Origin of the sequence: Aeromonas dhakensis, from assembly GCF_002285935.1 — a bacterium.
Lineage (GTDB): Bacteria > Pseudomonadota > Gammaproteobacteria > Enterobacterales > Aeromonadaceae > Aeromonas > Aeromonas dhakensis.
This window is the reverse complement of sequence record NZ_CP023141.1, coordinates 4,657,155-4,713,614: the sequence shown is the minus strand read 5'-3', so window position 1 is coordinate 4,713,614 and position 56,460 is coordinate 4,657,155. Positions and strand designations below refer to the sequence as shown.

The following is a 56,460-nucleotide window of genomic DNA, read 5'->3' as shown; positions in this document are numbered from 1 at the left end:
CGCCATCTCCAGCGCATTATCGACCGAGAAAAGTCCGGGGCGGGATTTTGTGCTGAACCGCCTGCTGGAACGCCAGCTGCCCCAGTTCGATGCCTTGCTGGAGTCCATGAAGAACAACGGTGAACTGGGTGACAACCTGGATCCCGAGATGCTGAAGATCTCCTTCCTCAGCATGATGTGGCAGCCCTTCGTGATGAAGGATCTCTACGAGCAGGTGTTCGGCCTGACCGTGGACGAGCACTTCATGGCTCGCCTGGCGGATCACAACTGCCGCCTGATGGAAAACGGCCTGCGCGGCACCCTGAACTGATCATTTGCCACGCTGGTAGCAAAAAGGGCCATTCGGCCCTTTTTTCATAAATTTGTTATTTGAACGTCAACCAAGTGTCACCCCACCGCCCTAGTCTGCTCTGAGACGCTAGGGAAGGAGGGGTTATGAACAAGATCCAGCAATGGGACCTGCAGGTGTGCCGCATCTGCCTGCTCCACGCCTACAACCGGCCACAGGCCAGGATCAGCAGGCTCATCTCCCGTACCGGTGACGGCCCGCTCTACGCCGTGCTGGCGGCCCTGCTCTGGTGGCAGGGGGAAGCCGAACGCGAACTGGTGAAGCTGGCGCTGCTCGCCTTCGCCCTCGAGCTGCCGCTTTACCTGCTGCTCAAGAATGCCCTCAAACGCCAGCGCCCGGTGGGGCTGCCGGTCTTCATCACCCCCTCCGACCGCTACAGCCTGCCCTCGGGTCACACCGCCGCCGCCTTCCTGATGGCAACCGTACTGGCGGCCAGCTTCCCGCTCTGGGCGCCGCTGCTGTTCGTCTGGGCCGCGCTGGTGGGGGCGTCCCGTCTGCTGCTGGGGGTGCACTATCTGAGTGACCTGGTAGCCGGCGCCCTGCTCGGCGGTGGCTGCGCCCTGCTGGCGCTCATGTGGGGGCAGGGATGAAGATACTGTTCGGTGTGCAGGGGACCGGCAACGGCCACATCAGTCGCAGTCGTACCCTGGCGCGGGCCTTGCGGGCCCGTGGTCTCGAGGTGGACTATCTGTTCAGCGGCCGTCCTGCGGACGGCTACTTCGAGATGGCCGAATTCGGCGACTACCGCACCTTTCCCGGTATCACCTTCGTCAGCCATGAGGGGGCCATCTCGAACTGGCGCACCCTCAAGGGGCTCTCGCCCCTGCGCTTCTGGCGCGACATGCGAGCGCTCGATTGTCGCGACTACGACCTCGTCATCAGCGATTTCGAGCCTATCAGCGCCCATGCCGCTCGCCGCTGGGACAAGCCGAGCCTCACCATCAGCCATCAGGCGAGTTTCGACTGGCCCATTCCACACTGGGGGGAGAGCGGCTTCAACCGCCAGCTGATGCGCCACTTCGCGCCGGTGCGCCAGTCGCTCGGGCTGCACTGGTTTCACTTCGGCCAGCCCCTGTTGCCGCCCATCATAGATCCCATCAGTCATGGGCCCGACAACCAGCAGATCCTGGTCTATCTGCCGTTCGAGCAGACCGAGGCGATCGCGGCCCTGTTGTCGCGCTTCAACCAGCAACACTTCGTCTGCTTTCATCCGGCCATTCGCAGTGCCAGCCAGTGGCGCAACATCCGCTTCGAGCCACAGGCCCGTGAGGCGTTCAAGCAGGTGCTGGCTGGCTGTCGCGGGGTCATCACCAACGGTGGTTTCGAGCTCGCCTCGGAGGCGCTCTCCCTTGGCAAAAAGCTGCTGGTCAAGCCGCTGGGAGGCCAGTTCGAGCAGCTGACCAACAGCAAGACCCTCGAACTGATGGGGCTGGCGCGGCTGATGGATGCGCTCGATGCCAACGCAGTACGTGCCTGGCTGGATGCGACGGCCCCGGGCCAGATCTGCTACCCCGATGTGGCGGGGGAGCTGGCCGGCTGGCTCGCCGCCGGTGCCCAGGAGAGCGTGGCGGATCTCTCCCGCCGGCTATGGGCCCGTACCCTGTTTCCGGAGGAGGTGTGCGATCGGCTGAGCGAGCTGGAGGAGGGGAGTGCACTCAGTAGTTGCTGGTTATCGCAAGTGAGCGCCTTTGACTAGACTGAGAGGGATCCCACCAAGGAGAGGACGGACACCATGCGCTTTACCAATGAAAACGGCGACACCATGAACCTGGCGGACAATCTCACCCTGCACGAGCTGCTGGACATGGGGGTCAGCATCTCGGTCTGCGAAGAGACGGATCCGGATCAGCAGATCTGGCTGGCGGAGCCGGAACAGGATCACTGATCCGCAGCCTGCCACCAAGGCCCACCCTGGCGGTGGGCCATTTTTTTTCCGCTTTTGGCGGCTGTTGCAGCATGATCCGCTGGCTTGCCACCCATCTTCCCCGCATTGTTCCCACCCTTTCCAGCAAGTCACTGAATGTTAATAGTTGTTTGAAATTTATGACTGTTGTGGTCAGACAAAGCCGTGGACAACCGTTCACAAGCGGGTTAAGTTGGTTTTTCACCCGCTTTGCGGGTGAATGATGGAAAAAACCTATTTTTCTACTATCGACAGCGCCGAACTCGCCGGGTCCGTATTCAGAAAACAACAACGCACGGGCCGGCGGTGCCGGGAAGCAGCGGACTGCCGATAGCTTTCGCTTAACGGAGCAAAGCCTGGAGGGCTTTATCATGGAGATGTTATCAGGCGCCCAGATGGTGGTTAGAGCGCTGGAAGATCAGGGAGTTGAGCACGTTTTCGGCTACCCTGGTGGCTCAGTGCTCGACATCTATGACGCTCTCTTTGAAAACGGCAAGATGGAGCATGTCCTGGTGCGGCACGAGCAGGCCGCGGTGCACATGGCGGACGGTTACGCCCGCTCCACCGGCAAGGTGGGCACAGTGCTGGTGACCTCGGGTCCCGGTGCCACCAACTGCATCACGGGGATCGCGACCGCCTACATGGACTCCATTCCCCTGGTGATCCTGTCCGGCCAGGTGCCGACCAGCATGATCGGGGAGGATGCGTTCCAGGAGACCGACATGATCGGCATCTCCCGCCCGGTGGTGAAGCACAGCTTCCTGTGTAAGAAAGCCAGCGACATTCCCGAGGCCATCAAGAAGGCCTACTACATTGCCGCCAGCGGCCGCCCGGGGCCGGTGGTGGTGGATCTGCCCAAAGACGTGCAGAACCCGAAAGAAAAATTCCCCTACGAGTACCCGGAGACGGTCTCCCTGCGCTCCTACAACCCGACCAAGTCGGGTCACAAGGGCCAGATCAAGCGTGCCGCCAAGCTGCTGGTGGAGGCGAGCCGGCCGGTGATGTATGTCGGTGGCGGTGCCATCAATGCCAATGCGGATCACCTGGTGACCAAGCTGGCCGAGCTGCTGAATCTGCCGGTGACCACCACCCTGATGGGGCTGGGGGCCTTCTCTGGCACCCATCCGCAGTTCATCGGCATGCTCGGCATGCACGGTACCTTCGAAGCGAACAAGAGCATGCACAACGCGGATCTCATCTTCGCCGTGGGTGCCCGTTTCGATGACCGCGTCACCAACAACGTGGCCAAGTTCTGCCCCAACGCCACCATAGTTCACATCGACATAGATCCCACCTCCATCTCCAAGACGGTGCAGGCCCATGTGCCCATCGTCGGCTCGGTGGAAACCGTGCTGGAGCAGATGCTGGAAGTGATCCGCGAGTGCGGCTTCGACAACGACAAGCAGGCGCTGGCGGACTGGTGGAGTCAGATCGGCCAGTGGCGTTCGCGCAACTGCCTGGCCTATGAGACCCATCCCACTCTGATCAAGCCGCAACTGGTGATCGAGACCCTCTACAAGGTAACCAAGGGGGAGGCGTTCGTGGCCTCCGATGTGGGTCAGCACCAGATGTTTGCCGCTCTCTACTACCCGTTTGCCAAGCCGCGCCAGTGGATCAACTCGGGCGGCCTCGGTACCATGGGGTTCGGCATTCCGGCCGCCATGGGAGCCCAGTTTGCCAACCCGGATGCGGTGGTCTGCTGCGTCACCGGCGACGGCTCGGTGCAGATGAACATTCAGGAACTCTCCACCTGCATGCAGTACGGGGTGCCCATCAAGATCATCTCCATCAACAACCGCGCCCTTGGCATGGTCAAGCAGTGGCAGAAGATGTTCTACGGCGGCCGTCACAGCCACTCCTACATGGAATCCCTGCCCGACTTCGTCAAGCTGGCGGAAGCCTATGGCCATGTCGGCATCGCGGTGAGCGATCCGGCGGAGCTGGAGAGCGCCATGGAGAAGGCCTTCGCCATGAAGGATCGGCTGGTGTTCATGGACATCTCGGTCGACCCGGATGAGCACGTCTATCCAATGCAGATAAAGTTCGGTGCCATGGACGAGATGTGGCTGAGCAAGACGGAGAGAACCTGATGAGACATATAATTTCCGTTCTGCTGGAGAACGAATCCGGCGCCCTGAGCCGTGTGGTGGGCCTCTTCTCCCAGCGCGGCTACAACATCGAGACCCTGACGGTGGCCCCCACCGAGGATCCCACCCTGTCGCGCATGACCATAGTCACCATGGGGGACGAGCGGGTGCTGGAGCAGATCCAGAAACAGCTGCACAAGCTGGTGGACGTGCTCAAGGTGTGTGATCTCAGCGAAGGGGAGCACATCGAGCGGGAAATCGCCCTGGTCAAGGCGCGCGCCGCCGGTGGTGGTCGCGACGAGCTGAAACGGCTGGCGGATATCTTCCGCGGCCAGATCGTCGACGTCACCCCCGAGCTCTACACGGTGCAGCTGGTGGGGACCAGCGAGAAGCTGGATGCCTTCATCAAGACCGCCGCCCAGACCAACGAGATCGTCGAGGTGGTGCGCTCCGGGGTGTGTGGCATCTCCCGTGCCGACAAGGCGCTGCGTCCCTGAGCCATCGCGTGGCAGCAGGCAGATTAAAGGGGCTCCTCGGAGCCCCTTTCTTGTGGGCGCTTGGTGGAATGGAGGGCTGGCACGAGTCTGTTATTTTCTTTCAAATGATCGGTAAACTATCCACAAAAGCTGTGGAAAACTCTGTAGATTAGCGGTGTGTCTGGCGTTAGTGTGCTGATCTTAAAAGGATATTTTGATCTGATCTGCGCTGGGGCGCAATTGTGCAATCGACTCTGGCGGGTGTGAGTGTTTGCTTATCCCGCCGCCCTTGCCGGGCAGGTGCCCGTCGCCGAGCAGGGGATCCTGCCAGGATCCCGATTTGATCTTGCGGATCAACATTTCCCCAAATCAGCCATAAAAAAACCCGCCTTGCGGCGGGTTTTTCAGCAGGTAGAGCTGCGGACGATTACTCGGCCTGGGCTGCCTGGATACCGGTCAGGGCGATGGTGTAGACGATGTCGTCAACCAGGGCGCCACGGGACAGGTCGTTGACCGGCTTGCGCATGCCTTGCAGCATGGGACCGATGGAGACCAGGTCAGCGGAGCGCTGTACCGCTTTGTAGGTGGTGTTGCCGGTGTTCAGATCCGGGAACACGAACACGGTGGCCTTGCCGGCAACCGGAGAGTTCGGCGCCTTGGACTTGGCCACGTTCTCCATGATGGCGGCATCGTACTGCAGCGGACCGTCGATGATAAGGTCGGGGCGCTTGGCCTTGGCCAGTTCGGTCGCTTCACGCACCTTCTCTACGTCTGCGCCGGCGCCGGAGGTGCCGGTGGAGTAGGAGATCATGGCCACACGCGGCTCGATGCCGAAGGCGGCAGCGGAGTCGGCGGACTGGATGGCGATCTCGGCCAGCTGCTCGGCAGTGGGATCCGGGTTGATCGCGCAGTCACCGTAGACCAGTACCTGATCCGGCAGCAGCATGAAGAAGATGGAGGAGATCAGGGAAGAGCCCGGCGCGGTCTTGATGATCTGCATCGGCGGACGGATGGTGTTGGCAGTGGTGTGCACCGCGCCGGATACCAGACCGTCGACTTCGTTGCGCTCCAGCATCATGGTACCCAGTACCACGTTGTCTTCCAGCTGTTCGCGGGCAACCACTTCGGTCATGCCCTTGTTCTTGCGCAGCTCGACCAGACGGGCCACATAGCGCTCGCGCACGGCAACCGGATCGATGATCTCGACGCGGTCGGTCAGTACCACGCCCTGCTGTTCGGCGACGCGACGGATCTCTTCCGGGTTGCCCAGCAGCACCGGACGGGCGATGCCACGCTCGGCACAGATGGCGGCAGCCTTGATGGTGCGCGGCTCTTCCCCTTCCGGCAGCACGACGCGCTTGTTGGCCTGACGGGCCAGCTCGGTCAGCTGGTAACGGAAGGCCGGCGGGCTCAGGCGACGGGAGCGGGTGGACTTGGCGGAGAGAGACTCGATCCAGTGCTTGTCGATGTGGCCGGCCACATAGTCCTGCACCAGCTCGATACGCTCGCGGTCATCTTCCGGGATGTCGACGTTGAAGTTCTGCAGGCTGACGGCGGTCTGCCAGGTGTTGGTGCCGGTGATCATGATCGGCAGGCCGGTAGCCATGGCCTGTTGGCACAGCGCCATCACCTGGGGTTCCGGATGATAGTTGCCGGTCAGCAGCAGGGCGCCCAGCTTGACGCCGTTCATGGCGGAGAGGCAGGCGGAGACGATGACGTCGGAACGGTCGCCGGAGGTCACCAGCAGGCTGCCCGGACGGAAGTGCTCGATCATGTTGTGGATGGAGCGGGCGCAGAAGGTCACGGTCTGCAGACGGCGGCTGTCCAGCTCACCCTTGTGCAGGATCTTGGCGGCCAGGTGCTTGGCGAGATCCTTGGCGCGCGGGGCGATCAGCTGGGTGTTCCAGGGGATGCAGCCGAGGATGCGCAGCGGGCTCTTGCCGAATACCTGCAGTACTTCCAGGTTGTGAGCGGTGTCGGCGCCGTGGTGATGGGCTTCGAACATCTCGGTCAGGTCGGGGCGGGTCACGCCGTGCTCGTCAACCGGTGCACCCACCTTGTTGATGACGCAGCCCACGATGCGGGGGTTGCTGACGCCACCGAAGTTGGAGCAAGCCAGCTCGATGCGCTCTTTCAGCTTCTGGCTGGAGTCGTTGCCCGGGTGGGTCACGAACACCATGTCGGCGTCCAGCGCCTTGGCGACGTCGTAGTTCAGCTTGTTGGCAAACGGCTGCTTGTCGGTCGGTACCATGCCTTCGATGACCAGCACTTCGGCACCGCTGGCCTTCACGTGCTCTTCAAAGCGGGCCACGATCTCTTCCAGCAGGATGTCGGTGTTGCTGGAGGTGATCATGTTCTCGGCGTAGGAGAGGGCGAACGGCTCGGGCGGGTTGATGTTGGCAGCAGCGCGGATCACGGCGGTGGAACGCTCGGTACCGGTTTCACCCGGACGCGGCTGGGCGACCGGTTTGAAGAAGCTGACATTGACACCGTGACGCTCCATGGCGCGAACGACGCCAAGGCTCACGGAAGTTACGCCGACACCAGTGCCGACCGGGATAAGCATAATAGTGCGTGCCACTTTATACCCCTTGTTCATTTTTGGGATCAGGAAAAGGCCGCCCTTGGGCGGCCTTGCTCTACAGCGAAATTATGCGCCGACCAGTTCCAGCGCGTCGTGGGCGATGACCCACTCTTCGTTGGTCGGGATAACCAGGGCCTTGGTGGAGCCAGCCTTGGTGATCTCGCCACCCTTGCCGAAGCGAGCCTTCAGGTTGGCGTCGTGATCGACGTCGAAGCCCAGCAGACCCAGTTTGTTCAGGGTGATTTCACGGATCGGGGCGGAGTTTTCACCGATACCACCGGTGAAGACCACGGCGTCCAGACGACCGTCCATGGCGGCGGCGTAGGCGCCGATGTACTTGGCCAGGCGATAGCAGTAAACGTCCATGGCACGCTTGGCTTCTTCTTTGCTGTCGTAGTTGTCTTCAACGAAACGGCAGTCGGAAGTTACTTCGGTCAGACCCTGCAGGCCGGACTCTTTGGTCAGCATGGTGTTGATCTGATCAACGCTCATGCCCAGCTTGTCGTGCAGGAAGAAGATGATGGCCGGATCGATGTCGCCGGAGCGGGTACCCATCACCAGGCCTTCCAGCGGGGTCAGACCCATGGAGGTGTCGACGGACTGGCCGTTCTTGATGGCGCAGACGGAGCCGCCGTTGCCCAGGTGGCAGTTGATGATGTTCAGCTCTTCCACCGGCTTGTTCAGCTGCTTGGCCGCTTCCAGGCTGATGTAGTAGTGGCTGGTGCCGTGGGCGCCGTAGCGACGGATGCCGTTCTCTTTGTAGAGTTTGTACGGCAGGGCGTACAGGAAGGCTTCTTCCGGCATGGTCTGGTGGAAAGCGGTGTCGAACACGGCCACGTTCTTCTCGGCCAGCGCCGGGAACACGCGACGGGCTTCACGAATACCGATCAGGTGAGCCGGGTTGTGCAGCGGGGCGTACGGTACGGCGGCTTCGATGCCGGCGATCACGTCGTCGCAGATACGCACGGAGGAGGTGAAGCGCTCGCCGCCGTGTACGACACGGTGGCCGATGGCGATCAGGTTCTTGGACAGCTCCGGGTTGAGCGGCAGGATCTTGTTGACGATGTAGTCCAGCGCTTCCTGGTGAGCGGCACCGGCGCCCAGATCGGCACTGCCTTTCTCGCCGTTCAGTTTCCACTTGATGCGGGCGTCGTCGAGGTTGAAGCACTCGGCCAGGCCGGACAGCAGGTCATCACCGGTGGTTGCGTCAATGACAGCAAACTTCAGGGAAGAGCTGCCACAGTTAAGAACAAGAACCAGCTTACTCATGAATAAATCCTATCGCAGATTGGGTTGTGTAGGAGGATGCGTTGGACGCGCTGTGTCCAAAAACTTTCAACTTATCCTTATGAGGGTTGGCAATCTGTTGCTTGCCCCTTGTATAGTGATACAAGACCCGAAATCCAGACGTCCCTGACGGCTCAACGGCAGGCCGTTGGCGCAAAAATTGGGCGTACAAAGGATAACCCGATTGTTGAAAAATAACAAAGTCATCCTCAACCTTTGTTATTGCGCATCAAATATTGTCGTGGTTTTGCCGTTAATACGTTCAAAAAGAGCTCGGAGGTAGCATGAGCATGAACATTTTTGGAACTAAGTTACAGCAAGGCCGTCATTATATGACCCTTTGGCCCCGCCGTCCCGAGCTTAATTCCATGTTCCCGGAGAATCGGGTGATCAAGGCCACCGAGTTCGCCCTCAAGGTGATTCCTGCGCTGGCAGTGCTCAGCGTCATGCTGCAGTTCCAGTTTGGCGAGCAGCACTACTGGCCTTCCGTCATGACCTCGGTGCTGTTTCTGCTCAGCCTGCCGCTGCAGGGCTACTACTGGCTTGGCCAGCGTGCCGATACCCGGTTGCCGCCCTCCCTTGCCAGCTGGTATCGCGAGATCAACGGCAAGATGAACGAACAGGGCGGTCAGCGCCAGCTGGTGGCTCAGCCGAGATACGAAGAGCTGGCCGATACCCTCAACGCCGCCTTCAAGCAGCTGGACAAATCCTTCCTCTACGAGTGAGGCCCCACGGGCCTGCCAACCGGACAAAGGCGCCTCGCGGCGCCTTTTTCATGGCTGCCGGATCAGGCCGCCAATACCTTGCGGATCTCCTGGATGGAGAGCTTGTACTGGCGCGGACACTGGCGCCAGACCGCCAGCATGCGCTGGTACTTGTCACGCATGGCGATGTCGCTGGAGAGCTCGTCGCAGGGGCACTTGAGCTCGGGGAAGCGCTTGTCCACTTCCAGCAGGAAGCAGACGTAATCGGCCAGCTCTCGCTCCTGGCTGCGGCTGTAGCCGTTGAACTCCAGTCGGCTGGCATTGATTTCGCCCTGATCGGCTGCGTCCAGGTTGCCCCAGGAGATGGCCAGCGCATGGTGCAGCTCCAGGGTGTCGATCACCTCCTGGCAGGTGGCCAGTTCCAGATGACCAAAGCTCTTCTCCAGTTCGAGGATCTGCAGACAGTAGCCGCGCTCGATGATGGTGCTGGCCCGTTGGTAAAACGCCGCCTTCTCCGGATTGAGTTTGGCCAGGATCTCGTACTGGTTGCTCAGGATCAGACGTTCGGTGTGGCTCATGTTCATGGGCTTTTCTCACTGGAAAATGAAACTGGGGTCACGTTAACCCATATATAGGATGAATTTTTTGATCTGGCAGGGGAGGTTGGCGAGATTGCGGGGCGCTAAATCAACGCAGACGCGGGTTGGTTAATTAAATGTAACGGCCGGCACCTTGCTTTCTGGCCCGTTGGCGCAACAATAAGGGCGTCATTTGGCTTGTGCCGAAAGACCCGTCACCAAGGCATCCCGTTATGGATGCACACAGCCCCGCCATGGAAAACAACAAGGCTGCCGCCCCTCATCCGGGCAGGTGACCGAATGGGGGAGATCGCGTGCCCCCCCGTCTGCAATGCGGAAGGGCTGCGACATGCGAATAAAAAAGGGCCTGCGCTTGCAGGCCCTTTTTCATATCGACACTCCCGCCTGGGGTTCAGCCCTTGATCAGGTCGAGCACCACCTGATGGTGATCGCTGGTCTTGAACTTGTCGAAACGATGGCTGATCTTGCCCTCTTCGTCGATGAGGAAGCTGAGCCGATGGATACCGTCATACTCCTTGCCCATGAACTTCTTCGGGCCCCAGACGCCAAACGCATCGGCCACCGCATGATCTTCATCGGCCAGCAGGCGGAAGTTCAGGCTGTCGCGCTCCTCAAATTTTTTCAGCCGCTTGGCGCTATCCGGGCTGATGCCGAGCACCACCACATTGAGGGCGGCCAGCTCGGCGTTGACGTCGCGCAGGCCGCAGGCCTGGGTGGTGCAGCCCGGGGTCATCGCCTTGGGGTAGAAATAGACGAGCACTTTCTTGCCGCGCAGGTCGGCCAGGCGCACCTGGTTGCCGTCCTGGTCGGAGAGGGAAAAGTCGGGGGCCAGGCTGCCAGCGGATAAAGGTTGCATGGGATCTCCTTGATGAGCCGTCAGGCGTGTTTGTTGTTGACGATGAATTCGAACGATTCTGCGCCCAGTTCACGACAGAATCCGGCGAAGGCCGCCTGCGAGCCGGCCGCCTCTCCCTGCTTGGCCAGATTGAGCTGAAAGCTGGCCTTGAGCAGGTTGAACGGCTGCTGCTCCAGGGTGATGGTCTGCATGGCCTGGATGTCCCAGCCGTGATCGCTGAAGAACTGGGTGCACTGGCTTACGATGCCCGGCTGGTCCCGGATCAGGATCTCGGCGTTGGCGCTGATGTCGTATTGCAGCGACTGGTGGCGCTCGGTGCGTTTCATCATGGTGATGAGGTCCCACTCCTGACTGCGCAGGGGCAGGCTTATCTCGAGCTGCATCAGGCTGTTCCAGTCACCGGACAGCAGCATGATGAAGGTGAATTCATTGCCGAAGATGCCAAGACGGCTGTCGACAATGTTGCAGCCACAACCACTGACGTGGCGGGTGACCTCATTGACGATGCCAGGCCTGTCCGTGCCGATGGCCGTTACGACCAGGTAATGAGTCATAAATCTTCTCTCGTCCATTAGCGGGTGGCGAATGCGGGCGGCGGACACGTCGACCGAAGGGAGCTGGTCCGCGCGGCCGCGTGGCGACCCTGCTGAGAATCTCGTTGTGGCAAGCATCCTGCCGGGTGTGGTGGCGGCTTAGTTCCGGCGCCAGTTTCCGGCGCTTGCGCACGGCTGTTTGTGCCGGATGGTAACACGGCTTGGCCGTGGCCTCCCTTGTTTTTCCAAGGGGGCAGCTTTACCATAACGCCCCTGAAAATCGGGAGAAATATCCATGTTGCGCGGTAGTATTGTTGCCCTCGTTACCCCCATGCTGGCTTCAGGTGAAGTCGATTGGGCCAGTCTTGCCAATCTGGTCGAGTATCATGTCAGCGCCGGAACCAGCGCCATCGTGGCGGTGGGGACCACGGGTGAGTCGGTGACCCTGAGCGAGCAGGAGCACATTGCCGTCGTGGAGAAAACCGTGGCACTGGCCGCCGGACGCATCCCGGTCATCGCCGGCTGTGGTTCCAACAATACCGCCCATGCCGTCGCCCTGGCTAAGCGCTTCGCCGAAACCGGCGTGGTAGCGGGTCTCTCGGTCACACCTTATTACAACAAACCCACTCAGGAAGGTCTCTATCGTCACTATTGTGCGATCGCCGAGGCTAGTGGTCTGCCCCAAATTCTTTATAATGTGCCCGGTCGTACCGGTTGCGATCTCAAACCGGAAACGGTAGCCAGACTGGCCAGGGTGCCCGGCATCATAGGCCTGAAAGAGGCCACCGGGGATCTGAGCCGTACGCCGCTGCTGCGTGAGCTGTGTGGTGCGCAATTCGCACTTTATAGTGGCGATGATGCCAGTGGATGTGATTTTATGCTGCAAGGCGGTGACGGTGTCATTTCGGTCACTACCAATATTGCAGCGGCCCAGATGGCCGACATGTGTCGTGCTGCGCTGGCCGGCGATGCCGGGCGGGCGCATGACATCAACAATCGATTGATGCCGTTGCATCAGACTCTGTTCTGCGAACCGAGCCCCATCCCGGTGAAATGGGCCTGCGCCCAGCTGGGATTGATTGCGACGGCCACCTTGCGTCTGCCGCTCACCGACCTCACTGCCGAGGGCGAACGGGCGATGGCGCGAGCACTGACGACTGCGGAGTTGATGGCGAGTGTTTAAAGCAAATGGAAAGGGAAATGCAGTGCGCCTGGTGCTGAGCGTGGCGACCGTTGCCGTGCTGGCAGCCTGTAGCTCACCCCAGGAACGCAAGATGGCCAACCGTGGTTTCGAGTACGAGGATGCCCGCCTTGAAGGCCGTGCTTTCCTGGTACCGGCCGGGTTGAGTACCCCCGCCTTTAACAGCAGTTTCGACATTCCGCCCCTGCCAGAGAGCAGCCGTGACGGCGCTCTGGGGGCCAAGGTGGATGTGCGTCCGCCCGCCCAGCTGCTGACCGTGGTACCGGGCAGCCAGGTGGTAACCAATGCCGGTGAACCCACCATGGCCTTCTACGCTCTCAGCACCTCCCAGAGCGTGGAGCGCGATACCTGGGCCTTCCTGATGAACTTCCTCGCCCAGTACAAGGTCACCACCGAGAAGCTGGACCAGCAGGCCGGCGTGTTGCAGACCGGCTGGTTTGACAATACCAAGGCGCTCGACGGCTGGAGCGAAGAGGACGACGACTTCGTCATTCGCCAGCGCTACCAGTTCACCCTGCGCAACGATCCCCAGCGCCACGCCGTCAACATGTCGGTCCGGGTGCTGGATCACGAGGAGACCATCGATGGCGAGACCAGCAAGGAGCTGACCCCGGCGGATGCCCAGCGCTACGCGACCCGGGCCCTCAACCAGTTCTCGCTCTACTACGACAAGCAGCTCAAGTCCCGCGAACAGCACAAGGCCAACGATGGCATGGGGCTGGAACTGGGTCTGGACAACAACGAGCTGAGCGCCTGGATCGTTGACGGCTCGTTTGACCAGGTGTGGCGTCGTCTCAATCAGGTGCTGCCGGCCTACGGCTTCACCATCAAGGATACCCAGCAGTCGCTGGGCTGGATCGACGTGGAGTACGACGAGCCGGGCAGCGAATTCTGGAAGGCCAAGGGCAGCGAGCCGTTCAAGCTGGACGAAGACAAGTATCGCTTCCAGCTTGGCGAGATGGCGGGGGGCAAGACCTCCATCACCCTGTTCGACAAGGACAAGAAGCCCGTGTCGTCCGGTGTCATCTCCCAGATGTACATCAGCCTGTCCGAGGCGTTCGCCAAGGGCCTGGCTGACCAAGCTGCAAAAACAGAATAGAAACAGGGGCCTTGTGCCCCTGTTTTGTTATGTTAACCCCCCACAAACAGGAAGTGTTATTAGCCATGAGTCTTGCAGACCAAGTATTGGCGGTGAACGATGATTTGCCGATCCGTACCGATAAACCCGTCCATTCCGGTAAAGTGCGCAGCGTCTACTGGCTGACCGCCGCAGACAGTGCCCGCCTCATCCGCGAGAAGGGTTACGACGTGCCGGCGGATGCGCCGCTCGCCATCATGGTGATCAGCGACCGGATCTCGGCCTTCGACTGCATCTGGCAGGGCGTGGACGGGCTCAACGGTGTGCCGGGCAAAGGGGCTGCGCTCAACGCCATCTCCAGCCACTGGTTCAAGTTGTTCAAGGAGAAGGGACTGGCTGACAGCCATATCCTGGACATCCCCCATCCCTTCGTCTGGATCGTGCAAAAAGCCCGCCCCGTGATGATCGAGGCGATCGCCCGTCAATACATCACCGGCTCCATGTGGCGTGCCTACAAGGATGGCGAGCGCGAGTTCTGTGGCATCACCCTGCCGGAAGGACTGAAAAAGGATCAGAAGCTGCCCGAGATCCTCATCACCCCCTCCACCAAGGGCGTGCTGAAAGGGCTGGACGGCGTGCCGGAAGCCGATGACGTCAACGTCTCCCGTGCCGACATCGAGCGCCACTACCAGGGCTTCAACTTCAGCAAGCCGGCTGACATCGATCGCTACGAAGTGCTGCTCAAGGAAGGCTTCAACGTCATCAGCGACGCGCTGGCCGAGCTGGATCAGGTCTTCGTCGACACCAAGTTCGAGTTTGGCTACGTCCAGGATGCCGCCGGCAACGAAAAACTCATCTACATGGATGAAGTGGGCACCCCTGACAGCTCCCGCATCTGGGACGGCGCCGCGCTGCGCGACGGCCAGATCGTCGAGAAGTCGAAAGAGGGCTTCCGCCAGTGGCTGCTCAATCACTTCCCGGACCCGGACATCCTGCTCAACAAGCACCGCATGCCGGAGCGCTTCGCCCTGGCCCGCGACAACAAGTTGCCGACCGAAGTGATGATGGACATCTCCAACACCTACGTGGGGATTGCTGAGAAGATTATCGGTCAGCCGCTGGTACGCAGCGCCAATCCGAAGCAGGAGATCATCGAGGTGCTGCGCGAGCAGTACGGGCTGATCGACTGAGGCGTACCGCCTTTTTTGTTGTCGTAAAAACAAACGTTTGCCACCTGTCGGTACGGCAGCGGTCACGGAACGGGCCCCATCACGGGGCCCGTTTTTGTTGCCGTGCCGACTGGGCGGCAGAAGGGCGGCGATCAGCCGTTGACCCTGAACACCTGGCCGGTCTGTACGCCCAGTACCGATTTCTGGTAGGCCTGCGCCACCCTGGCGGCGGGCACGGGGACGAAGCCCGGGAAGAAGCTGGCGTATTTGTCCATCGACTCCGCCAGCACGGTCGGGCTCACCACGTTGATGCGCAGGCCCCGCGGCAGCTCGCAGGCGGCCGCCTTGACGAAGTGCTCGACGGCGCCGTTGATGGTGGTGACGCTGGCGCCCCAGTTGATGGGCTCCTCGCTCAGAATGCCGCTGATCAGGGTGATGGAGCCCTTGTCGTTGAGGTGGGGGATGGCGGCGCGGGTCAGGTTGATCTGGCCCATCAGTTTGCTCTGGATCCCCAGCTGCCACTCTTCATCAGTCATCTCGGTCAGGGCGTTGAACGCGGCGCTGCCGCTGGCCACCACCAGCGCATCGAACTGCCCCAGCTTGGCAAACAGCCCCTTGATGGAGGCGGGATCGCGCATGTCGACCCTGGCATCCCCCTGGCTGTGGCCGACCCGGATCACCTGATGATCCTTGGCAAGCAAGTCGCTGACGGCAGAACCTATGGTGCCGGAGGCACCCACAATCACAATCTTCATCTCAGTCACTCCTGGTTGGGATGTGTTGATTCTAGCGCGCTAAAAAAGGGGAAAAAGCGCGTAAAATAAACCCATTGTTTCCAAATTGGAGCTAATGATGGATATCGCCCATCTTGCCAGTTTCTACGAAGTGGTACAAAGGGGCAGTTTCTCCGCCGCCGCCGACGCGCTGGGGGTAAGCAAGGGGATGCTGAGCCGTCATGTCAGTGCGCTGGAGTCCTCCCTCAACGCCCAGTTGCTGCAACGCACCACCCGCCGGCTCAGCCTGACCGAGGCGGGCTCGACCCTCTACCTGCAGGCGGGGGAGATCTTCGCGCTGGCCCGTCAGGCGGAGCAGGATATCCAGGCCCTGACCGAGGAGGATGGCGGCCGGCTGCGCTTCACCTGCCCGATCAGCGCCGGCGATCGCATGGTGAGCGAGCTGCTGGCTCGCTTCGCCGAGCTCTGCCCCGGGGTTGCGGTCGAGCTCAACTTCACCAATCAGATGGTCGACATGAGCCAGGGTGAGCATGACATCGCCCTGCGCGCCATGAGCGAGGTGCCCGACAACCTGGTGGCCATGCCGCTGGGCCGGCTCAGGGATGTGGTGGTGGCGAGCCCCACACTGGTGGCACGGGAGGGCAAGCCGGCCACCCCTTATGAGCTCAGCGGCCGTGCCTGCCTGCTCATGGGGAGCAACCCGGCCTGGGAGCAGTGGCACTTCAGCCGGGAGGGGGAGGAGGCGCATATCCTGGTGCAGGGCAAGGTGCGGGCCAATCACTACAGCACGGCGTTGCAGCTGGCCCGGGCGGGGCTGGGCTATGCCAAATGTCCGCTGATTGCGGTGGATGCCCTGCTGGCGGCGGGGGAGCTGGTGACCGTGCTCGACGGCTGGCACAGCGGTCTGCACCCGCTTCATATCCTTCATGCCCAGCAGCGGCGGGTGCCGCGCAAGATCCGGCTGTTCAAGCAGGTGCTGGCCCAGTGGTTTGCCGAGCGGCCCCACTACCTGCTCTGAACTGCCGTTATTTTTCTGTCATCTTCGGCTGCTAGCCTGCGCCCATCAACGCGATCAGGAAGATGAACGAAGATGAAGGGTTGTCGATATCGAAATGGTGTGTCGCTGCTGTGCGCCGCACTGGGCATGAACATGATGCTGGGCGCAGGCTCGGCGCACGCTGCGGTTGAGGTGACGGTGCCGGCGGATTTCCAGATCCTGGCGGTGAGCGCCGGCACCCTGCACGACGAGCAGCACGCCACCCTGCCGGATGGGGAACAGCAGCTGCTGGTGCGTTATGAAGGGGTGATCCCGAGTCGCAGCAGCAGCGAGAATGACCGCCAGCTGCGCTCCGCGCCGCAGGTGCTGCGCTATCAGGCCAGCCAGCAACAATTACAGCTGGTCGCCAACTTGCCGAGGGATGAGCGGGGCATGGCGCAGTATGCCAAGTCTCCCGTCATGGGGCTGCAGGCCGATGGCAAGGTGATGGCGAGCGAGCAGGATGCGCTGGTGACCAGCGGCATGCTGATCGGCATGGACTGGCGTGCCAAGCTGGCCGAATACAACCAGCGCGGTGGCAAGGCGGCGCTGACGGCGGCTTCTGGTTCTGCACTTCCTGCGGCCGTGGTCGCCAGCGAGGTTGCACCGGTAGCGGCCAGCGAGCTGGAGGGGCAGTTGCAGCAACTCTTCCTCAAGGCGGATCCGGCCCTGCGCAAGCGCTTTGTCAGCTGGGCCGTGCCGCGGCTTTAAGTTTGCCGTCCGTTGCAGTAACGTGGGGGCTCTCATCGTGTCTAGCGCCCATCTTATTGCAACGAGGTCTTCATGTTTGAATTGCACAGTCGCCTGCAGGCGGATACCCGCCTGCTCGGCGATCTGCCTCTCTGCCGCGTCCTGCTGGCCAAGGACAGCCAGTATCCCTGGCTCATCCTGGTGCCGAGAGTGGCCAATCTGCGGGAAATCCACCACCTGGCGCCGGCCCAGCAACAGCAGCTGATGCAGGAGTCCTGCGCGGTGGCGATCCTGATGGAGCAGGCGCTGCGCCCGGACAAGATCAACGTGGCGGCGCTCGGCAACCTGGTGCCCCAGCTGCATCTGCACCACGTGGCCCGTTTCAGTACCGACAAGGCCTGGCCTGGCCCCATCTGGGGGGCTCATCCCTCTTTGCCCTATGATGAATCGACCCTGCAGCGGGAAGCCGCCGGCTGGCGACGCAAGCTGGCCAATCTGGCTGGATTCACTCCCCTTGAAACTGACAGTTGAATCAAGTGAGAGGCGGCTCGCTATTTCGACGCCCGGGCCGCGCTATCTGTTAGAGTTATGGTATAGATAAGCCCATTTTCGATGTTCAGGAAGGTCCCATGATAGTGACAAGAGCCGACGATGATACCGTATTGACCACAGAGGACGTGCTGTTGAGCCTGTGCCATTCGGTGACGGATGTATTGAGTGCGGCAACCCAGAGTCAGGTGCGTTTCTCCGGCATGGTGCAGCGGATCAGCAAGACTTGCCTCAAGCCGGATATCGGCTGCTTCGTGCTGTTTGACGGCGGCTTCTCCGGCCTGGTGGTGATTAACTTCTCCGCCTCCGCCGCCATGGAGCTCTACGAGAGCTATATGCTCAGCATGGGGTTATCCAAGGAAGATCTCGCCATCTCCCACACCTCGGACGAGGTGAGCAACGTCATGGGCGAGCTGATGAACCAGATCGTCGGCAGCTTCACCGTCAAGGTCGGCCGGGATCTGCAGACCCACATCACCCAGAACCAGCCCAAGATGCTGGCCCTCAACAAGCAGGTGATGCTGAGCGTCGATACCAATCTCGACAGCCCGGAGTCGCGCCGGGTCACCTTCTTCACCGCCCGCAACAACATCTTCTATCTGGAGCTGGCGATGGACAAGACCGAGTTCATCCGCATCCACAACGACGGCATGGATCAGGAAGAGCTGGATCCGGATGCCCTGATCGCCCAGACCAAGCGCGAGGCTGCCCAGCCGGCTCCGGCCGCCGCCCCGGTGGCCAACGACCACGACGATCTGCTGGACTCCCTCGGGATCTGATTTTCCCGCCGTCCGCCAATGCACGAGGCCACCCATGAGGTGGCCTCGTTTGTTGGTGCTGCTCGCCGTTAGAAGTTGTAGAGCAGACCCGTGCTGAAACGGGTGGACTGGCTGTCGTAGAAGTCGATGTCCGAGTCGGCATTGGAGTAGGCCGCGGTGAAGGTGGCGGCCAGGGCCTTGACGCCGAACAGGTTGTGCCAGAAGAAGGTACCGTTGACGGCGCATTCGTCCGCGTCGGCATGTTGGCCGAAGATGGGGTTCGCCTCATCGTACTTGCGCTTGCCGGTGTAGAGGTTGCTGACGAAGGACCACTGGGGGCCGCGCTTGGCGTAGGTCAGCTTCAGGCCGGTGTTCTTGAAGCTCTCGGCGCTGCCGTCCAGGCGAGCCTCCTTGTAGAGGATGGCCGGCTCCAGCAGCTGGTTGCCGCCGAAATGGAACTGGTAGGAGAGCTCCATGTCGTGCACCTTGCCGTTGCGATCCAGCATGCCGGCGTAGTGGGTGCCGTGGCTCTGATCATACTGCTGGCCACTGCGCTCCTCGTCCATGTCCACCTCCCGGGTGGTCAGGTTGCCGTAGAAGTTGCTGCCCCAGATCTTGTCCCAGGCGAAGCGAGCCCCCTTGGACTTCAGGTCGGTCGAGCTTCGGTCCACGCCGGTGGCGAAGGGATCGCTCCACAACTCGACCGGCATGACGTTGAACACCAGCGAGGTGGCGACGATACCCTTGTCGCCCATCTCCTGGCGCAGGCCGAGCTGCTGGGTGAAGTCGAAACGCACCGCATCCTGGATCAGGTTGCCGAGGAAGATCTGGGTGCGGGTATCGGCGAAGGTATAGCGGATGTCGGCGTTGAGCAGCGGCGTCAGGCCGCTCTCGCTGTCGGGCGAGCCGAGATCATTGATACGGCTGTGGTTGTCATCGCCCGCGTAGAAGTTGGACTGGTAGCTGACGGCGTTGACCCCGCCCAGCAGAAAGCCGGACCAGCCTGACTGCTTGGGGATCTCGCCCAGGTCGGCGTGGGCGGCATTGGCTGCCAGCAGGCCAAGACTCAGCAGGGTGAGATTGCGCATCGATGAGACTCCTGAATTATCAGTTGGTTGAATTGAACGGCCTGGCATTATAGCCAGCCAGGCTTAATCCGGGCTGACCGAATTGACTCCGGCATGCTACCCCAGCGGGCGGAGGAGGTTAATCGATAATTTATCGTGCGACGGCAGAAGAGTTCGGCGCGTCGTGCTGGTATTCTGTTCGGCGAATATCGGGGAGAAAACAATAAGATGAAACAAATAAAATCCTGGGCGCAATATTACGTCGACCTGATGACCAAGCTGGGGCTGGTGCGATTCAGCATGTTCCTGGCCACCGGCATCATAGTGCTGGCCGTCTCCATCCAGATGGGGGTCACCCTGTTTCTGCGCGGCACTGTGGACATCGTCGACCTGGTGCGCTCGGTCTTCTTCGGCCTGCTGGTCACCCCCTGGGCCGTCTATTTTCTCTCCATCGTGGTGGATCAGCTGGAGGATTCCCGCCAGCGGCTGACCCGCATGGTGCGCAAGCTGCAGGACATGCGCGAGCGGGATCTCGAGCTCAACAGCCAGCTGCAGGAGAACATCAGCCGCCTCAACGCCCAGATCGCCGAGACCAACCGGGCCGAGACCCTGCGTCAGCAGGCCATCGAGGATCTGGAGAACGAGGTGTTCCAGCGCGAGAAGGCCCAGCTGCATCTGGGCGAGCGCACCGCCCTGCTGCGCTCCTTCATCGACTGCTCCCCCGATCTGGTCTACTACCGCAACGAAGACGAGCAGTTCTCCGGCTGCAACCGCGCCATGGAGGAGCTGACCGGCAAGGTGGAGGCCGAACTCATCGGGCTGACTCCGTTTGACGTCTACAAACACGACATTGCCAGCAAGGTGGTGGAGACCGACAAGCAGGTCTTCGCGAGCAATGAGCCGCTCACCTATGAGCAGTGGCTGGAGTACCCAGATGGCCGCAAGGCCTACTTCGAGCTGCGCAAGGTGCCCTTCTTCGACCGCTTCGGCAAGCGACTCGGCCTGCTTGGCTTTGGCCGCGACATCACCGAGCGCAAGCAGTACCAGGACAAGCTGGAGAAGGCGAGCCGCGACAAGACCACCTTCATCTCCACCATCAGCCACGAGCTGCGCACTCCGCTCAACGGCATCGTCGGCCTGAGCCGGATGCTGATGGATACGCCGCTCGATCCCAAACGGCATCAGCAGCTCAAGACCATTCACCTGAGCGCGGTGACGCTCGGCAACATCTTCAACGACATCATCGATCTGGACAAACTGGATCGGCGCCGGTTGGAGATTGCGCCGACCCGCATCGATCTGCCCGCCTTCCTCGACGAGCTGGAGACGCTGTCGCGCATCCAGGCGGAGCAGAAGGGGCTCTATCTGCACTTCGATCGGGATGGCGAGGTACCGCAGTTCGTGATGGCGGACGGCACCCGGCTGCGCCAGGTGCTGTGGAACCTGGTGGGCAATGCGGTGAAGTTCACCGACGAAGGCGGGGTGACGGTACGCTGCCTCGCCCATGCCGCCGACGCGCCGGGCAAGCTGGCGCTGCACTTCGAGGTGGAGGATACCGGCATCGGCATTCCACGGGCCCAGCAGGAGAAGATCTTCGCCATGTACTATCAGGTACAGGGCAAGAAGCACGCCACCGGCACCGGCATCGGCCTCGCGGTCTCCCGCCAGCTGGTGCAGGCGATGGGTGGCCAGCTCTACGTGGACAGCGATCCGGGCGAGGGTTCCTGCTTCACCGCCGAGCTGGAGGTGGAGTGTATCGAAGGAGAGGTTGCCGCCCTCGAGCCCGAGATGCCGTCCCTCGACATCCTGCTGGTGGAGGACGTCGAGCTCAACGTGACCGTGGCCTGCGCCCTGCTGAGCAAGCTTGGCCACCAGGTCAAGGTAGCGCGCGATGGCGCCCAGGCGCTGGCCATGGCCAACCCGGATGATTTTGACTTGATCCTGCTCGACATCCAGCTGCCGGACATGACGGGGTTTGATGTGGCGGAACAGCTGCTCGAGCGCTACGGCGAAAGTTTGCCGCCCATGGTGGCACTCACCGCCAACGCCACCGGCGATCGCCAGTACTACCGGGATCACGGCATGCAGGATGTGATCAACAAGCCGCTCGGCTCGAAGGCGGTGCGGGAGGTGATTGGTCACCTGTTTGCCGATCTGGCCGGGGACGAGGCGGACGAGCAGGCCGACACCGTCAGCCAGGATGCGCTGCTGGACCTGCCCTTCCTCACCGATTATGCCGATACCGTGGGCAAGCCGGTGCTGCTCTCCAGCGTCGAGCTGTTCGAGAAGATGATGCCCGACTACATGGCGGTGCTCGACTCCAACATGATTGCCCGGGATCAGGCCGGCGTGGTGGAGGAGGCGCACAAGATCAAGGGGGCGGCGGGCTCCATCGGCCTGCGCCGGCTGCAGCAGACGGCCCAGCTGATCCAGAGCCCGGATCATCCGGCCTGGTGGGAGAACGTGGAAGACTGGATTGAGACGCTGCGCCGGGAGTACCCGGGCGATATCGCCCGCTTGCGGCGCTGGTTGCTCTCATAAACGCGCTGCGCTGGCAAGGAGCTGCAACATGTATAGCCGTTTGATTACCCCCGAGCGGATCCACCCCTGGGGTGACGAAGAATTGCTGGAGGCGACCGAGCAGGATCGCGCCCGCATCGTGCAGGCGGCGCCGGTGCGCCGGCTGCAGCAGAAGACCCAGGTCTTCCCGCTCGACGTGAAGGCCTCGGTGCGCAGCCGACTGACCCACTCCCTGGAAGTACAGGAGACCGGTCGCCAGATCAGCCGCCGCGTTCTGGCGGCCCTGCCGGCAGGCGCTGTGTGTGAGGGGGCCTTCGTCAATCTGGTGGAGATGTCCTGCCTGTTGCACGACGTCGGCAACCCGCCGTTCGGCCACTTTGGCGAGCAGGTGATGAGCCAGTGGCTGGCGCAGGAGCTGGACGGCCTGTTTGCCGCTGCGCTGGGCAAGGCGCCCAGCCCGCAGTGGGCCGAGCTTCGCCAGGATCTGCTGGTGTTTGACGGCAATGCCCAGAGCCTGCGGCTGGTACACAGCCTGCACGAGTTGAATCTGACCCTGGGGCTGCTGGCGGCACTGTGCAAATATCCACAGCAACCGCCGGCGGGCCGGCAGGCAACCCCCTACTATGGCCAGCATCATGGCTGGAGCAGCAAGCGCGGCATCTTCTTCAGCGAACAACCCCTCTACAGCGCCCTCGGCCAGAGCCTGGGGCTGGCCGCCGGCTGTCGTCACCCGCTGGTCTACATCATGGAGGCGGCGGACGACATCTCCTACTGCATCGCGGATCTGGAGGATGCGGTGGATCGGCGCATCCTCGGCCTCGGCGAGCTGCTGCAGGCGCTGCGGGAGGCGGATGGCGGTGACTACATGGCGGCGTTGCTGAGTGCGGCCGTCGACTCGGATCGCGGCTTCTTTCCCCATTTCCGCCAACAGCTGACCCGGGATCTGGTGGCGCTGGCCGCCAGCACCTATGTGAGCGAGCACGCCCAGATCCTGAGCGGCGCCTATCCTCAGGCCCTGCTGCACGGCCAGGCGCCGGCGGCGCGGGTGCTCGACATCCTCAAGCGGGTCGCTCGCGAGCTGGTGTTCATGCGGCCCGAGGTGGAGGCGCTGGAGCTGGAGGGCTACGCCGCCCTGCGCGGCGTGCTCTCCACCTACGCCTGCCTGCTGGCCCTGCCGGCCAGCCAGTTTGAGCGCCTGCTGGCGGGGCAGGGGGGCAGCGAGCTGTTCTTTGCCCGCCGGCTTTACCATCGCTTGTCGGCCCGCCATCTCAAGGCCTATCGACTGGCGGTGGCCAGCCGGGATCCCCGTTTTGCCGAGGAGGCGGAGCAGGAGTGGTATTACCGGGTGCGGCTGCTGCTGGACTACGTGAGTGGCATGACGGACACCTATGCGCTGGAGGAGTTTCGGCTGCTGTCCGGGATCTGAGCGGGACGGCGTCAGGCTCTCTGTTCCGGATGAGTATTGATAGATGGCTCACCTCCCCATATGGGGGGTGAGGTTCTTGTATAAAATTCGGTCTTTTTTTAGACTGTGGCAACTTGTTCAACTTTCACACGGTAAGGAGACGGATATGCAACATTCAATGCTAAACGTTGCGTTCGACCGCTGCTTCAGCAGCGCGAAGACTCGTGCTCTTTTTCTGCCGCGTGGAGGAAACAGGTAACACCTGCTTTTTCATCACCCGCGGTTTTCCCGCAGGGTGATCTCTTCTCTCCGGGGGAACCGCACGTTCAACTGGAGAATATTATGTCTATCGAACTGACCCTGCTGCGCACCGTCGAAACCCTGGTCCAGAAACGGATCACCCGGCTGGAACGCCGCACCCGTTATCTGCACCTGTCGCCCGCCCTGCTCAAAGACATCGGTCTGGAAGGGCAAAATGTGCAGATCGCCCACATCCGTGAGCAGGAGTATCAAACCGGCTTCCGGCTTGGGAACCGAATAACCTGATAAGGTGGGGCCTGGCCCCCTTCTTGCATAGAAATGGCAGGCATTAGCCTGCCATTTTTCGTATCCGCACGAGTTCTGTTACGAATTTTTATTCGCACATTTTGCCAAAATCCCTATGATCGCTCTCCGATCTGTTCAGGAGTCATCCATGCTGCGCCTCTGTTATCGCGCCATTCTGTTGTGCTGGTTTGCTTGCTGGAGCCATGTGGCTGCGGCAGAAACCTCTCTGGACAAGGATCAGCTGGGACTGACGGAGCGGCTGTGGCTCGCCTCGCGCAATGACCTGGTGGTGGGCATGCCCTCGATGGCCTGGCCCCCCTACATCTATATCAATGGCCGGGGCGGCTTCAACGGTCCGCTCGACGACTTTGCCAACCAGATTGCCGGCCGGCTGGGGCTGACCGTGCGCTACAAGACCTATCCCTACTATGCCGATGCCCAGCAGGCGCTGCTCGATGGGGAGGTGGACATGCTGATCGGCGTGACGCCGAGCCAGTCGCGCCAGCAGCAGATGCGTTTTACCTCGGATCTGATGACCCTGCCGCGCGCCGTTCTGCTGACACGGGAGGAGGGGGAGCCGACCCTGGCTGAGGCTCGCCGGTTGCGCTGGGTGTGCGAGCACGGCTTCAGCTCCTGCGAGGAGTTGACCCAGCTCGGAATGACCCAGCTGATCGAGGCGGACAGCAGCGACGAAGCCGTCTTCATGGTCAAGAAGGGGCTGGCGGATGCCTATCTCTCCGATCTGCCCTCGCTGATGCGACTGCAACGCCTGCAGCCGCAGACCGGGCTCAGGGTGATCACCCCGGAGTGGGTGACGGATACCTCGCTGGCCATGGCGGTGAGGCGGGACAATCAGGGGCTGCGCGATCTGCTGGAGCTGGCCCTCAACGACATGTCGCTGGATGAGCGCCGCCGCATTCTGGAGACCGGCGGTATCGTCGACTACGAGCTGGCTAACGGCCCTCGCCAGATAGTGTTCAACCAGAGCGAACTGGACTGGCTGGCCCGCCACCCGACCCTGCGCTTCGGGGTGGCGCCGGACTGGCCGTCGGTGAGCGAGATCGATGACAATGGCCAGCTCAAGGGCTTCATCGCCGACCTGCTCAAGCTGGTGAGCCTGCGATCCGGCCTGCACTTCAGCCTGGTACCCACCAGCAGCTGGGCCGAAACCCAGAACCTGCTGCAGGCGCGCAAGCTGGATTTCATTCCGGCCATCACCCCGACTGCCGAGCGGCGCCAGTACGCCCTGTTTACCCCCGACTACGCCTTCATCCACCGGGTGATTGCCGCCAGGCAGGGGAGTGAAGAGCTGGCCAGTCTCAACGAGCTCAAGGGACGCCGGGTGGGGATCGTCGGCGGCTCGGTGGAGGAGCTGGTGCTCAAGGAGGTAGGCGCCAACCCTGTGGCGACGAGCAGCGATACCAAGCTGCTGCCCCTGCTGGACGGACACCAGGTCGACTATGTGCTGATGAGCATGACCACCCTGGAGCAGGCACTGCAGAAAGGGTTCAACAACCGCTACCAGGTGGTGTTTTCCGGCAACGAGCTGAGGGTGCCGGTCGCCATGGCGGTGCATCAACAGGATCCTATGTTGCAGCAGATCCTGACCAAGGTGCTGCTCTCCATCCGGCCGGAAGAGATGACCAAGCTGGAGCACAAGTGGCTGACTCTGACCATCCAGACCGGCATCAATCCGACCACGGTGGCGCTCTGGTCCGCCTTAGGGCTGGGGGCCTTTCTGCTCTGCGTGCTGCTGTTCATGGGCTGGAACCGGACCCTGCGTCGCCAGATAGTGCAGCGCCAGCTGGCCGAGCACAAATTGAACGAGCAGCTGACGTTTGTGCAGACCCTGCTCAACTCCCTGCCCAACATGGTGGTGCTGCGGGATCGCGAGCAGCGCATCACCCTGTGCAACCAGGCCTATCGGGATGCCTTCATCGGCGACCCGATGAAGGAGGGGGGCGACGATCTGGACCGCATGCCGGCCAGAGAGCGGGCGCGGGTACTGAAAGAGGAGCAGGAGGTGTGGCAGAGCGGCGCACAGCTGGAGGGGGCGGGCAACAGCCGCCGCCAGGATGGCGCCATGTTCCACGTCATCTATACCAAGCGCCCCTACACCTCCCCGGATGGAGACATGCTCGGTGTCTTGACCGTGCTGACCGACGTGACCCGCATCAAGGAGGCCGAGGCGCGGGCCCGCAAGGCGGAGACCCGCCTCACCCAGATCACCGACAGCATGCCAGGCATCGTCTATCAGTACCTCTGGATCGGACCTGGCAAGGGGCGCTTCCTCTATGCCTCGCAGGGGGCGAGCGAGATCCTGGGGGCCAGCCGGCAGGAGATGCTGTCGGCCGAGTCGGGGGGGGAGGTGTTCGGCTTTACCGAGGAGGCGTTGCAGGACTTCGTCAGCAAGGTGGCCAACCATGCTCAGACCCTGGCCCCTCTCGATCTCGAGGTAAAGGTGGAGCGGCCTGAGGGGGCGCGCTATCTGCAGGTGCGCGGCAGTTTCGTGCCGCAGGAGGAGGGGCACCTGATCCTCAACGGGGTGATCCAGGACATCACGGCCCTCAAGCGCCAGGAGCACGAGCTGAGGGAGGCGCGGGCTTATGCCGAGCAGGCGATGCAGGTGCGCAGCCGCTTCCTCGCCACCATGAGCCACGAGCTCAGAACCCCCATCTCCGGCATGCATGGCATGCTGGAGCTGCTGCAGATGAGCGAGCTGAACGAGGATCAGCGTTACCTGCTGCGCAACGTGGTCACCTCCACCAACAACCTGCTCTATCTGGTCAACGATGTGCTCGACTTCTCCAAGATAGAGGCGGGCCAGCTGCAGCTCCATTATCAGGAGTGCCGGCTTGCCTCCGTCATCTGTGACGTGATCCGCGGCCATGCCACCCTGGCCCATGGCAAGGGGCTCAGAGTGACGCTGGACTGGGGCACCGAGGTGCCGGATCAGGCCCGCATCGATGCGGTGCGGGTGGGTCAGGTGCTCTCCAACCTGCTCAACAATGCGGTCAAGTTCACCGAGCGGGGCGAGATCCGCATCCAGGTGGGTCTGCAGGCCGAGCGACTGGCCATCACGGTCAGCGACACCGGCATCGGCATCGCCGAAGAGAAGCAGGATCGCCTGTTCACCCCGTTCGAGCAGGTGGAGTCCGACATAACCCGACGTTTCGGCGGCACCGGGCTGGGGCTGGCCATCTGCCACCAGCTGGCCCAGAAGATGGGGGGCACGCTGACGCTCGAGAGCAAATCGGGGCACGGCACCCGGCTCACCTTCGAGTTCCCGCTGAGCGAGTGTCAGTGGGATGCCCCGCCGCTGGCCGGCCAGGAGTGGTGGCTGTTTGGCGAAGATGTTGCCTTGCAGAGCGCCATGCAGCGGCTGGGGGCCAGGCTGCATCGTCTGGATCCACAGCAGTGGCAGCAGCCCCTCAACGGCCTGTTGCTGGCGGAGGAGAGCTGGCTCGAGCAGGCGCTCGGCAGCGACTGGCTGGGCCATTTGCAGCGATCGACCCTCAAGGGCATAGTGCTCTCCCCGCAGGAGGCCCTGCGCGGTCGCATGGGGTCGAGTGCCTGGTGGCGGCTGGGGCAATCGCCGCTCTATCCCGACCTGTTGCTGGAGACTTGCCATCAGTTATTGGGGGAGGCGGCGATCAGCCCGGTGGAAGCCAATGCGCCCAAGCTGCAGGGGCGGGTGCTGGTGGCCGACGATCACCCCATCAACCGCGCCCTGCTGGCCCGCCAGCTGGCCATTCTCGGCGTGGATGCCGAGGTGGTGGATGACGGCGACAAGGCCTTGCGCACCTGGCAGGGGCAGGGATTCGCCCTGCTGCTGACCGACTGCCACATGCCGGCGATGGATGGTTACAGCCTGACCCGGGCGCTGCGGGAGCAGGGGGTATCGGCCCCTGTCATCGGGGTGACGGCCGACACCTCCGAAGAGGCCGGCCTGCAGATGCAGGAGGCGGGCATGAACGACATGTTGTTCAAACCCTATACCCTGGATACGCTGCGGCAGGTGCTGATGCGCTGGCTGCCGGTGAGCAGCCAGGGGCAGGAACCCAGCCTGGCCCCTGCCCCTGCCAGCGAGCAGGGGGAGCGCTGGATCTCGCTGTTTGGCGATGAGGCGGTGGCGCGCAGCATGGCGCGGGAATACCTGGATTCCAATCGCCAGGACGGAGATGACATGATGCAGGCACTGGCCAGGCAGGATACCTATGCCCTGGTGGAGACGGCGCATCGGATCAAGGGGGCTGCCCGCATGGTGGGGCAGCAGGCATTGGCGGAGGAGGCGGCCCGGCTCGAAGCGGCGGCCCGCCTCAAGCAGCTGGACGAGCTCAGCGAACTGAGCCAGACGGTGCTGGCGCTGATGAAGGCTATTACAGGTGAAATTGGATTATGGCTCGATGAACAAGACACAGCATGAGTTGGTGATCATGGTGGTGGAAGATCACGCCTTCCAGCGCAAGGCGTTGATGCACCAGATCCGCGGGCTCGGTTACGCTTCCCTGCTGGAGGCGCAGGACGGGGTGGAGGCGTTGGCCATGTGCCAGCGTCATCAGGTCGACATCCTGTTTTGCGATCTGCGCATGCCGGGCATGGATGGCATGGCGCTGCTGCGCCGCCTCTCCCTCGGCGGCTTTCGCGGCGGCATCATTCTCTCCAGCGCGCTGGAGGATGACGTGGTCGAGGCCGTGCTGCGCATGAGCGCCGCCTATGGCTTGCAGGTGCTGGGGCGCATCGAGAAGCCCTCCAGCCAGCAGCAGATCAGCCAGCTGATCGGGGCCTGGCGCCCGCAGCAGGAGCGAGCCCAGGAGGAAGATGGCCACCGTCTGACCCTGGATGAGCTGAGCCTGGCGCTGGAGCAGGACCAGCTGCTGCCCTGGTATCAGCCCAAGGTGAGCTTCGGCTCCGGCCAGTGGGTCGGCATGGAGGCGCTGGCCCGCTGGCAGCATCCGGAGTACGGCCTCATCTCGCCGGCCCGCTTCATTCCGCTGGCGGAGCACAACGGTCTCATCGATCGGCTGACCGAGGTGATCATCAGCAAATCGCTGCGAGACGGCCACCTGTGGGAGCAGACCGGGCTATCCCTCAACCTCTCGATGAACCTCTCCACCACCTCGCTGATCGAGGGGGATCTGTGCAACACCCTGATCAACCAGTGCCAGCGCTGGAGCATCAATCCCGAGCTCATCACCCTGGAGGTGACCGAGAGCGCGTTCGTGCAGGATCTGGGCAAGTCGCTGGAGGTGCTGACGCGCCTGCGCATGCACGGTTTCGGCCTCTCCATCGATGACTTCGGTACCGGCTACTCCTCCATGCAGCAGCTGGCCCTGCTGCCCTTCACCGAACTCAAGCTGGATCGCTCTTTCGTGGATCACTGCTTTGAGGACCCCTCTCGCTTGGCCATAATAGAATCAAGCATCGAGCTGGCCCGCAAACTGGGGCTCAAGTCCGTCGCCGAAGGGGTGGAGGACGAACTCACCTGGCGGCTGCTGGCGCGGCTGGGGTGTGACGTGTGCCAGGGCTTCTTCTCTGCCCGGCCCATGCCGCGTGAGGAGTTGATGGGATGGCACGACTCCTGGCGTGAACGGCTACCGGCGCTGCTCGGGGAGTGAATGTCGGGCAGGATGCCCGCAAAGAAACAAGGACGTTCATGAAAATTTCAAGCAAGCTGCTGCTCAGCTTCTGTTTTATCAATCTGCTGGTGATCCTCTCTTCCAGCCTGGTCTACCACCAGCTCGGCCGCATCGGACAGGCCGGCAGCGCTCTGATGGAGCAGGCCCTGCCCGCCCTGCAACGGGATGAGGCCAGCCAGAAGGCGCTGGTGGCGACCATATCCTCCCTGCGGGCCTATCTCATCCTGGGCAAGGATCCGGCGCAGGCCGACCGCCTCAAACAGGAGTGGGAGGGGGCCTGGCAGGTGATCGAGCATCAGCAGTTCACCGCCGAGCTTGCCCGCTCGCTCAAGGCCTTCAAGACCAGCCAGCAGAAGGTGTGGGACATAGCCCAGACCGACGAGAATCTGCCCGCCCATACCCTGATGTTGCAGGAGGCGGGGCCGTTGGCAGAGTCTGCCCTCGATCAACTGCAGTCCTTTGCCAACGAAGAGGTGGCGACCCCGCAGGATCAGCTGCCCGGCGATCGTCGCCTGCTGCTCAAGCAGGTGGGGGATGCCTACAACGGCCTCTCCAATGCCCTCTCCGCCCTGCGTGACTTCCTCATCTCGGGGGATCCGGACTATCGCACCAAATACCAGGACTATTACCAGTTCCACCAGCAGCGAGTGGCCGAGCTGAAACAGCAAGAGGCCAACTTTACCGAGGCGCAGAAGGGGATCTGGTCGCTGTTCGAGGAGATGTCGGCCCCCTTTGCCGAGCTGGTGGGCCAGGTGATCGAGAAGCGTCAGTCCCCGGACTGGGATCAGGCCAATTACCTGATGGCGACCGAGATTGAACCCGCACTCGGCCAGCTGGCGACCCAGCTGGCCGGCCAGGTGACCGAGACCCGTGCCGAGGTACAGAGCATGGGCCAGAAGATGACCAGTGCCGGTCAGGCCATCAATCGCACCCTGCTGCTGGCCACCCTGACCGTGATCGTGCTGGGTACTCTGGTGGCGCTGCTGTTCAGTCGCCGCCTGACCCGGGACATCGCCAGCCTGGTGCTGCGAGCCGATCAGGTGGCCAATGGTCGGTTGCCGGCCCGTCCCCTGCCGGTGCAGAGCCAGGATGAGCTGGGCGGGCTGACGGGCTCCATCAACCAGATGTCCGGCCAGCTGCGCCAGCTGGTGGGGGAGATCCAGGGGGCGGTGGGGCAGGTAGACGGGGCCTGCGGCGAGGTGAGCAGCACCACCTGCGCCATCGTCACCGATCTGGCGAGCCAGAATCAGCGGGTCGATACGGTGGCGGCGGCCATCGAGCAGATGTCGGTCAGCACCCGGGATGTGGCGGGCAATATCGCCGAAGCGGCGCGGGCCGCCCAGCAGGCCGAGCAGCAGACCCGCCAGGGCGGCCACGAGCTGGCCCGCATGACGGCCACCATGCAGCAGATTGCCGCCATGATTGCCCAGGCGAACGAGGCGATGGGCCAGCTCAGCAACCAGAGCGAGCAGGTGGGACGCGTCACCGAGGTGATCGCCACCATTGCCGAGCAGACCAATCTGCTGGCGCTCAACGCCGCCATCGAGGCGGCGAGGGCCGGCGAGCAGGGGCGCGGGTTTGCGGTGGTGGCCGATGAGGTGCGCCTGCTGGCGAGCCGCACCAGCCAGTCCACCGAGGAGATCAGCCAGACCATTGCCAGCATCCAGCAGCAGACCCGCCAGACCGTCAACACGGTCGGCAGCGGTACCCGGCTGGTGGAGGAGGGGCGCGGCGCCGTCGACTCGGTGACCGCTACCCTGGATGCCATGCTGCAGCTGGTGCAGGACTTGTCGGGTCAGCTGGGAGCCATCGCCACCGCGACCGAGCAGCAGTCTCGGGTGGCGCAGGAGGTGGCGGGCACGGTGGAGGAGATCGCCGGGCTCAGCCGGCAGTCGAGCCAGCGCAGCCAGCAGGGGGAGGAGATAGTGGCCAGGCTGGCACAGGATACCGGCCGCTTGACGGCGGTGATCAGCCGCTTCGAGCTGGATGCCTGAGGCGGCCAATGTACATAAGAACGGGGCAGGCCGCTTGGCCTGCCCCGTTTCTTTTCAGCCTGATGCTTGCTCTGGCCTGGCGGGTCACTCCAGCCGGCGGAAGGACTGGTTGTCGAAGCTGCTGCTGGTCTCCTGATTGAGCAGGCTCACCAGCAGGATCGCGCGCTTGTCGCCATCCGGCTCCAGATAGATGGCCTCGAAGCCGGCCAGCGGACCTGATTCTATCAATACCTTGTCGCCCTGGGTCGGCAGGTTGGCGTAGCTGGCGCGCGCCTCGTCGCTGTCGTCCCGGCTCATCAGCTGATAGACCAGCTGGCTGTTGATGGCGGTCCACTCCCGTCCGAAGTGGATGATGCGGCTGATGCCGCGGGTGGACTTCAGGGTGACCGGGGTGACCTCTTCCAGATCCACGTAGATGAACAGGTAGTTGGGGAACATGGGCTCCCGCACCGGGACTCGCTTGCCCCGCCGCAGTTTTTCAATTTCCACCATGGGATAGTAGGACTCGATCCCCTGGGCTTCGAGATGGGCGCGGGCGCGGGCCTCTTCTTTTGGCTTGCAGTAGGCCAGATACCATTTTTTCATGTGATGAATATGTTCGTGTTGCCGTGCTCGCCGATATGATAGCGGCAGCAATAAAAAAGGCCACGCATTGCGTGGCCTTTTTTGCCGAGTGAGTGATTACCAACCTTTCACCAGGCCGCCTTTGAACAGTTCCAGCCCTTTCTTGTAGACGTCGTCGGTCTGGAAGGCCTGTACGAACTGTTTGACCTTCTCGTCGTCCTTGTTGTTGTCGCGGGCGACGATCAGGTTGACGTAAGGGGACTCCTTGTCCTCAACAAACAGGCCGTTCTCGGTCGGGGTCAGGCCGATCTGACCGGCGAAGGTGTTGTTGATGATGGCCAGATCCACGTCTTCCAGCGAGCGCGGCAGCTGGGCTGCTTCCAGCTCGACAATCTTGAAGTTGCGCGGGTTGCTGGCGATGTCCAGCACGGTCGCTTCCAGACCGGCACCCTCTTTGAGCTTCAGCAGACCCTGCTTCTCCAGCAGGATCAGGGAGCGGCCCAGGTTGGTCGGATCGTTCGGCACCGCGATCTGGGCGCCATCTTTCAGCTCGGAGAGGGCCTTGATCTTCTTGGAGTAACCGGCGATCGGGTAGACGAAGGTGTTGCCGACCGGCACCAGCTTGAAGCCGCGATCACGGATCTGGGCATCCAGATAGGGCTTGTGCTGGAAGGCGTTGACGTCAACGCTGCCATCGTTCAGCGCCACGTTCGGGGTGACGTAGTCGGAGAAGTTGACCACCTCGACGGTCAGGCCGTATTTCTCCTTGGCCACTTTGGCGGCCACTTCAACCAGTTCGGTCTCGGGGCCGGCGATGGCGCCCACCTTCAGGGTCTTGTTCTCTTCCTTTTGACCGCAACCGGCCAGTACCAGGGTAGCCAGCAGGGCAGCCGCAACGGATTTGATGCCAAATTTCATAAAACCTCCTGTCAGAAATCGACGATTAACGATGATCACATTTGTTGACCAGGCGCTCACCCGCGCTCTGGATGAGTTGAACCAGCACTACCAGGATCACGACGGTGACCAGCATGACGGTCGGGTCAAAACGCTGATAGCCGTAGCGAATACCCACATCGCCCAGTCCACCGCCCCCGATGGCACCAGCCATGGCGGAGTAGTTCACCAGCGTGACGAGGGTGATGGTGACGCTGTTGAGGATGCCGGGCAGGGCCTCGGGCAGCAGCACCTTGGTGATGATTTGCAGGGGCTTGGCGCCCATGGCCTTGGCCGCTTCCAGCAGGCCGTCCGGCACCTCCATCAGGGCCCCTTCCACCAGGCGGGCGATGAAGGGGATGCAACCGACGGTCAGCGGCACGATGGCGGCGATGGTGCCGATGCTGGTGCCGACGATCAGCCGGGTCAGCGGGATGATGGCCACCAGCAGGATGATGAAGGGCACCGAGCGACCCACGTTGACCACCATGCCCAGGGTACGGTTGAGCAGCGGGTTGGCCAGGATCTGGCCGGCCTTGGTCACGTGCAGCGCCACGCCGAGCGGCAGACCGAGCAGGCAGCCGAACAGGGCGGAGGCAAACACCATGATGAGGGTGTCGCCCAGGGCCGTGAACAGCAGATTAATCATTGCTTCGGACATAACCCATTACCTCCAGCTGAATATGGTTGTCGATGAAGAACTGCTGGGTGGCCTCGCACTGGGCTTCATCCCCGAACAGTTCTGCCAGCAGGAAGCCGAACTTGACGCCACCGGCGTATTCGATGTCGGCACTCAGGATGCTGATGTCGATGTTGAAGCGGCGGCTCGCTTCGGAGATGAGCGGCGTGTCGACCGTGCTGCCGGTAAAGCCGAGCTTTACCAACGGATAGCTGGCGGGTACCCGGTCGCTACTCATCCGATCCTGATACTCCTGGGGCACCTCCAGGTGGATGGTGGAGTGGATGAAATCCCGGGCCAGCTGGGTCTTGGCATTGCTGAAGAACCAAGCCACTTCGCCCTGTTCGATCAGACGGCCGTCACTGATGATGGCCACTTCGTCGCAGATCCCCTTCACCACATCCATCTCGTGGGTGATGAGCAGTATGGTGAGCCCCAGCTTGACGTTGATCTCCTTGAGCAGAGTCAGGATCGAGCGGGTGGTCTGCGGGTCGAGGGCCGAGGTGGCCTCGTCGCACAGCAGCACCTTGGGGGCCGGCGCCAGCGCCCGGGCGATGGCGACCCGCTGCTTCTGACCGCCGGACAGCTCGGACGGATAGGCGTGGGCGCGGGCTTCCAGCCCGACCAGCGCCAGCAGTTCGGTGACCCGGCTCTGGATCTTGTCCTTGCTCCAGCCCGCCAGCTCCAGCGGAAAGGCGATGTTGGCGGAGACGGTGCGGGAGGCCAGCAGGTTGAAGTGCTGGAAGATCATCCCGATCTGGCGACGAGCCTGGGTCAGATCCCGTTCGCTCAGGGCGACCAGATCCTGGCCGTCGACAATGACCTGGCCATCCGTCGGGCGCTCCAGCAGGTTGACGCAGCGGATGAGGGTGCTCTTGCCGGCACCGGAGGCACCGATCACCCCGAAAATTTTTCCTTGCGGCACATGCAGGCTGACATCACGCAGGGCGTGCACGGCATCACTGCCTTTACCGTAGACTTTGTTGAGACCGATCAACTTAATCATGGATTCTTCCGTGCTAACAGCCTTAAAGCACAGGGCGCTACAGGCGGGTGAATTGGGCAGAGGTTTCACTGGGTTGCTCTGTCATCATGGAGGATGATGCTAAGATGTCTGGATGGCCATGTCAATGCGCGTTTATACATCTAGACGTCTAAAAAAGTGCTAAGGATTGTCACTTGCTGACTAAGGCCGACGGTGATCCGGTTCGCATCAATATTGTATTTGGCAGTGTAGTAGGATTGCCGAATATCAGATGGCAAATACACCATTATCACTTCCTTTATTAGTCGTGAGACGGATTCAGCTGCTCATCCTTTTACTCCCCCGGGTTGGCACAAATCATTCCATTTTGTATCGATCGCTGCTTTCTTGGCCGGCTTCTTGATGCAGCACAACAAGGGCCGTGCTTTGGCTTGGCTTGCAATTGCCTGTTTTTTATACTGAATGGGCACGACATACAGGAGGGCAACCTGATGCGATTTCAACAAATCAAAGACTTGCTGCTCTATCTGGAGCAGGTGCATCACCAGCTTGGACTCTGTTACGGGCGCCTCATGACTCAGGTGGATGGCGAGCGCAGCCGGCTGCTGCTGGCCTATCTGCAGCAGCGGGAGGAGGTGGCTGGTACCCAGCTGGATGACTACCTGAGCGAACTTGGCGAAGGGGTGAAGGAGACCTGGCTGGAGCGGGGCTTCAGCGAGGATCTGCTGCCCGGGATCCGGCGCCTGAGCCTGCCCGCCATGGCCCAGACCCAGGACATAGTGCAGCTGGTGTGCCGGCAGGAGGAGAAACTCATCGGCGAGCTCAGCCATCTGGCCCGGGAGTGTCCGACCGAGGAGACGGTGCGGCTGCTCGGTGGCCTGGCCACGCAGGAGCAGACCCGCCTGACCCGGTTGGTGCACGGCGCCCATCGGCTCGACGACCTCTAGGGGATGGCCGCCATCGGCTGAGATGTGCGGCGCGTAGTGAAAAATGTGTGAGGAAAACAGCAGAGGCCCGGCAATGCCGGGCCTCTGCTGTTTGTTGTGCACGACGGGCTCATGCCGACTGGCGGGCGGCGGTCAGCTCGGCGGCGTGCAGGGCGGCGCCTATGATGCCGGCCTGATTGAGGTTGGCGGCCGCCACCAGCGGGGCACGGGTCTCAATCTTGTCGATGAACTTGTCGAGCTTGGCGGCGCTGCCGCCGCCCAGGATGAAGAGGTCGGGGGAGAAGAGAAACTCGAGGCGAGCCAGGTACTTGTTGAAGCGCTTGCCCCAGCGGCCCCAGGAGAGATCCTCGCGCTTGCGCACCGCGTCCGAGCAGTAGTGCTCGGCCACCATGCCTTCCAGCATCAGGTGACCCAGCTCGGTGTTGGGCAGCAGCTGGCCGTTGACGAACACCGCGGTGCCGATGCCGGTGCCGACCGTGATGAGGATGATCACCCCCTGGCGATCCCGGCCGTTGCCGTAGCGCATCTCCGCCAGACCAGCCGCATCGGCGTCGTTCAGCACGTGGCAGGGCTGGCCAGTCACGTCGCCGAACAGATGGGCGACGTCGGTCTCAATCCAGCTCTTGTCGATGTTGGCCGCACTCTTGGCGATGCCGTTGTGGATGGTGGCGGGAAAGCCGCAGCCCACCGGGCCTTTCCAGTCGAAGTGTTCCACCAGCGCCTTGAGGGTATGCGCCACGGCGGCCGGGGTGGCCGGCTGCGGCGTCACCAGCCGGTGGCGTTCGCCAATCAGCTCGCCCGTTGCGGTGTCGACCAGGCATCCCTTGATCCCCGAACCACCGATATCCACTCCCAACATCTGCATCAGCTTGTTCCTTTTGTTGTGCCGACCATCGACCGTCGGCAGAGCATGAAAAAATGACCTGGATCCGGCAAGGGGCAGATCGTCTATGCGTGATCCGGCAGACCTTTTTCGATGCAGCGGATCAGCAAGCGGGTCTTTTTGTTGTCATCCTGCTGGCGCCGGGCCAGGGTCGCCAGCGCCCACTCGATATGTTCGGCCACCATGGGCTCGGCTTCCGTCAGCGCCTGCTGCAGGGCCACCATTACCTCCTGACTGGCCGGACCGTTGCCAAGGGCCACCGCCAGGTTGCGGCGCCAGCGCTGATAGCCGATGCGGCGAATGGGGCTGCCTTCCGTGTGCTTGAGAAACTCGCTCTCGCTCCAGCCCCACAAGGTCAACAGCGGTGGGCGGTGCAGATTGGGGCGCGGGCTGAAGTCGGGCTCTGGGCTGGCGTTGGCGTAGCGGTTCCAGGGGCAGATGAGCTGGCAGTCGTCACAGCCATAGATGCGGTTGCCCATCAGCGGCCGGAACTCTGCGGGGATGGGGCCGTCGTTCTCGATGGTGAGATAGGAGATGCAGCGGCGGCCATCCACCACGTAGGGGGCGACAATGGCGCCGGTGGGGCAGATGTTGATGCAGGCCACGCACTTGCCGCACTGCTCTTTCTCTACCGGCGCATCCAACGGCAGCGGCAGGCTGAGCAGCAGCTCCCCCAGAAAGAAGAAGGATCCCGCCGACTCGTTGAGCAGCAGCGAGTGTTTGCCCACCCAGCCGAGGCCGGCCTTGGCCGCCAGCGGCCGCTCCAGAATGGGGGCCGAGTCGACGAAGGGGCGCCAGCCCAGCGCCTCGCAGCGCTGCTCGATGCGCTCCCCCAGCTGCTTGAGCCGGCTGCGCAGCAGCTTGTGGTAGTCGCGACCCAGGGCGTAGCGGCTGATGTAGCCGAGGGTGGGGTCGCGCAGGGTGGCGGCGAAGCCCGCCTCGAACGGGAGATAGTTCATCCGCACCGACAGCACCCGCAAGGTACCCGGCAGCAGCTCGTGGGGACGGGCCCGCATCATGCCGTGGCGCGCCATGTAGTCCATGCTGCCGTGATAGCCCGCGTCCAGCCAGGCTTGCAGCCTAGGCTCTTCGAGGGTGAGATCCGTGTCTGTGATGCCGGCCTGGTCGAATCCTAGCTCGCTCGCCCAGAGCTTGATATCTTGGGCCAGTTGATGGAGTTCGGTGGTGGTCATGGGGCCGTCTGCCTGCCCGGGTGCTGACCGGGATGGAGGTGTACTGTCATGCTGTATCGCATCTCTGGGGGCTTGCCGCCAAGGTTAACCGATGGGGGCGTTTGCCGCCGTCATACTGCATCATGAGCCCGGTGCCCGCCGGACCGGATCAATGGATGAGAGTCAGGAGCCATCATGGAACAGGTCATCGGGGATGCTATCAGCGGGAAAGAGGGGCAGAGCTTACCACAATCACTGTGGCGGACTGAACAGATCCGTGCCCTGGAGCGGGAGTGGGCCGAACGCGAGGGGCTGAGTCTCTATGCCCTGATGGAGCGCGCCGGTGCGGCGCTGCGCACCTACGCCACCCACCACTGGCCGCACAGCCGGTGCTGGTGGATCTTTACCGGCCCCGGCAACAACGGTGGCGACGGCTACGTGCTGGCCCGCCTGGCAAGACAGCTGGGTCTTGAGCCTCAGGTGATTGCCGTGCGGGATCCCGCCGAGCTGACGGGGGATGCCAGGCGGGCCGCCGACGAGTGGCTGGCGATGGGGGGCACAGTGGTGTCGCCCGAGGAGCGGGAGCTCGACCGGCTGCCGGCCCCGGATCTGGTGATAGATGCACTGCTTGGCACCGGTGTCCATATCCGGCTGTCACCGCTCATGACAAGGATCGTCGCAACAATCAATGGCTTGCAGGTGCCCGTGCTGGCGGTGGATCTCCCCTCCGGCCTCAATGCCGATACCGGCTGCGCCATGGGGGCCGTGGTGCGCGCCAGCCGTACCCTCACCTTCATCGGCATCAAGCAGGGCATGCTCACCGCCGACGGGGTGGATTGCGTCGGTCGGCTCGATTGCGACACCCTCGGCGTCACCGCGCCGCCCGAGTGGCAGGCGGCCGCCGAGCGCGTCGATTATCCTTCTCTTCGCGCCAGGCTGACGCCGCGCCAGCGCTCGTCCCACAAGGGCTCCCACGGCAAGGTGTTGCTGGTGGGGGGCAATGCGGGGATGCAGGGAGCCATCGTGCTGGCCGCGCGCGCCTGCCTGCGGGCCGGTGCCGGTCTGGTCCGGGTGTGCCAGCATCCTGATCACCTGCCCGCCAGCCTCTATCAGGCCGAATTGATGGGCAGTCAGGGCGGTGGCGAGGAAAGCTGGGCCTCGGTGCGGGTGGTGGGACCTGGGCTGGGTCAGGATGAGTGGGGTCGGCGCCATTTTGAGTCATTTGTTAACGAGCGGGTACCACTGGTATTGGATGCCGATGGATTGAATTGGCTGGCGCAATGTCCCCGTCATCAGGATAATTGGGTGCTCACGCCCCATCCGGGCGAGGCGGCCCGCCTGCTGGGCTGCACCATTGCCGAGATCGCCGCGGATCGCTTTGCCGCGGTGCAGCGTCTGCAGCAGCGCTTCGGCGGTGTGGTGCTGCTCAAGGGGGCGGGGACGCTGATCCACGACGGCAAGGGGATGGCGCTCTGCAACGAGGGCAATCCCGGCATGGCCAGTGGCGGCATGGGCGACCTGTTATCTGGTATAATCGCCGCCCTTTTGGCCCAGGGCTGGTCTGCCGCCGAGGCAGCCCGACTGGGCGCAGTGATCCACGGGGAAGCGGCCGATCTGGCCGCTGCAGACGGAGAGCGGGGCATGCTGGCATCAGACCTGCTGCCCTTTATCCGTCGACTGGTTAATCCCGACACCATAACAAGCTAAAGAAGAACATGGCAAAACAGTTGATGATGACACTGCCGGACGAGGCAGCAACCGTGGCACTGGGTGGCCGTCTGGCCCACGCCTGCCAGCAGGCGACCACTGTCTTCCTGCACGGGGCCCTGGGGGCCGGCAAGACCACCCTGACTCGGGGCTGGGTGCAGGGGCTGGGTCATGAGGGCAAGGTCAAGAGCCCGACCTACACCCTGGTGGAGCCCTACGAGCTGGCCGACTGGCAGCTCTATCACTTTGATCTCTATCGGCTGGCCGACCCGGAAGAGCTGGAGTTCATGGGGATCCGCGACTACTTCGGCGCCAACACCCTCTGTCTGGTGGAGTGGCCGGAAAAGGGCGACGGTTGGCTGCCTGCGCCGGATCTCGAGATCACCCTGAGTTATGCAAACGAGCAGCGCGAGGTGCAGATTGACGCCCGCACTGCTATTGGCGAAGCCATTCTGGAACGGTTGTCATCTACGTGCGCTTGATCCTTGTTATTGCCCTCTCCCTGCTGGCCTTACCCTCCTGGGCGAATCAGCTCAAGAGCGTGCGGGTGTGGCCATCGCCGGACAACACCCGGGTGGTGCTCGACATGAGCAGCGCCCCCAATTACAACTACTTCATCCTGACCGGCCCGGACCGGCTGGTGATCGACCTGAAAGGGGCGAGCAACGTCACCAACCTGACCCGCATCGAGAACAAGAGCGAGCTGGTGCGCAAGATCCGTGAAAGCTCGCCGCTGGAAAAAGGCGGGCTGCGGCTGGTGCTGGATCTCAGCTCTGCCATCAAGCCGGTAGTCTTTCCATTGGCGCCGGCCGGCCCCTACGGCCACCGGCTGGTGATCGACCTGCCTTATGAAGAGAAAGCCTCCGCCACCGCTCAGGCGGCACCGGTGGGCGGCAAGGGCAAGGGGGTGGTGATCGCCATCGACCCAGGCCACGGCGGGGAAGACCCGGGCTCCATCGGCCCGCGCCGCACCTACGAGAAGCGGGTGACCCTGGCGGTCTCCCAGAAACTGGCCGCCCTCATCGATCGCGAACCCGGCATGCGCGCCGTGCTGACCCGGCGCGGCGACTACTTCGTCGATCTGAACAAGCGTTCCGAGATTGCCCGCAAGGCCAAGGCCGATCTGCTGGTGTCGGTGCATGCCGACAGCTTCCACAACTCGACCCCGCGCGGCGCCTCCGTCTGGGTGCTGTCGACCAACCGTGCCAACCGCGAGATGGGCAGCTGGCTGGAGAAGCAGGAGAAACAGGGCGAGCTGCTGGGGGGCGTTGGCAAGGTGTTGGCCGAATCCGATCCCAACCCCTACCTGGCGCAGACCTTCCTCGACCTCTCCATGGACAAGTCGCGGGCCGAGGGCTATGACGTCAGCCGCCAGATCCTGCGCTCGCTGGGCCGGGTGGCCCGGTTGCACAAGAAGGCGCCGGAACACGCCAGCCTGGCGGTGCTGAAGGCGCCTGACATTCCCTCCGTGCTGGTGGAGACGGGCTTTATCTCCAACCACGCCGAAGAGAAGCTGCTGGCGACCTCCAGCTATCAGGATCAACTGGCTCGCGCCATCTTCGAGGGGATCCGCAACTACTACCGGGCTCACCCGACCAAGGGCGCCATGCTCACCGGCAAGGGGCAGGCCAGCAACAAGCAGGCCGCGGTCAGCCGACCCGCCCCAGCCAGCAAGCCGGTCGCCGTCAGCAAACCGGCGGCGCAGCCGGTGCAGCAGGTGGTAACCAACCGGATGCCGGCCACCGAACCGAACCGCAGCAGCGACGGCGGGGCGCCGGTCAGCAGCGTCGGCGGCTCTTCGTCCGGCGCCGGGGTGATCAAGCCCTACGTGGTGGCGGCCAAGGAGCCGAGCGTGCCGGTGACCAGCGTGCAGAGCAACGACAAGGCCAGCATGCTCCGTCATGTGGTCACCCGCGGGCAGAGCCTCTCCCGGCTCGCCGAGAAATACGGGGTCAGCCAGGCGCGACTGGTGGAGATCAACAAGCTCAAGTCGCGGGACATCCAGATAGGGCAGGTGCTCTATATCCCGCAAAAGTAGCGCTGGATGAGGCGCCGGGTCCGTCCCTGCCAGTGGCAAGGGCTGACCCGGCTAGTCCTCATCGCCCCCGCCGATTACCCGCACCTTCAACCATCAGGAGTCAGCGATGCCGATCCGTACCTTGTCCCCAGTGCTGGCCAGCCAGACGAGCGCGGGCTGTGATGCGGCGGCGTGGCGCCCAGTCGGGGCGGTTGCCACAGCCATCCCGTTCAACCAGCAGGAGTAAGCGATGCCAATCCGTATATTGCCGCCGATTCTGGCCAACCAGATTGCTGCCGGTGAGGTGGTGGAGCGGCCCTCCTCCGTGGTCAAGGAGCTGGTGGAAAACAGCCTGGATGCAGGGGCCGACCGGGTCGAGATCGACATCGACAAGGGCGGTGCCAAGCTTATTCGCATTCGCGACAATGGCGGTGGCGTCGCCAAGGATGAGCTGGTGCTGGCGCTGTCGCGCCACGCCACCTCCAAGGTGGCGACTCTCGACGATCTGGAAGGGATCAACAGCCTGGGCTTTCGCGGCGAGGCGCTCGCCTCCATCAGTTCGGTCTCCCGTCTCACCTTTACCTCCCGTACGGCGGAGCAGTCCGAAGCCTGGCAGGCACAGGCCGAAGGGCGCGAGATGAGCGTCACCGTCAAGCCGGCGGCCCACCCGGTGGGCACCACTGTGGAGGTGGTGGACCTCTTCTTCAACACCCCGGCCCGGCGCAAGTTCATGCGCAGCGAAAAGACCGAGTTTGCCCACATCGACGAGCTGGTGCGTCGCATCGCGCTCTCCCGCTTCGACGTCACCCTGATCCTGCGCCACAACGGCAAGGTGGTGCGCCAGTACAAGGCCGCCAACACGGTGGCGGAGCAGGAGCGCCGGCTCGCCGCGGTGTGCGGCTCTCCCTTCATGCACCACGCGCTGGCGGTGGAGAGCGAGCACAGCGACGTGCGGCTGTGGGGCTGGCTGGCCACGCCCGCCGGCGCCAGACCGCAAAACGATCTGCAATACACCTATGTCAACGGCCGCATGATGCGCGACAAGCTGATCAACCACGCCATTCGCCAGGCCTATGACGAACTGCTGCCGACCGACCGGTTCGCGGCCTACGTGCTCTACATCGAGCTGGATCCGCGTCAGGTGGACGTCAACGTCCATCCGGCCAAGCACGAGGTGCGTTTTCATCAGGCGCGCCTCATTCACGACTTCATCTTCCAGGCGCTCTTTACCGCCCTGCGCCAGCCAGGGGCGGCAAGCGACGAGAGCGACCAGCCTCTGGCCGAGACCCTGGTCGAGCTGCCGGTCAGTGCCCCCATCGAGTATCCGGGCCAGGCGCCCAGAGCCGAGTGGTATGGTGCCGAGCACAACTACCGGGCCCCGGCCCGGGAAGTGCGGGAAGGAAGTGGCGCCGGGCGACCCGGCAACTACCAGCCGCCCGAGCCCCCGAGCCGGGAGGCGATGCGCGGCATGGGAGCCCTGCTCACCACCCTGCCGACGGTGCATGACACGCCGCTGGCAGAGGCTGAAACCATGCCTGTTGCCGCCGTGGCGGCCAAGGCGGAGGCGTGGCGGGCCTTGACCCTGGTGGAGCAGGCCTATCTGCTGCTGGAGCGAGACAACCGGCTGGCCCTGCTGTCGCTGGTACGGGCCGAGCGCCTGCTGCTGCGCCACTGGCTGCTGGAAACCTGGGGCCAGGGGCTGGCGGCCCAGCCGCTGCTGCTGCCGGTCTCTTTCAAGTTGCCGAAAAACCTGGTCGCACTGGTGGAAACGCAGGAGCGTTTGCTCAAACGGATGGGGCTGGAGTTGAAAAGCGGCGGGCGCGACACCATGATCCTGACTCGGGTGCCGGCGCTGCTGCGCCAGACCGATCTGGTGCGCTTATTACCCGAATTGCTGCAACTGATCGAGAGCGGATCTGACAGTGATGCTGGCCAGCAGGCTGAAGTACTATGCCAATGGCTGGTGGAGCAGGGGATAAGTCGCGAAAAAGTATATGATTTTGCCACGGCCAACCGCTTGCTGACGGAACTTGTTGCCGATTTCAGTGACCAACTGGCAGACGTTCGCATGGTGCGCCCGCTGTCACTGGCCAGCGTGCTGGCCGAGTTCGCCGATGGCCATTGAGGGAAATGCCCTCTTGAATCCATAAACCAGTTTTTTGCAGGTGCGCCACCAAGGGGGGGCGACCATGCAAGGGGAGTTTTTCACGTGGCTGACTTGCCGACTGCAATTTTTCTGATGGGGCCGACGGCCTCCGGCAAGACGGATCTCGCCATCGAACTGTGCCAGGCACTGCCCTGCGACATCATCAGCGTGGATTCCGCGCTCATCTATCGCGGCATGGATATCGGCACCGCCAAGCCTACGCCGGCCGAACTGGCGCAGGCGCCGCACCGGCTGATCGACATTCTGGACCCCGCCATGAGCTATTCGGCGGCCGATTTTTGCCGTGATGCGCTGCGGGAGATGAAAGAGATCGCCGAGCGCGGCCGCATTCCGCTGCTGGTGGGCGGCACCATGCTCTATTTCAAGGCGCTGCTGGAGGGACTCTCTCCGTTGCCCTCCGCCGACCCCGCCATTCGGGCCGGCATCGAGGAGGAAGCCTCCCGCCTTGGCTGGCAGGCGCTGCACGATGAGCTGGTGCGCATCGACCCGGTGGCCGGGGCCCGTATCCATCCCAATGACCCGCAACGGCTCAGCCGGGCGCTCGAGGTCTACCGCATCAGCGGCAAGACGCTCACCGAGCTGACCCAGGTGCAGGGGGAGGGGTTGCCCTACCGGGTGCTGCAGTTTGCCATCGCACCGAGCGATCGCGCCGTGCTGCACCAGCGCATCGAACTGCGCTTTGACAAGATGCTGCAGGGTGGCTTTGAACAGGAGGTCAGGGGCCTCTACCAACGGGGCGATCTCACCCCGGATCTTCCCTCCATCCGCTGTGTGGGATACCGCCAAATGTGGGACTACCTGGCGGGGGAAGTGGAGTATGATGAGATGCGCTATCGCGGAATTGTTGCCACCCGCCAGTTGGCCAAGCGTCAAATGACCTGGTTGCGCGGTTGGTCTGATGTGACCTGGTTGGAATCTGGTGAGTCTGGCAATCTGGCAAGGGTCGTCGCCCGTGCCGGAGTGGCTTGACACTCCTGTATAATCAGGTTGTTATATTGATATCCGGTGTTTAAAAACAACAAACTATAAGGAAAAGAAGATGGCTAAGGGGCAATCTCTCCAAGACCCGTTTTTGAATGCGCTGCGCCGTGAGCGGATTCCTGTTTCTATCTATTTGGTGAACGGCATCAAGCTGCAGGGTCAGATCGAGTCGTTTGACCAGTTTGTCATTTTGCTGAAGAACACCGTGAGCCAGATGGTTTACAAGCACGCCATCTCCACCGTGGTGCCGGCCCGTGCCGTCAACCATCACCAGCACGCCCAGGGCGCGGCTGGCGAAGAGCAGGGTGAAGCCGAGGCGTGATATCCCGGGACGAGGCGACTCGTCAACCCAGATTCATCATGATTCCTGTCAAGGAGCAAGCGCTTGTTTGACCGTTATGAAGCCGGCGAACAGGCCGTTCTGGTACATGTCAACTTCAGTGATGAGGGTGAGCGGGAGGATCTGGAAGAGCTCAAGATGCTGGTGAGCTCGGCTGGGGTCAATGCGCTGGGGGTGATCACCACCAGCCGCAGTGCACCCAGCGCCAAATTTTTTGTCGGCAGCGGCAAGGCTGAAGAGATCGCGTCCCAGGTCCAGATGCTGAACGCCGACGTCGTCATCTTCAACCATGCCCTGACCCCTGCCCAGGAGCGTAACCTGGAGCGTCTGTTCCAGTGCCGGGTAGTGGACAGGACCGGCCTGATCCTCGATATCTTCGCTCAGCGTGCCCGTACTCACGAAGGCAAGTTGCAGGTCGAACTGGCCCAGTTGCGCCATCTCTCTACTCGCCTGGTGCGAGGCTGGACCCACCTTGAACGTCAGAAGGGGGGGATCGGCCTGCGCGGCCCGGGTGAGACACAGCTGGAAACCGACCGCCGCCTGTTGCGTGAACGCATCAAGGCGATTTTGCGCCGGCTCGACAAGGTGGCCAAGCAGCGGGAACAGGGACGTCGTGCCCGCAACCGCAACGAGGTGCCGACCGTTTCTCTGGTGGGTTACACCAACGCCGGAAAGTCCACTTTGTTCAACCAACTTACAGCTGCCAGCGTGTATGCTGCCGACCAATTGTTCGCAACCCTGGATCCGACCCTGCGCAAATTGGTGATCCGGGATGTGGGTGATGTGATTCTGGCGGATACAGTTGGATTTATTCGACACTTGCCCCATGATCTGGTCGCGGCCTTCAAGGCGACGCTGCAGGAGACCCGCGAAGCGGATCTGCTGCTGCACGTGGTGGACTGTGCCGACGAGCAGATGCAGGAGAATATCGAATCGGTGCAGCAGGTGCTGGCCGAGATCGAAGCCGATGACCGGCCCCAGCTGATGATCTGCAACAAGATCGACAAGCTGGGTGAACACCCGGTCGGGCTGGAGCGGGACGAAGAGGGGCGCCCGGTGCGGGTCTGGCTGTCTGCCCAGACCGGCGAGGGGTGTGACGATCTGTTTGTTGCCCTGACCGAGCTGCTGGCCGGCTCCATGGTGCACCACACCCTGCAGTTGCCCCCTTCGGCCGCCAGATTGCGCAGTGCGCTCTATCGCCTCAAGGGCATCGAGCAGGAAGGTTTCAGCGAGGAGGGGGATTTTGTGTTGGAAGTCCGCCTGCAACTGGCTGACTGGAACCGCCTCGTGAAACAAGAAGGTGAGAGTTTACAACGCTTTATCAGGCATTGATTCGTCGATGAGATGAATGTTTGCTGGCTTCATCAACGGTTGATGGCCCGATAGAGATGATATCCATCCGCATGTATTAATGGAGACGCTGATGGCTTGGAATGAGCCTGGTAATAACGGCAAAGACCGTGACCCCTGGGGGAACAACGGCAAGAATCAGGGACCCCCTGATCTGGACGAGATGCTGCGCAAGGTGAGCCGCCGTTTTGGTGGGCTGCTGGGTGGCGGCAAATCGGGTGGTGGTGACGTCGGCAAGTTCGGCCTCTCCATCGCGCTGGTGGTGGCGGTAGTGGTGTGGGTCGTCAGCGGCTTCTATACCATTCGCGAAGCCGAACGTGGCGTGGTGCTGCGCTTTGGCGAGTACTCCCACAACGTGGATCCGGGCCTGCGCTGGAAACCGACCTTCATCGACCGGGTGATCCCGGTGGACGTGGAGTCGGTCCGCTCCCTGCCGGCCTCTGGCTTCATGCTGACCCAGGACGAGAACGTGGTGCGGGTCGAGATGGACGTGCAGTATCGCGTGGTCGATCCCGAGCAGTACCTGTTCAGCGTCACCAACGCCGACGAGAGCCTGAGCCAGGCAACCGACAGTGCCCTGCGCTACGTGGTGGGTCATACCCGGATGGACGACGTGCTGACCACGGGTCGTGAGAAGGTGCGTCAGGAGACCTGGCAGGTGATCGACAGCATCATCGAGCCCTATCACATGGGTCTGCAGATCGTCGACGTCAACTTCCTGCCGGCGCGTCCGCCGGAAGAGGTGAAGGATGCGTTCGATGACGCCATCTCCGCTCAGGAAGATGAACAGCGCTTCATTCGTGAAGCCGAAGCCTATGCCCGTGAAGTGGAGCCGAAGGCCCGCGGCCAGGTCAAGCGTCTGGAGCAGGAGGCTGAAGCCTACAAGTCCCAGATCGTGCTGAAGGCCAAGGGTGAAGTCGCTCGCTTCAACGAGCTGCTGCCCCAGTATCAGGCTGCGCCCGAGCTGACCCGTGATCGTATCTACCTGGAGACCATGGAAGAGCTCTATCAGCAGGCCAACAAGGTGGTGGTCGACATGCCGGCTGGCAACAACAGCATGATCTACCTGCCGCTCGACAAGCTCTCCGGCAAGGCCAACGCGGTGCAACCGGCTCGTCCGGCAGGTGCGCCTGTGGTAGAACAAACCCCGCCGTCCAACGAAGGGGCCAACTCCACGCCGACCCCGCTGCGCAGCGGCGACCGTTTCAGCTCAGGGAGAAACTGATAGATGAAAAAGCTAGCTATTGGTGTCATCGCTGTGGCCGCCATGGTCTGCTTCTCTTCGGTCTTCATCGTCGATGAAGGTCAGAAGGGAATCGTGGTGCAGTTCGGCAAGGTGAAGCGGGTTGAATCCGGCGAGCCGCGTCTGTACGAGCCGGGCCTGCACTTCAAGGTGCCGCTCATCGACCAGGTTCGCAAGATGGATGCCCGCATCCAGACCCTGGAAGGGCAGGCAGATCGCTTCGTCACCTCCGAGAAGAAGGACCTCATCATCGACTCCTACGTGAAGTGGAAGATCGAGGACTTCTCCAAGTACTACCTGGCGACCGGCGGTGGCAACAAGATCCAGGCCGAAGACCTGCTCAAGCGCAAGATCAACAACGGTCTGCGTTCCGAAATTGGTAATCGCACCATCAAGGACATCGTCTCTGGCGAGCGCAGTACCGTAATGGAAGATGCCCTGATGAAGATGGCGCGCTCCTCCGAGCTCGGCATCAAGGTGGTGGATGTGCGCATCAAGCAGATCAACCTGCCGGTGGAAGTCTCCAGCTCCATCTATCAGCGGATGCGTGCCGAGCGGACCGCGGTAGCCCGTGAGCATCGCTCCCAGGGCCGCGAGCAGGCCGAGATCCTGCGCGCCGACATCGACCGCAAGGTGACCGTCATGATCGCCGATGCCGAGAGTAATGCTCGTCAGCTGCGTGGTGAAGGGGATGCCGAGGCCGCCAAGATCTATGCCGACAGCTACAAGAAAGACCCCGAGTTTTTCAGCTTCGTGCGCAGCATGGAGGCCTATCGCAAGAGCTTCGCCGGTGGCAACGACCTGATGGTCCTCAAGCCGGACAGCGAGTTCTTCCGCTACCTCAAGTCGCCGCACGGCAGCAAGCAGTAAGTTCGTCGTGATTTGACCCAAGGGCCTGATGATTCAGGCCCTTTTGTTTGCCGGTCATCGGCTGGCAGCGGGGGGGCCGTGTGTGAAGCGCTTGTGGTTGGGGCGTATTCAGGCGAGAAAGGAGGTTGTATGCTGACATCCATCCTGATGGGGTTGGGCTTGCTGCTGCTGTTCGAAGGGCTGGGGCCGCTCTTGATGCCGCGCGCCTGGCAGCAGATGTTGCGGCTGTTGAGCGATCAGCCGGCCGAGCAGTTGCGCCGTATCGGCGGCTGTCTGGTGGTGGCCGGGGCCGTTATCTTGTGGGCGCTGGCCCGCTAGCTCCTGGTTGAAACGACAGTGGTACAGTGAGTGCGGACAATAAAAAAGAGGCCCTCTGGCCTCTTTTTTATTGTCTACCGGCCGGCATCAGGCGCTGCGTTGTACCGCCATGTGGGCTAGGGTTTCCAGCGCCTGCTTGTGCCGGGAGTCCGGCAGGATGGCGAGGGCCGCGATGGCCTTGTCGGCCTCTTCCCGGGCCCGCATGCGGGAGTACTCCAGCGCGCCGGTACGGTCGAGGATGCCCAGGATCCGGTCGAGGTGCTCCATGCCGTTGCGGTGCTCGATGGCGTCGCGCACCAGCTGGCGCTCTTCCGTGCTACCCACTTCCATGGCACGCAACAGCGGCAGGGTCGGCTTGCCTTCGGCCAGATCGTCGCCCACGTTCTTGCCCATCTCGTCGCTCTGGGAGCAGTAGTCCATCACGTCGTCGATGATTTGGAAGGCGGTGCCCAGATACTTGCCGTAGTCGGTCATCGCCTGTTCGATGGGCGCGGGCTGATGGGTCAGCACGGCTGCGAGACGGGTGGCGGCTTCGAACAGCTTGGCGGTCTTGCAATAGATGACCGTCATGTAGCTCTCTTCGGTGGTATCCGGGTCGTTGCAGTTCATCAGCTGCAGCACTTCCCCTTCGGCGATGGTGTTGGTGGCCTCGGAGAGGATCTCCATCACCCGCAGGTTGGAGAGCTCGCTCATCATCTGGAAGGAGCGGCTGTAGAGGTAGTCACCCACCAGCACGCTGGCGGCGTTGCCGAACATGGCGTTGGCGGTCTCCCGGCCGCGGCGCAGGTCGGATTCGTCGACCACGTCGTCGTGCAGCAGGGTGGAAGTGTGAATGAATTCGATGATGGCAGCCAGTTTCAGGTGATCCTCACCCTCATATCCCAGTGCGCGGGCGGCCATGACGGTCAGCATGGGGCGCATCCGTTTCCCGCCTGCACTGACAATATAGAAACCCAGCTGGTTGATCAGGCTGACATCGGACTGGAGTCGCGCCAGGATCAGTTCATTGACCGCCGTCATGTCGGCGGCACAGAGCGCACGGATAGTCTGTTGGTCCATAAGTCTCGTAACGTGACGGCAGTGATGACTGCGATTTTAGCAATGGCGGGGATTCTACACGATTTCACAATGGGTTACAGTTAAGCGTTTATTCACGGCGGCAGATATGCGCACAAAATAAACTTTTTGCTAAATTGGCCTTGCCTGAGCAAATCGATTTGCGTAGAATGCCCGCCCATTGTTATAGGTTTTTGCGCGTGTCTGGCCTTGAGCAAAAGACACGCCTTTACGGAGTTAATCAAATGTACGCGGTATTCCAAAGCGGCGGAAAACAACACCGTGTGGCCGAAGGTCAAATCGTTCGTCTGGAAAAGCTGAACGTTGAGACTGGCGCTACCATCGACTTCAACGAAGTGCTGATGGTTGCTGCAGGCGACACTTTTAAAGTAGGTGCTCCTTTCGTTGAAGGTGGCAAGGTTGTAGCTGAAGTTGTGGCTCACGGCCGTGGCGAGAAAGTGACTATCGTCAAGTTCCGTCGTCGTAAGCACCACCGTAAGCAAGCGGGCCACCGTCAGTGGTTCACTGAAGTCAAAATCACTGGCATCAGCGCTTAATTAGAGGAGTACGATAGATGGCACACAAAAAAGCTGGCGGTTCATCCCGCAACGGCCGCGATTCAGAAGCTAAACGCCTGGGCGTGAAGCGTTTCGGCGGCGAAACAGTTCTGGCTGGCAGCATCATCGTTCGTCAGCGCGGCACCAAGTTCCACGCTGGTGAGAACGTTGGTCTGGGCAAGGACCACACCCTGTTCGCTACCGCGAACGGCAAGGTGCAGTTCGAAGTCAAAGGTCCGCTGAACCGTAAGTACGTAAGCATCGTTGCTGAGTAATTACGGACCGCAAGGATCCGAAGCCCCGCCAACAGGCGGGGCTTTTGTTTTTCTGATGTAGTTGACGAAAAAACGGCACGCAGCCGACCCTGGCTCTGAAGGGGCGACTGGCAAGATGCGTATCGCCCGCAGGGGTCTGTACCACTATAATGGCGTATCGGTTTTTCGAATTAAGGTGACGGTTACCTATGAAGTTTGTTGATGAAGTCCAGATTCGAGTCGATGCCGGTGACGGTGGTAACGGTTGTGTGAGCTTTCGCCGGGAGAAGTACATTCCGAACGGCGGCCCGGACGGCGGTGACGGCGGTGACGGTGGCGACGTGTATCTGGTTGCCGATGAAAACCTGAACACCCTGATCGACTACCGTTTCGAGCGTTTCCACGCCGCCGAGCGTGGCGAGAATGGCCAGAGCGCCAACTGTACCGGTCGTCGCGGCAAGGACAAGATCCTGCGCGTGCCGGTCGGTACCCGTGCGACCGATGAAGATACCGGCGAACTGCTGGGGGATCTGACCCACCACGAGCAGAAGCTGCTGGTCGCCAAGGGCGGCTTCCACGGTCTTGGCAACACCCGCTTCAAGAGCTCGGTCAACCGTGCGCCGCGCCAGAAGAGCAACGGCACCCCGGGTGAAGTACGTACCCTGAAGCTGGAGCTGCTGCTGCTGGCCGACGTCGGCATGCTGGGCCTGCCCAACGCCGGCAAGTCCACCTTCATCCGCGCCGTCTCTGCGGCCCGCCCGAAAGTGGCCGACTACCCCTTCACCACGCTGGTACCGAACCTCGGCGTGGTGCGTGGCGAGAACTCCCGCTCCTTCGTCATTGCCGACATTCCGGGTCTGATTGAGGGTGCAGCCGAAGGCGCCGGCCTCGGTATCCGCTTCCTCAAGCACCTCGAGCGCTGCCGCGTGCTGGTCCATCTGGTGGATATCTGCCCGGTGGATGGCTCCGATCCGGCCGAAAATGCCGTGACCATCGTCCGCGAGCTGGAGAAGTACAGCCCGGAGCTGGCGAGCAAGCCGCGCTGGCTGGTGTTCAACAAGATGGACCTGATCCTGGAAGAAGAGGCAGGTGAAGTGATGGAGCGCGTGAAGGCCGCCCTGAACCACGAAGGGCCGGTTTACGCCATCACCGCCATTAGCAAGGAAGGGACCAAGAAGGTCTGCTACGACATCCTGGATCTGCTGGATACCATGCCCCGTCAGCTGGCGGAAGATGCCAAGGAAGCCATCGAGAAGGTGGAGTTCAAGTGGGATGACTACCACAAGAACCAGCTGGCCAAGGCCGAAGCGGATGCGCTGGCTGCCTCCAAGGCGTTTGACGAGTCGCTGGACGACGATGACTGGGACGACGAAGACGATGATGGCGTGGAAGTCATCTACGTGCGTGACTGACCCCCATCCTGCGGGTGCGCGCAGCGCCGCCACCCGCCGCTGAAAAACCGGAGCCTTGCCAGGCTCCGGTTTTTTTATGGGGATCGACTGGATCACCATATAGATATATTTCTCATGTCACTTATTGCCTGCCAACCGCAACTGATTATACTGCGCTCCTGAATGTAACCTTAACGAAACAATGTGCTAACCATTTGTAATGAATTGATATGCGCATCTGTTTGGGTACATTCTTATGGAAGGTTTGCCTGTAAAAATATTTATGCTTGAAATGATCCATTAAAAGCTTGTTTGTGCATTTTTTTGGAGTATTCTTGCGCCCGTTTTGTCGGGTGAGAGCATGGGTATGCAGGTTCGCCTGGCTAAGGAAAAGTAACATTAAGGCTGTAAACCATGCTGGAAAAGACTCTGCAAGCACCTGCGCTCAATACCCGTCGCAACGTGCTGATGTTCCTGGTCCCGTCACTCATCGGGATCCTGCTGTTCATGACCCCCGTTCTCTATGACGGCAACGTTACCATCCCGGTAGCCGTACTGGCGAAGCTGGTACAGAGGGTGTTTGCCGACTATCTGGTGGCCATGGTCAGCGCCATCATCACCACCACCATGCTGATGACCCTGATCGCCTGGTTGTTCAAGCCGGCGATCCTGGTGAAGCGCCCCTTCCTCAACAGCCTGTTCAACGTCTCGCCCTTCTGGGCCTGCGTGCGGGTGCTTGGCGGTATCTTCGTGCTGCTGACCTTCTTCGAGGCCGGTCCCGAGGTGCTGCGTTCCGGTGCGACCGGTGGTCTGGTGCTGCACGATCTGCTGCCGGTGCTGTTCTCCGTCTTCATCTTCGCCGGCCTGCTGCTGCCGCTGCTGCTCGATTTTGGTCTGCTGGAGTTTGTCGGCACCATGATGACCCGCATCATGCGCCCCGTGTTCCGCCTGCCGGGCCGCTCCGCGGTGGACTGCTTCGCCTCCTGGCTCGGGGATGGTAGCGTCGGCATCCTGCTCACCAGCAAACAGTACGAAGGCAAGTTCTACACTCAGCGGGAAGCCGCCGTCATCGGCACCACTTTCTCTGCCGTCTCCATCACCTTCTGCCTGGTGGTGATCTCCCAGGTGAAGCTGGAGCACATGTTCGTGCCCTTCTACCTGACCGTCTGCCTGGCCGGGGTGGTGGCCGCCATCGTGGTGCCGCGCCTGCCGCCGCTCTCCTGGAAGAAGGATGTCTACAGCGACGGTACTCCCCTGTGCCGCAAGCAGGAGGCGATCCCCCATCAGCACAGCGTGCTGAGCTATGGCTATGAGCGGGCCCTGACCAAGGCCGACAGCATGACGGATCTCGGCGCCGTGGCGCGGGAAGGGGTGAAGAATGCCCTGGACATGGTGTTTGGCGTGCTGCCGGTGGTGATGGCGGTGGGTACCTGTGCCCTGATGCTGGCCGAGCACACCCCCATCTTCAACTGGCTGGGGGCCCCCTTCGTCCCCTTGCTGGAGCTGCTGCAACTGCCGGAGGCGGAAGCCGCTTCCAAGACCATCATGGTGGGCTTCGCCGACATGTTCATCCCGGCGGTGCTGGCCTCCACCATCGAGAGCGAGATGACCCGCTTCGTGATCGCCGCCATGTCGGTCACCCAGCTCATCTACATGTCGGAAGTGGGCGCCCTGCTGCTGGGCAGCAAGATCCCGGTCAAGCTGTGGGAGCTGTTCGTGATCTTCCTGCTGCGCACCCTGATCACCCTGCCGGTCATCGCCGGGGTGGCGCACCTGCTGTTCTGATCTGCCCCGCGTCTGTAAACGGTCAACTTCGGTTGGCCGTTTTTTTATGGCCGCTATTAGACCAAAGTGAGTCTTTTATGAGGCGTGAATTTACATTAATGTAACAAGCTGAAAAAACACGCCAGCCGAGCAGTAGGCAATACCAACCTATGTGGCCAGGAGTCACCCCATGACCTCACTGCTCAGCTACCGGGCCGGTCCTTGCGATCAGCCGCTGCTTCACCAGACCATAGGCGCCTACCTGCAAGAGGTGGCGGAACGTTTCCCCGAGCGGCCCGCCGTGGTGGTGCGCCACCAGCAGATCCGCTGGAACTACCGGGAATACCTGACCCAGATAGACCGGCTGGCGCTGGGCCTGCTGGCGCTCGGGATCCGGCCAGGGGATCGGGTCGGCATCTGGTCGCCCAACAACATCGAGTGGTGTCTGGTGCAATTCGCTACGGCCCGCATCGGGGCCATCATGGTCTGCATCAACCCCGCCTATCGCAGCTACGAGCTCGCCTTTGCCATCAACAACGTGGGCTGTCGGGCCCTCATCTGCGCCAGCGCGTTCAAGGGCTGCGACTACCTTGCCATGCTGGGCGAGTTGGCCCCCGAGCTGGCGAGCTGTCCGCCAGGCCGCCTGACATCATCCCGGCTGCCAAGCCTGGAGATGGTGATCCGGCTCGGGGAGCAGCAAAGCGCCGGCATGCTCAACTTCCCCGAGGTGCTGGCACTGGGCGACCGGCAAGATCCGGCCTGGCTGGCCCGGGTGGCCGCCACCCTCAAACCCGATGACGCCATCAACATCCAGTTCACCTCGGGCACCACGGGCAACCCCAAGGGGGCTACCCTCAGTCACAGCAACATCCTCAACAACGGCCGCCAGGTGGCGCAAGGCATGGCGTTCAGCGAGCAGGATCGGCTCTGCATCCCGGTGCCGCTCTATCACTGTTTTGGCATGGTGCTCGGCAATCTGGTCTGCATCAGTGTGGGGGCCTGCGCCCTGTTTCCGGCCGAAGCTTTCGATCCGGCGGCCACCCTGCGGATGGTGAGCGAGGAGCGCTGCACCGCCCTGCACGGGGTGCCGACCATGTTCATCGCCGAACTGGAGCTGGCGGAGTTTGACCAGTTCGATCTATCCTCTCTGCGCACCGGCATCATGGCCGGTGCCATCTGTCCCGAGCCCTTGATGCGCAAGGTGCAGACCCTGATGCACATGACCGAGGTGACCATCGCCTACGGCCAGACCGAGTGCAGTCCCATCAATCACATGACCGCCATCGATGCGCCGCTGGACAAGCGGGTCACCACGGTCGGCCGCGCCATCGGTCACACCGAGATCAAGCTGGTCGACCCCAGCGGAGAGATAGTGGCCATCGGCGAGCGGGGCGAGATCTGCTGTCGCAGCAACGGGGTGATGCAAGGGTACTGGCAGGATCCGGCCAAGACGGCGGATACCATAGATGAGGAAGGGTGGCTGCACTCGGGGGACATCGGCATCATGGATGAAGAGGGCTATGTGCGGATCGTCGGACGCAGCAAGGAGCTGATCATTCGCGGTGGCGAGAACATCTACCCGCGCGAGATCGAGGAGCGACTCTACGATCATCCGGCGGTGCAGGATGCAGCCGTGTTCGGGGTCGACAGCGAGCGCTATGGCGAGGAGGTGTGTGCCTGGGTCAAGCTCAGGCCCCGCCAGGAGGCCAGCGAGGAGGAGCTGAAGCAGTTCCTGTCGGCCCGCATAGCCTATTTCAAGGTGCCAAGATACATCCGTTTCGTGGAGGAGTACCCCATGACGGTAACCGGCAAGCTGCAAAAATTCAGGATGCGGGAACTGATGAGCGACGAGCTGGCCCGCCAGCACGCCGAGGCGATGCGCTGAGCGTGGCGACATCGGAAAAAAGGGCCTGCGGGCCCTTTTTTGTCAGCGTCCCAGCGGGTGGGGCTGTGCCGGCTTGCGGGGGCACTGCACCAGCAGGGTATGGGTGGTGAAGGTGCTGCTCTGGGGGAAGCTTGGGCGAAACCCCGTCATCGGATCGGCGGCCCCCATGCTCATCTGATGGGAAGTGAAGGTGCGCTGGCGGCGATCGGTCTCCTGATAGCCGAGCGGGCAGCTCAGCGTCGCCTGCTGCTGGCACTCCTCCAGTGCGGCGCACTCGATCTGGAAGCGTTGCAGTGCGGGATTGGCGGAGGCGAGTTCGGTGACGGTGGCGGGCGCCGGCAGCAGGGCGCAGCCGGACAGCAAGAGGCTGCCCAGCAGGAAAATTCGGGGTGACATAAGAGAGTGGTGCTCGATGAAACAAGAAAAGGGTGGCTAGCGGCCGGCCGGGGCCATCAGCCTCGTGCCGGCCGCAAAGCGCGGATCAGCGCGGCGTGATGCCCATATCGACCGGACACTGGATGGTCAGAGAGTGCACCGTGTTGGCCATGCGATAGGGTTTGCCAGCCTTGTAGACCTTCTTCTCGTCGTCATAGCTGCCCGCCGTGTACTGGGTGCTGTAGAGCGTCTGCT

General features: G+C 62.3%; 52 protein-coding genes (2 of these 52 running past the window's edge). 36 read left to right on the top strand and 16 right to left on the bottom strand.

The annotated features are described in order from the left end of the window. The 6 genes from CK627_RS21795 to ilvN all read left to right on the top strand — a co-directional run. Positions 1-310, top strand: the 3' portion of a protein-coding gene (locus CK627_RS21795) for a TetR/AcrR family transcriptional regulator (protein WP_005304358.1). Its footprint begins 314 nt before the window's first position; only the last 310 of its 624 coding nucleotides appear in the window; the start codon falls outside the window, past its left edge; the stop codon is at positions 308-310. A gap of 125 nt (positions 311-435) precedes the next feature. After that, positions 436-939, top strand: a complete 504-nt coding sequence (locus tag CK627_RS21790) for a phosphatase PAP2 family protein (protein ID WP_010634973.1) — start codon at positions 436-438, stop codon at positions 937-939. Beyond that, a complete protein-coding gene (locus tag CK627_RS21785; protein WP_095593369.1) occupies positions 936-2,045 on the top strand; it encodes an MJ1255/VC2487 family glycosyltransferase in 1,110 nt (369 codons plus the stop codon). Before CK627_RS21790 ends, CK627_RS21785 begins: the two co-directional genes overlap by 4 nt. A gap of 36 nt (positions 2,046-2,081) precedes the next feature. Next, on the top strand, positions 2,082-2,234 hold the full coding sequence (locus tag CK627_RS21780) for a hypothetical protein (RefSeq protein WP_005304348.1): 153 nt from the start codon (positions 2,082-2,084) through the stop codon (positions 2,232-2,234). A gap of 389 nt (positions 2,235-2,623) precedes the next feature. Next, positions 2,624-4,342 (top strand): acetolactate synthase 3 large subunit, encoded by a 1,719-nt coding sequence (locus tag CK627_RS21775; RefSeq protein ID WP_095593368.1) that lies wholly within the window; start codon positions 2,624-2,626, stop codon positions 4,340-4,342. Beyond that, positions 4,342-4,836: an acetolactate synthase small subunit gene (gene ilvN, locus CK627_RS21770; RefSeq protein WP_005304342.1), complete on the top strand. Its 495-nt coding sequence runs from the start codon at positions 4,342-4,344 to the stop codon at positions 4,834-4,836. Before CK627_RS21775 ends, ilvN begins: the two co-directional genes overlap by 1 nt. 406 nt (positions 4,837-5,242) lie before the next feature. Here ilvN and pta read toward each other — a convergent pair whose 3' ends face one another. Next, positions 5,243-7,414 carry a phosphate acetyltransferase gene (gene pta / locus CK627_RS21765; RefSeq protein WP_017763828.1) on the bottom strand — a complete coding sequence of 724 codons (2,172 nt, stop codon included), beginning with the start codon at positions 7,412-7,414 and terminating at the stop codon, positions 5,243-5,245. 51 nt (positions 7,415-7,465) lie between these two features. Next, on the bottom strand, positions 7,466-8,668 hold the full coding sequence (locus CK627_RS21760) for an acetate kinase (RefSeq protein WP_005304335.1): 1,203 nt from the start codon (positions 8,666-8,668) through the stop codon (positions 7,466-7,468). A gap of 302 nt (positions 8,669-8,970) precedes the next feature. On the opposite strand from CK627_RS21760, the gene yfbV reads away from it, so the two are divergent. Beyond that, positions 8,971-9,411: a terminus macrodomain insulation protein YfbV gene (gene yfbV, locus CK627_RS21755; RefSeq protein ID WP_017779105.1), complete on the top strand. Its 441-nt coding sequence runs from the start codon at positions 8,971-8,973 to the stop codon at positions 9,409-9,411. Between the two features lie 62 nt (positions 9,412-9,473). Here the strand turns inward: yfbV and CK627_RS21750 are convergent, their stop codons facing one another. The 3 genes from CK627_RS21750 to CK627_RS21740 all read right to left on the bottom strand — a co-directional run bounded on the left by CK627_RS21750 (position 9,474) and on the right by CK627_RS21740 (position 11,399). Beyond that, positions 9,474-9,974 (bottom strand): YfbU family protein, encoded by a 501-nt coding sequence (locus CK627_RS21750; protein WP_024942265.1) that lies wholly within the window; start codon positions 9,972-9,974, stop codon positions 9,474-9,476. 406 nt (positions 9,975-10,380) lie between these two features. After that, on the bottom strand, positions 10,381-10,845 hold the full coding sequence (bcp, locus tag CK627_RS21745; RefSeq protein ID WP_095593367.1) for a thioredoxin-dependent thiol peroxidase: 465 nt from the start codon (positions 10,843-10,845) through the stop codon (positions 10,381-10,383). 20 nt (positions 10,846-10,865) lie between these two features. Beyond that, on the bottom strand, positions 10,866-11,399 hold the full coding sequence (locus CK627_RS21740) for a glycine cleavage system transcriptional repressor (RefSeq protein WP_005304323.1): 534 nt from the start codon (positions 11,397-11,399) through the stop codon (positions 10,866-10,868). Between the two features lie 274 nt (positions 11,400-11,673). On the opposite strand from CK627_RS21740, the gene dapA reads away from it, so the two are divergent. The 3 genes from dapA (at position 11,674) to CK627_RS21725 (ending at position 14,847) form a co-directional block, all read left to right on the top strand. After that, the gene (gene dapA / locus CK627_RS21735; RefSeq protein ID WP_005304320.1) at positions 11,674-12,561 is read left to right on the top strand and encodes a 4-hydroxy-tetrahydrodipicolinate synthase; all 888 of its coding nucleotides are present in this window, start codon (positions 11,674-11,676) and stop codon (positions 12,559-12,561) included. Further along, complete coding sequence (bamC, locus tag CK627_RS21730) at positions 12,554-13,678, top strand: NlpB/DapX family lipoprotein (RefSeq protein ID WP_017779109.1); 1,125 nt, start codon at positions 12,554-12,556, stop codon at positions 13,676-13,678. Before dapA ends, bamC begins: the two co-directional genes overlap by 8 nt. Positions 13,679-13,743: 65 nt before the next feature. Beyond that, positions 13,744-14,847, top strand: coding sequence for a phosphoribosylaminoimidazolesuccinocarboxamide synthase (locus CK627_RS21725; RefSeq protein WP_010634965.1), 1,104 nt, complete (start codon positions 13,744-13,746; stop codon positions 14,845-14,847). A gap of 131 nt (positions 14,848-14,978) precedes the next feature. Here the strand turns inward: CK627_RS21725 and CK627_RS21720 are convergent, their stop codons facing one another. Next, positions 14,979-15,581 carry a short chain dehydrogenase gene (locus tag CK627_RS21720; RefSeq protein WP_024942267.1) on the bottom strand — a complete coding sequence of 201 codons (603 nt, stop codon included), beginning with the start codon at positions 15,579-15,581 and terminating at the stop codon, positions 14,979-14,981. A gap of 97 nt (positions 15,582-15,678) precedes the next feature. Here CK627_RS21720 and CK627_RS21715 point away from each other — a divergent pair, with 97 nt between their 5' ends. The 4 genes from CK627_RS21715 (at position 15,679) to CK627_RS21700 (ending at position 18,614) form a co-directional block, all read left to right on the top strand. Beyond that, positions 15,679-16,578: a LysR family transcriptional regulator gene (locus CK627_RS21715; protein ID WP_095593366.1), complete on the top strand. Its 900-nt coding sequence runs from the start codon at positions 15,679-15,681 to the stop codon at positions 16,576-16,578. Between the two features lie 72 nt (positions 16,579-16,650). Further along, complete coding sequence (locus CK627_RS21710) at positions 16,651-17,307, top strand: DUF2057 domain-containing protein (RefSeq protein WP_162852025.1); 657 nt, start codon at positions 16,651-16,653, stop codon at positions 17,305-17,307. 72 nt (positions 17,308-17,379) lie between these two features. After that, complete coding sequence (locus CK627_RS21705; RefSeq protein WP_095593365.1) at positions 17,380-17,817, top strand: HIT domain-containing protein; 438 nt, start codon at positions 17,380-17,382, stop codon at positions 17,815-17,817. A 98-nt stretch (positions 17,818-17,915) separates the two neighbouring features. Then, positions 17,916-18,614, top strand: a complete 699-nt coding sequence (locus CK627_RS21700; RefSeq protein WP_010634960.1) for a DUF3334 family protein — start codon at positions 17,916-17,918, stop codon at positions 18,612-18,614. A 68-nt stretch (positions 18,615-18,682) separates the two neighbouring features. Here CK627_RS21700 and CK627_RS21695 read toward each other — a convergent pair whose 3' ends face one another. After that, complete coding sequence (locus tag CK627_RS21695) at positions 18,683-19,681, bottom strand: DUF2860 family protein (RefSeq protein WP_095593364.1); 999 nt, start codon at positions 19,679-19,681, stop codon at positions 18,683-18,685. 207 nt (positions 19,682-19,888) lie between these two features. Between CK627_RS21695 and arcB the strand changes: the two genes are divergently transcribed. The 6 genes from arcB to CK627_RS21665 all read left to right on the top strand — a co-directional run bounded on the left by arcB (position 19,889) and on the right by CK627_RS21665 (position 31,764). Beyond that, a complete protein-coding gene (gene arcB, locus CK627_RS21690) occupies positions 19,889-22,201 on the top strand; it encodes an aerobic respiration two-component sensor histidine kinase ArcB (protein ID WP_095593363.1) in 2,313 nt (770 codons plus the stop codon). Between the two features lie 28 nt (positions 22,202-22,229). Continuing rightward, positions 22,230-23,606, top strand: a complete 1,377-nt coding sequence (dgt, locus tag CK627_RS21685; protein WP_095593362.1) for a dGTPase — start codon at positions 22,230-22,232, stop codon at positions 23,604-23,606. 321 nt (positions 23,607-23,927) lie between these two features. After that, positions 23,928-24,131 (top strand): hypothetical protein, encoded by a 204-nt coding sequence (locus CK627_RS21680; protein WP_005304283.1) that lies wholly within the window; start codon positions 23,928-23,930, stop codon positions 24,129-24,131. A gap of 148 nt (positions 24,132-24,279) precedes the next feature. Then, positions 24,280-28,557 (top strand): transporter substrate-binding domain-containing protein, encoded by a 4,278-nt coding sequence (locus CK627_RS21675; protein WP_095593361.1) that lies wholly within the window; start codon positions 24,280-24,282, stop codon positions 28,555-28,557. Beyond that, positions 28,538-29,749 (top strand): EAL domain-containing response regulator, encoded by a 1,212-nt coding sequence (locus CK627_RS21670; RefSeq protein ID WP_017763841.1) that lies wholly within the window; start codon positions 28,538-28,540, stop codon positions 29,747-29,749. The genes CK627_RS21675 and CK627_RS21670 overlap by 20 nt, the downstream gene beginning before the upstream one ends. A gap of 38 nt (positions 29,750-29,787) precedes the next feature. Next, on the top strand, positions 29,788-31,764 hold the full coding sequence (locus CK627_RS21665) for a HAMP domain-containing methyl-accepting chemotaxis protein (RefSeq protein ID WP_095593360.1): 1,977 nt from the start codon (positions 29,788-29,790) through the stop codon (positions 31,762-31,764). Between the two features lie 84 nt (positions 31,765-31,848). Here the strand turns inward: CK627_RS21665 and rfaH are convergent, their stop codons facing one another. The 4 genes from rfaH to metN all read right to left on the bottom strand — a co-directional run bounded on the left by rfaH (position 31,849) and on the right by metN (position 34,949). Then, positions 31,849-32,349, bottom strand: coding sequence for a transcription/translation regulatory transformer protein RfaH (gene rfaH, locus CK627_RS21660; protein WP_005304273.1), 501 nt, complete (start codon positions 32,347-32,349; stop codon positions 31,849-31,851). A gap of 96 nt (positions 32,350-32,445) precedes the next feature. Beyond that, on the bottom strand, positions 32,446-33,246 hold the full coding sequence (metQ, locus tag CK627_RS21655) for a methionine ABC transporter substrate-binding lipoprotein MetQ (RefSeq protein ID WP_005304269.1): 801 nt from the start codon (positions 33,244-33,246) through the stop codon (positions 32,446-32,448). A gap of 25 nt (positions 33,247-33,271) precedes the next feature. Continuing rightward, positions 33,272-33,925, bottom strand: a complete 654-nt coding sequence (locus tag CK627_RS21650; protein ID WP_011704854.1) for a methionine ABC transporter permease — start codon at positions 33,923-33,925, stop codon at positions 33,272-33,274. Beyond that, positions 33,906-34,949, bottom strand: a complete 1,044-nt coding sequence (gene metN, locus CK627_RS21645) for a methionine ABC transporter ATP-binding protein MetN (protein WP_010634953.1) — start codon at positions 34,947-34,949, stop codon at positions 33,906-33,908. Before metN ends, CK627_RS21650 begins: the two co-directional genes overlap by 20 nt. Positions 34,950-35,419: 470 nt before the next feature. Here metN and CK627_RS21635 point away from each other — a divergent pair, with 470 nt between their 5' ends. Next, entirely contained in the window at positions 35,420-35,875 is a 456-nt protein-coding gene (locus CK627_RS21635; protein WP_095593359.1) for a hypothetical protein, read from the top strand. Between the two features lie 109 nt (positions 35,876-35,984). Here CK627_RS21635 and ppgK read toward each other — a convergent pair whose 3' ends face one another. Both ppgK and queG read right to left on the bottom strand, forming a co-directional pair. Next, entirely contained in the window at positions 35,985-36,740 is a 756-nt protein-coding gene (gene ppgK, locus CK627_RS21630) for a polyphosphate--glucose phosphotransferase (protein ID WP_005304254.1), read from the bottom strand. Between the two features lie 83 nt (positions 36,741-36,823). After that, entirely contained in the window at positions 36,824-37,951 is a 1,128-nt protein-coding gene (gene queG, locus CK627_RS21625) for a tRNA epoxyqueuosine(34) reductase QueG (RefSeq protein WP_095593358.1), read from the bottom strand. Between the two features lie 174 nt (positions 37,952-38,125). Here queG and CK627_RS21620 point away from each other — a divergent pair, with 174 nt between their 5' ends. The 10 genes from CK627_RS21620 (at position 38,126) to CK627_RS21575 (ending at position 48,923) form a co-directional block, all read left to right on the top strand. Continuing rightward, complete coding sequence (locus CK627_RS21620; protein WP_095593357.1) at positions 38,126-39,637, top strand: NAD(P)H-hydrate dehydratase; 1,512 nt, start codon at positions 38,126-38,128, stop codon at positions 39,635-39,637. Positions 39,638-39,645: 8 nt separating this feature from the next. Further along, on the top strand, positions 39,646-40,119 hold the full coding sequence (gene tsaE, locus CK627_RS21615) for a tRNA (adenosine(37)-N6)-threonylcarbamoyltransferase complex ATPase subunit type 1 TsaE (RefSeq protein ID WP_005304245.1): 474 nt from the start codon (positions 39,646-39,648) through the stop codon (positions 40,117-40,119). Then, positions 40,110-41,675 carry an N-acetylmuramoyl-L-alanine amidase gene (locus tag CK627_RS21610; protein ID WP_095593356.1) on the top strand — a complete coding sequence of 522 codons (1,566 nt, stop codon included), beginning with the start codon at positions 40,110-40,112 and terminating at the stop codon, positions 41,673-41,675. The genes tsaE and CK627_RS21610 overlap by 10 nt, the downstream gene beginning before the upstream one ends. Before the next feature lie 229 nt (positions 41,676-41,904). Beyond that, positions 41,905-43,779 carry a DNA mismatch repair endonuclease MutL gene (gene mutL / locus CK627_RS21605; protein ID WP_095593355.1) on the top strand — a complete coding sequence of 625 codons (1,875 nt, stop codon included), beginning with the start codon at positions 41,905-41,907 and terminating at the stop codon, positions 43,777-43,779. A 93-nt stretch (positions 43,780-43,872) separates the two neighbouring features. Next, on the top strand, positions 43,873-44,790 hold the full coding sequence (gene miaA, locus CK627_RS21600; RefSeq protein ID WP_095593354.1) for a tRNA (adenosine(37)-N6)-dimethylallyltransferase MiaA: 918 nt from the start codon (positions 43,873-43,875) through the stop codon (positions 44,788-44,790). Positions 44,791-44,860: 70 nt separating this feature from the next. Next, a complete protein-coding gene (gene hfq / locus CK627_RS21595; RefSeq protein WP_005304228.1) occupies positions 44,861-45,124 on the top strand; it encodes an RNA chaperone Hfq in 264 nt (87 codons plus the stop codon). A 63-nt stretch (positions 45,125-45,187) separates the two neighbouring features. Next, positions 45,188-46,474: a ribosome rescue GTPase HflX gene (gene hflX / locus CK627_RS21590; protein ID WP_095593353.1), complete on the top strand. Its 1,287-nt coding sequence runs from the start codon at positions 45,188-45,190 to the stop codon at positions 46,472-46,474. A 91-nt stretch (positions 46,475-46,565) separates the two neighbouring features. Continuing rightward, positions 46,566-47,717 (top strand): FtsH protease activity modulator HflK, encoded by a 1,152-nt coding sequence (gene hflK, locus CK627_RS21585; protein ID WP_005304223.1) that lies wholly within the window; start codon positions 46,566-46,568, stop codon positions 47,715-47,717. Positions 47,718-47,720: 3 nt separating this feature from the next. Next, on the top strand, positions 47,721-48,605 hold the full coding sequence (gene hflC / locus CK627_RS21580) for a protease modulator HflC (RefSeq protein ID WP_005304220.1): 885 nt from the start codon (positions 47,721-47,723) through the stop codon (positions 48,603-48,605). A 129-nt stretch (positions 48,606-48,734) separates the two neighbouring features. Continuing rightward, entirely contained in the window at positions 48,735-48,923 is a 189-nt protein-coding gene (locus tag CK627_RS21575) for a DUF2065 domain-containing protein (RefSeq protein ID WP_005304217.1), read from the top strand. A gap of 87 nt (positions 48,924-49,010) precedes the next feature. On the opposite strand, the gene ispB is transcribed toward CK627_RS21575, so the two are convergent. Further along, on the bottom strand, positions 49,011-49,982 hold the full coding sequence (ispB, locus tag CK627_RS21570; protein ID WP_024942283.1) for an octaprenyl diphosphate synthase: 972 nt from the start codon (positions 49,980-49,982) through the stop codon (positions 49,011-49,013). Positions 49,983-50,224: 242 nt separating this feature from the next. Between ispB and rplU the strand changes: the two genes are divergently transcribed. The 5 genes from rplU (at position 50,225) to CK627_RS21545 (ending at position 55,830) form a co-directional block, all read left to right on the top strand. Further along, complete coding sequence (gene rplU / locus CK627_RS21565; RefSeq protein WP_005304210.1) at positions 50,225-50,536, top strand: 50S ribosomal protein L21; 312 nt, start codon at positions 50,225-50,227, stop codon at positions 50,534-50,536. Between the two features lie 17 nt (positions 50,537-50,553). Beyond that, complete coding sequence (gene rpmA / locus CK627_RS21560) at positions 50,554-50,811, top strand: 50S ribosomal protein L27 (protein WP_005304202.1); 258 nt, start codon at positions 50,554-50,556, stop codon at positions 50,809-50,811. A 188-nt stretch (positions 50,812-50,999) separates the two neighbouring features. Continuing rightward, complete coding sequence (cgtA, locus tag CK627_RS21555) at positions 51,000-52,202, top strand: Obg family GTPase CgtA (protein ID WP_017763857.1); 1,203 nt, start codon at positions 51,000-51,002, stop codon at positions 52,200-52,202. Between the two features lie 393 nt (positions 52,203-52,595). Continuing rightward, a complete protein-coding gene (locus tag CK627_RS21550; RefSeq protein ID WP_005304191.1) occupies positions 52,596-53,966 on the top strand; it encodes a YjiH family protein in 1,371 nt (456 codons plus the stop codon). Between the two features lie 169 nt (positions 53,967-54,135). After that, positions 54,136-55,830 (top strand): AMP-binding protein, encoded by a 1,695-nt coding sequence (locus tag CK627_RS21545; protein WP_017763859.1) that lies wholly within the window; start codon positions 54,136-54,138, stop codon positions 55,828-55,830. Positions 55,831-55,872: 42 nt separating this feature from the next. Here CK627_RS21545 and CK627_RS21540 read toward each other — a convergent pair whose 3' ends face one another. Both CK627_RS21540 and CK627_RS21535 read right to left on the bottom strand, forming a co-directional pair. After that, complete coding sequence (locus CK627_RS21540) at positions 55,873-56,226, bottom strand: hypothetical protein (RefSeq protein ID WP_005304185.1); 354 nt, start codon at positions 56,224-56,226, stop codon at positions 55,873-55,875. An 85-nt stretch (positions 56,227-56,311) separates the two neighbouring features. Continuing rightward, on the bottom strand, positions 56,312-56,460 hold the 3' end of the coding sequence (locus tag CK627_RS21535; RefSeq protein WP_017763861.1) for a hypothetical protein. It continues 202 nt past the right edge of the window; 149 of the gene's 351 nt are visible here — the last part of the coding sequence; its start codon lies beyond the right edge, outside the window; its stop codon occupies positions 56,312-56,314.

Bases quoted from the DNA above. Each gene is read 5' to 3' on its own strand.
- CK627_RS21720 (WP_024942267.1), bottom strand. From the start codon at position 15,581: ATGAAGATTGTGATTGTGGGTGCCTCCGGCACCATAGGTTCTGCCGTC.
- yfbV (WP_017779105.1), top strand. From the start codon at position 8,971: ATGAGCATGAACATTTTTGGAACTAAGTTACAGCAAGGCCGTCATTAT.
- CK627_RS21785 (WP_095593369.1), top strand. From the start codon at position 936: ATGAAGATACTGTTCGGTGTGCAGGGGACCGGCAACGGCCACATCAGT.
- dgt (WP_095593362.1), top strand. From the start codon at position 22,230: ATGTATAGCCGTTTGATTACCCCCGAGCGGATCCACCCCTGGGGTGAC.
- CK627_RS21540 (WP_005304185.1), bottom strand. From the start codon at position 56,226: ATGTCACCCCGAATTTTCCTGCTGGGCAGCCTCTTGCTGTCCGGCTGC.
- ilvN (WP_005304342.1), top strand. From the start codon at position 4,342: ATGAGACATATAATTTCCGTTCTGCTGGAGAACGAATCCGGCGCCCTG.
- arcB (WP_095593363.1), top strand. From the start codon at position 19,889: ATGAAACAAATAAAATCCTGGGCGCAATATTACGTCGACCTGATGACC.
- CK627_RS21705 (WP_095593365.1), top strand. From the start codon at position 17,380: ATGTTTGAATTGCACAGTCGCCTGCAGGCGGATACCCGCCTGCTCGGC.
- CK627_RS21575 (WP_005304217.1), top strand. From the start codon at position 48,735: ATGCTGACATCCATCCTGATGGGGTTGGGCTTGCTGCTGCTGTTCGAA.
- hflK (WP_005304223.1), top strand. From the start codon at position 46,566: ATGGCTTGGAATGAGCCTGGTAATAACGGCAAAGACCGTGACCCCTGG.
- hfq (WP_005304228.1), top strand. From the start codon at position 44,861: ATGGCTAAGGGGCAATCTCTCCAAGACCCGTTTTTGAATGCGCTGCGC.
- CK627_RS21545 (WP_017763859.1), top strand. From the start codon at position 54,136: ATGACCTCACTGCTCAGCTACCGGGCCGGTCCTTGCGATCAGCCGCTG.
- CK627_RS21790 (WP_010634973.1), top strand. From the start codon at position 436: ATGAACAAGATCCAGCAATGGGACCTGCAGGTGTGCCGCATCTGCCTG.
- bcp (WP_095593367.1), bottom strand. From the start codon at position 10,845: ATGCAACCTTTATCCGCTGGCAGCCTGGCCCCCGACTTTTCCCTCTCC.
- metN (WP_010634953.1), bottom strand. From the start codon at position 34,949: ATGATTAAGTTGATCGGTCTCAACAAAGTCTACGGTAAAGGCAGTGAT.
- CK627_RS21760 (WP_005304335.1), bottom strand. From the start codon at position 8,668: ATGAGTAAGCTGGTTCTTGTTCTTAACTGTGGCAGCTCTTCCCTGAAG.
- rplU (WP_005304210.1), top strand. From the start codon at position 50,225: ATGTACGCGGTATTCCAAAGCGGCGGAAAACAACACCGTGTGGCCGAA.
- ispB (WP_024942283.1), bottom strand. From the start codon at position 49,982: ATGGACCAACAGACTATCCGTGCGCTCTGTGCCGCCGACATGACGGCG.
- tsaE (WP_005304245.1), top strand. From the start codon at position 39,646: ATGGCAAAACAGTTGATGATGACACTGCCGGACGAGGCAGCAACCGTG.
- rpmA (WP_005304202.1), top strand. From the start codon at position 50,554: ATGGCACACAAAAAAGCTGGCGGTTCATCCCGCAACGGCCGCGATTCA.
- hflC (WP_005304220.1), top strand. From the start codon at position 47,721: ATGAAAAAGCTAGCTATTGGTGTCATCGCTGTGGCCGCCATGGTCTGC.
- CK627_RS21775 (WP_095593368.1), top strand. From the start codon at position 2,624: ATGGAGATGTTATCAGGCGCCCAGATGGTGGTTAGAGCGCTGGAAGAT.
- CK627_RS21725 (WP_010634965.1), top strand. From the start codon at position 13,744: ATGAGTCTTGCAGACCAAGTATTGGCGGTGAACGATGATTTGCCGATC.
- CK627_RS21620 (WP_095593357.1), top strand. From the start codon at position 38,126: ATGGAACAGGTCATCGGGGATGCTATCAGCGGGAAAGAGGGGCAGAGC.
- CK627_RS21670 (WP_017763841.1), top strand. From the start codon at position 28,538: ATGAACAAGACACAGCATGAGTTGGTGATCATGGTGGTGGAAGATCAC.
- CK627_RS21780 (WP_005304348.1), top strand. From the start codon at position 2,082: ATGCGCTTTACCAATGAAAACGGCGACACCATGAACCTGGCGGACAAT.
- CK627_RS21635 (WP_095593359.1), top strand. From the start codon at position 35,420: ATGCGATTTCAACAAATCAAAGACTTGCTGCTCTATCTGGAGCAGGTG.
- dapA (WP_005304320.1), top strand. From the start codon at position 11,674: ATGTTGCGCGGTAGTATTGTTGCCCTCGTTACCCCCATGCTGGCTTCA.
- CK627_RS21710 (WP_162852025.1), top strand. From the start codon at position 16,651: ATGAAGGGTTGTCGATATCGAAATGGTGTGTCGCTGCTGTGCGCCGCA.
- pta (WP_017763828.1), bottom strand. From the start codon at position 7,414: ATGAACAAGGGGTATAAAGTGGCACGCACTATTATGCTTATCCCGGTC.
- rfaH (WP_005304273.1), bottom strand. From the start codon at position 32,349: ATGAAAAAATGGTATCTGGCCTACTGCAAGCCAAAAGAAGAGGCCCGC.
- CK627_RS21715 (WP_095593366.1), top strand. From the start codon at position 15,679: ATGGATATCGCCCATCTTGCCAGTTTCTACGAAGTGGTACAAAGGGGC.
- CK627_RS21550 (WP_005304191.1), top strand. From the start codon at position 52,596: ATGCTGGAAAAGACTCTGCAAGCACCTGCGCTCAATACCCGTCGCAAC.
- CK627_RS21700 (WP_010634960.1), top strand. From the start codon at position 17,916: ATGATAGTGACAAGAGCCGACGATGATACCGTATTGACCACAGAGGAC.
- mutL (WP_095593355.1), top strand. From the start codon at position 41,905: ATGCCAATCCGTATATTGCCGCCGATTCTGGCCAACCAGATTGCTGCC.
- ppgK (WP_005304254.1), bottom strand. From the start codon at position 36,740: ATGCAGATGTTGGGAGTGGATATCGGTGGTTCGGGGATCAAGGGATGC.
- CK627_RS21680 (WP_005304283.1), top strand. From the start codon at position 23,928: ATGTCTATCGAACTGACCCTGCTGCGCACCGTCGAAACCCTGGTCCAG.
- cgtA (WP_017763857.1), top strand. From the start codon at position 51,000: ATGAAGTTTGTTGATGAAGTCCAGATTCGAGTCGATGCCGGTGACGGT.
- CK627_RS21675 (WP_095593361.1), top strand. From the start codon at position 24,280: ATGCTGCGCCTCTGTTATCGCGCCATTCTGTTGTGCTGGTTTGCTTGC.
- CK627_RS21740 (WP_005304323.1), bottom strand. From the start codon at position 11,399: ATGACTCATTACCTGGTCGTAACGGCCATCGGCACGGACAGGCCTGGC.
- queG (WP_095593358.1), bottom strand. From the start codon at position 37,951: ATGACCACCACCGAACTCCATCAACTGGCCCAAGATATCAAGCTCTGG.
- CK627_RS21650 (WP_011704854.1), bottom strand. From the start codon at position 33,925: ATGTCCGAAGCAATGATTAATCTGCTGTTCACGGCCCTGGGCGACACC.
- CK627_RS21750 (WP_024942265.1), bottom strand. From the start codon at position 9,974: ATGAACATGAGCCACACCGAACGTCTGATCCTGAGCAACCAGTACGAG.
- CK627_RS21665 (WP_095593360.1), top strand. From the start codon at position 29,788: ATGAAAATTTCAAGCAAGCTGCTGCTCAGCTTCTGTTTTATCAATCTG.
- CK627_RS21695 (WP_095593364.1), bottom strand. From the start codon at position 19,681: ATGCGCAATCTCACCCTGCTGAGTCTTGGCCTGCTGGCAGCCAATGCC.
- metQ (WP_005304269.1), bottom strand. From the start codon at position 33,246: ATGAAATTTGGCATCAAATCCGTTGCGGCTGCCCTGCTGGCTACCCTG.